At 52.9% G+C, this 57,671-nt stretch carries 42 protein-coding genes (2 of these 42 running past the window's edge); 20 read left to right on the top strand and 22 right to left on the bottom strand.

Annotated features, from left to right (window positions below; genetic code table 11):
* Nucleotides 1–369: the 5' portion of a hypothetical protein gene (locus ACR0FB_RS05065; protein ID WP_480620336.1), read on the bottom strand. Its footprint begins 105 nt before the window's first position; 369 of the gene's 474 nt are visible here — the first part of the coding sequence; it begins with the start codon at nucleotides 367–369; its stop codon lies beyond the left edge, outside the window.
* Nucleotides 370–480: 111 nt separating this feature from the next.
* Between ACR0FB_RS05065 and ACR0FB_RS05060 the strand changes: the two genes are divergently transcribed.
* Together ACR0FB_RS05060 and ACR0FB_RS05055 are read left to right on the top strand one after the other, a co-directional pair.
* Complete coding sequence (locus tag ACR0FB_RS05060; RefSeq protein ID WP_480620335.1) at nucleotides 481–1,377, top strand: hypothetical protein; 897 nt, start codon at nucleotides 481–483, stop codon at nucleotides 1,375–1,377.
* A 160-nt stretch (nucleotides 1,378–1,537) separates the two neighbouring features.
* Nucleotides 1,538–2,287: an IS5 family transposase gene (locus tag ACR0FB_RS05055; protein ID WP_480620333.1), complete on the top strand. Its 750-nt coding sequence runs from the start codon at nucleotides 1,538–1,540 to the stop codon at nucleotides 2,285–2,287.
* Nucleotides 2,288–2,713: 426 nt separating this feature from the next.
* On the opposite strand, the gene ACR0FB_RS05050 is transcribed toward ACR0FB_RS05055, so the two are convergent.
* The gene (locus ACR0FB_RS05050) at nucleotides 2,714–3,436 is read right to left on the bottom strand and encodes a hypothetical protein (RefSeq protein ID WP_480620331.1); all 723 of its coding nucleotides are present in this window, start codon (nucleotides 3,434–3,436) and stop codon (nucleotides 2,714–2,716) included.
* A 1,154-nt stretch (nucleotides 3,437–4,590) separates the two neighbouring features.
* On the opposite strand from ACR0FB_RS05050, the gene ACR0FB_RS05045 reads away from it, so the two are divergent.
* From ACR0FB_RS05045 to ACR0FB_RS05030, 4 genes are read left to right on the top strand one after another with little or no spacing between them, the layout of a single operon-like run.
* Nucleotides 4,591–5,262, top strand: coding sequence for a hypothetical protein (locus ACR0FB_RS05045; protein ID WP_480491553.1), 672 nt, complete (start codon nucleotides 4,591–4,593; stop codon nucleotides 5,260–5,262).
* 5 nt (nucleotides 5,263–5,267) lie between these two features.
* A complete protein-coding gene (locus tag ACR0FB_RS05040; protein WP_480620329.1) occupies nucleotides 5,268–7,529 on the top strand; it encodes a DDE-type integrase/transposase/recombinase in 2,262 nt (753 codons plus the stop codon).
* Nucleotides 7,526–8,527 carry a TniB family NTP-binding protein gene (locus tag ACR0FB_RS05035; RefSeq protein ID WP_480620327.1) on the top strand — a complete coding sequence of 334 codons (1,002 nt, stop codon included), beginning with the start codon at nucleotides 7,526–7,528 and terminating at the stop codon, nucleotides 8,525–8,527. Before ACR0FB_RS05040 ends, ACR0FB_RS05035 begins: the two co-directional genes overlap by 4 nt.
* Nucleotides 8,481–10,370, top strand: a complete 1,890-nt coding sequence (locus ACR0FB_RS05030) for a TniQ family protein (RefSeq protein WP_480620325.1) — start codon at nucleotides 8,481–8,483, stop codon at nucleotides 10,368–10,370. Before ACR0FB_RS05035 ends, ACR0FB_RS05030 begins: the two co-directional genes overlap by 47 nt.
* Nucleotides 10,371–10,768: 398 nt before the next feature.
* On the opposite strand, the gene ACR0FB_RS05025 is transcribed toward ACR0FB_RS05030, so the two are convergent.
* From ACR0FB_RS05025 to ACR0FB_RS04985, 9 genes are all read right to left on the bottom strand, one after another.
* Nucleotides 10,769–12,124: an anti-phage deoxyguanosine triphosphatase gene (locus ACR0FB_RS05025; protein WP_480620323.1), complete on the bottom strand. Its 1,356-nt coding sequence runs from the start codon at nucleotides 12,122–12,124 to the stop codon at nucleotides 10,769–10,771.
* A gap of 142 nt (nucleotides 12,125–12,266) precedes the next feature.
* Complete coding sequence (locus tag ACR0FB_RS05020; RefSeq protein ID WP_480620321.1) at nucleotides 12,267–12,929, bottom strand: HhH-GDP family DNA glycosylase; 663 nt, start codon at nucleotides 12,927–12,929, stop codon at nucleotides 12,267–12,269.
* Nucleotides 12,929–13,549, bottom strand: a complete 621-nt coding sequence (locus ACR0FB_RS05015) for a 7-cyano-7-deazaguanine synthase (RefSeq protein ID WP_480620319.1) — start codon at nucleotides 13,547–13,549, stop codon at nucleotides 12,929–12,931. Before ACR0FB_RS05015 ends, ACR0FB_RS05020 begins: the two co-directional genes overlap by 1 nt.
* On the bottom strand, nucleotides 13,546–14,886 hold the full coding sequence (locus ACR0FB_RS05010; protein ID WP_480620317.1) for a nucleoside 2-deoxyribosyltransferase: 1,341 nt from the start codon (nucleotides 14,884–14,886) through the stop codon (nucleotides 13,546–13,548). Before ACR0FB_RS05010 ends, ACR0FB_RS05015 begins: the two co-directional genes overlap by 4 nt.
* 632 nt (nucleotides 14,887–15,518) lie before the next feature.
* Nucleotides 15,519–18,662 (bottom strand): UvrD-helicase domain-containing protein, encoded by a 3,144-nt coding sequence (locus tag ACR0FB_RS05005; protein ID WP_480620315.1) that lies wholly within the window; start codon nucleotides 18,660–18,662, stop codon nucleotides 15,519–15,521.
* Nucleotides 18,659–21,253, bottom strand: a complete 2,595-nt coding sequence (locus tag ACR0FB_RS05000; protein WP_480620313.1) for a RecB family exonuclease — start codon at nucleotides 21,251–21,253, stop codon at nucleotides 18,659–18,661. The genes ACR0FB_RS05005 and ACR0FB_RS05000 overlap by 4 nt, the downstream gene beginning before the upstream one ends.
* Nucleotides 21,254–22,028: 775 nt before the next feature.
* Entirely contained in the window at nucleotides 22,029–24,215 is a 2,187-nt protein-coding gene (locus tag ACR0FB_RS04995) for a DEAD/DEAH box helicase (protein ID WP_480620311.1), read from the bottom strand.
* A gap of 9 nt (nucleotides 24,216–24,224) precedes the next feature.
* The gene (locus ACR0FB_RS04990; protein ID WP_480620309.1) at nucleotides 24,225–25,535 is read right to left on the bottom strand and encodes an ATP-binding protein; all 1,311 of its coding nucleotides are present in this window, start codon (nucleotides 25,533–25,535) and stop codon (nucleotides 24,225–24,227) included.
* A complete protein-coding gene (locus ACR0FB_RS04985) occupies nucleotides 25,522–28,134 on the bottom strand; it encodes a TerB N-terminal domain-containing protein (protein ID WP_480620307.1) in 2,613 nt (870 codons plus the stop codon). The genes ACR0FB_RS04990 and ACR0FB_RS04985 overlap by 14 nt, the downstream gene beginning before the upstream one ends.
* Before the next feature lie 322 nt (nucleotides 28,135–28,456).
* On the opposite strand from ACR0FB_RS04985, the gene ACR0FB_RS04980 reads away from it, so the two are divergent.
* From ACR0FB_RS04980 to ACR0FB_RS04950, 7 genes are all read left to right on the top strand, one after another.
* Nucleotides 28,457–28,846, top strand: a complete 390-nt coding sequence (locus ACR0FB_RS04980; protein WP_480620305.1) for a hypothetical protein — start codon at nucleotides 28,457–28,459, stop codon at nucleotides 28,844–28,846.
* Between the two features lie 448 nt (nucleotides 28,847–29,294).
* On the top strand, nucleotides 29,295–29,525 hold the full coding sequence (locus tag ACR0FB_RS04975) for a hypothetical protein (protein WP_480620303.1): 231 nt from the start codon (nucleotides 29,295–29,297) through the stop codon (nucleotides 29,523–29,525).
* An 898-nt stretch (nucleotides 29,526–30,423) separates the two neighbouring features.
* The gene (locus ACR0FB_RS04970) at nucleotides 30,424–34,377 is read left to right on the top strand and encodes an NACHT domain-containing protein (RefSeq protein ID WP_480620301.1); all 3,954 of its coding nucleotides are present in this window, start codon (nucleotides 30,424–30,426) and stop codon (nucleotides 34,375–34,377) included.
* Nucleotides 34,378–35,401: 1,024 nt separating this feature from the next.
* Nucleotides 35,402–35,860, top strand: a complete 459-nt coding sequence (locus ACR0FB_RS04965) for a hypothetical protein (RefSeq protein ID WP_480620299.1) — start codon at nucleotides 35,402–35,404, stop codon at nucleotides 35,858–35,860.
* Nucleotides 35,861–38,017 carry a transposase family protein gene (locus ACR0FB_RS04960; RefSeq protein WP_480620297.1) on the top strand — a complete coding sequence of 719 codons (2,157 nt, stop codon included), beginning with the start codon at nucleotides 35,861–35,863 and terminating at the stop codon, nucleotides 38,015–38,017. It abuts the gene before it with no gap.
* A 3-nt stretch (nucleotides 38,018–38,020) separates the two neighbouring features.
* The gene (locus tag ACR0FB_RS04955) at nucleotides 38,021–39,004 is read left to right on the top strand and encodes a TniB family NTP-binding protein (RefSeq protein WP_480620295.1); all 984 of its coding nucleotides are present in this window, start codon (nucleotides 38,021–38,023) and stop codon (nucleotides 39,002–39,004) included.
* On the top strand, nucleotides 39,001–40,845 hold the full coding sequence (locus tag ACR0FB_RS04950; RefSeq protein ID WP_480620293.1) for a TniQ family protein: 1,845 nt from the start codon (nucleotides 39,001–39,003) through the stop codon (nucleotides 40,843–40,845). Before ACR0FB_RS04955 ends, ACR0FB_RS04950 begins: the two co-directional genes overlap by 4 nt.
* Nucleotides 40,846–41,072: 227 nt before the next feature.
* On the opposite strand, the gene ACR0FB_RS04945 is transcribed toward ACR0FB_RS04950, so the two are convergent.
* Nucleotides 41,073–41,830 (bottom strand): IS5 family transposase gene (locus ACR0FB_RS04945; protein WP_480620291.1). Its coding sequence is split into 2 segments (ribosomal slippage): nucleotides 41,073–41,509 and nucleotides 41,509–41,830, totalling 759 coding nucleotides; the frame shifts between segments, so codons are not numbered across the junction.
* Nucleotides 41,831–42,204: 374 nt separating this feature from the next.
* Between ACR0FB_RS04945 and ACR0FB_RS04940 the strand changes: the two genes are divergently transcribed.
* The gene (locus tag ACR0FB_RS04940) at nucleotides 42,205–44,577 is read left to right on the top strand and encodes an autotransporter family protein (RefSeq protein ID WP_480620289.1); all 2,373 of its coding nucleotides are present in this window, start codon (nucleotides 42,205–42,207) and stop codon (nucleotides 44,575–44,577) included.
* An 88-nt stretch (nucleotides 44,578–44,665) separates the two neighbouring features.
* Here the strand turns inward: ACR0FB_RS04940 and ACR0FB_RS04935 are convergent, their stop codons facing one another.
* On the bottom strand, nucleotides 44,666–45,595 hold the full coding sequence (locus tag ACR0FB_RS04935; protein WP_171638315.1) for an SdiA-regulated domain-containing protein: 930 nt from the start codon (nucleotides 45,593–45,595) through the stop codon (nucleotides 44,666–44,668).
* 182 nt (nucleotides 45,596–45,777) lie between these two features.
* Between ACR0FB_RS04935 and ACR0FB_RS04930 the strand changes: the two genes are divergently transcribed.
* A complete protein-coding gene (locus ACR0FB_RS04930) occupies nucleotides 45,778–46,536 on the top strand; it encodes a DUF4956 domain-containing protein (RefSeq protein ID WP_170428316.1) in 759 nt (252 codons plus the stop codon).
* Here the strand turns inward: ACR0FB_RS04930 and ACR0FB_RS04925 are convergent, their stop codons facing one another.
* The 8 genes from ACR0FB_RS04925 to ACR0FB_RS04890 all read right to left on the bottom strand — a co-directional run bounded on the left by ACR0FB_RS04925 (nucleotide 46,537) and on the right by ACR0FB_RS04890 (nucleotide 51,894).
* Nucleotides 46,537–47,478, bottom strand: coding sequence for a metallophosphoesterase family protein (locus ACR0FB_RS04925; RefSeq protein ID WP_480620287.1), 942 nt, complete (start codon nucleotides 47,476–47,478; stop codon nucleotides 46,537–46,539).
* The gene (locus tag ACR0FB_RS04920; RefSeq protein WP_480620286.1) at nucleotides 47,468–48,901 is read right to left on the bottom strand and encodes a hypothetical protein; all 1,434 of its coding nucleotides are present in this window, start codon (nucleotides 48,899–48,901) and stop codon (nucleotides 47,468–47,470) included. The genes ACR0FB_RS04925 and ACR0FB_RS04920 overlap by 11 nt, the downstream gene beginning before the upstream one ends.
* Nucleotides 48,902–48,920: 19 nt before the next feature.
* Nucleotides 48,921–49,565, bottom strand: coding sequence for a hypothetical protein (locus tag ACR0FB_RS04915; RefSeq protein WP_480620284.1), 645 nt, complete (start codon nucleotides 49,563–49,565; stop codon nucleotides 48,921–48,923).
* Between the two features lie 120 nt (nucleotides 49,566–49,685).
* The gene (locus tag ACR0FB_RS04910) at nucleotides 49,686–49,913 is read right to left on the bottom strand and encodes a hypothetical protein (protein WP_171638323.1); all 228 of its coding nucleotides are present in this window, start codon (nucleotides 49,911–49,913) and stop codon (nucleotides 49,686–49,688) included.
* Nucleotides 49,914–50,261: 348 nt separating this feature from the next.
* Entirely contained in the window at nucleotides 50,262–50,876 is a 615-nt protein-coding gene (locus ACR0FB_RS04905; RefSeq protein ID WP_480620282.1) for a hypothetical protein, read from the bottom strand.
* A 55-nt stretch (nucleotides 50,877–50,931) separates the two neighbouring features.
* Nucleotides 50,932–51,231 carry a hypothetical protein gene (locus ACR0FB_RS04900; RefSeq protein WP_113790468.1) on the bottom strand — a complete coding sequence of 100 codons (300 nt, stop codon included), beginning with the start codon at nucleotides 51,229–51,231 and terminating at the stop codon, nucleotides 50,932–50,934.
* A 35-nt stretch (nucleotides 51,232–51,266) separates the two neighbouring features.
* A complete protein-coding gene (locus ACR0FB_RS04895; protein ID WP_480686165.1) occupies nucleotides 51,267–51,572 on the bottom strand; it encodes a hypothetical protein in 306 nt (101 codons plus the stop codon).
* 22 nt (nucleotides 51,573–51,594) lie between these two features.
* Nucleotides 51,595–51,894, bottom strand: a complete 300-nt coding sequence (locus ACR0FB_RS04890) for a hypothetical protein (protein WP_171638330.1) — start codon at nucleotides 51,892–51,894, stop codon at nucleotides 51,595–51,597.
* A 567-nt stretch (nucleotides 51,895–52,461) separates the two neighbouring features.
* Here ACR0FB_RS04890 and ACR0FB_RS04885 point away from each other — a divergent pair.
* The 5 genes from ACR0FB_RS04885 (at nucleotide 52,462) to ACR0FB_RS04865 (ending at nucleotide 56,568) form a co-directional block, all read left to right on the top strand.
* Nucleotides 52,462–52,977, top strand: a complete 516-nt coding sequence (locus ACR0FB_RS04885; protein WP_171638331.1) for a DUF805 domain-containing protein — start codon at nucleotides 52,462–52,464, stop codon at nucleotides 52,975–52,977.
* A 72-nt stretch (nucleotides 52,978–53,049) separates the two neighbouring features.
* Nucleotides 53,050–53,820: a hypothetical protein gene (locus tag ACR0FB_RS04880; RefSeq protein WP_480620279.1), complete on the top strand. Its 771-nt coding sequence runs from the start codon at nucleotides 53,050–53,052 to the stop codon at nucleotides 53,818–53,820.
* The gene (locus ACR0FB_RS04875) at nucleotides 53,804–54,340 is read left to right on the top strand and encodes a hypothetical protein (protein ID WP_480488332.1); all 537 of its coding nucleotides are present in this window, start codon (nucleotides 53,804–53,806) and stop codon (nucleotides 54,338–54,340) included. Before ACR0FB_RS04880 ends, ACR0FB_RS04875 begins: the two co-directional genes overlap by 17 nt.
* Nucleotides 54,341–54,604: 264 nt before the next feature.
* Nucleotides 54,605–55,339: a TetR/AcrR family transcriptional regulator gene (locus ACR0FB_RS04870; protein ID WP_480620277.1), complete on the top strand. Its 735-nt coding sequence runs from the start codon at nucleotides 54,605–54,607 to the stop codon at nucleotides 55,337–55,339.
* 122 nt (nucleotides 55,340–55,461) lie between these two features.
* Entirely contained in the window at nucleotides 55,462–56,568 is a 1,107-nt protein-coding gene (locus ACR0FB_RS04865) for an alkene reductase (RefSeq protein ID WP_171638337.1), read from the top strand.
* A 786-nt stretch (nucleotides 56,569–57,354) separates the two neighbouring features.
* Here ACR0FB_RS04865 and ACR0FB_RS04860 read toward each other — a convergent pair.
* Nucleotides 57,355–57,671, bottom strand: the final stretch of a protein-coding gene (locus tag ACR0FB_RS04860) for a tetratricopeptide repeat protein (protein ID WP_480620275.1). The gene runs 1,018 nt beyond the window's last position; only the last 317 of its 1,335 coding nucleotides appear in the window; its start codon lies beyond the right edge, outside the window; its stop codon occupies nucleotides 57,355–57,357.

The following is a 57,671-nucleotide window of genomic DNA, read 5'->3' as shown; positions in this document are numbered from 1 at the left end:
AGCTGATCCGCCTGTAGCATAAGCCCAAAGGACAAAACTTATTGTGCCGAGAGTAGCGTTTAATACCCAAGGCTGGTCGTCGATACGCGAACGGTAGAGGTAAATTGGCGTGAAAATAAATCCCAGCACAACCAAAAAAATGGCCGAATACATAGCCACTGGGTCCGCGCTGGCAACTTCGGGAACGCCCTCAGGTAAAGAATTTAAACCCAGCCTGCCCTTAATCAAACTGTCAGCAGCAATGTAAACACCAACAATCTCAACCGGGATGTATTTAAGCAATCGATCTACGTATTTATCTGGAGGGGCTTCCCTCCAATCACCGTCTATCAGCGAAGCATTGGTACGAGGGACCACCAAGCGTGACATCAACAAATCCTCTAAAAATTGTGATATGAATAACCACAAGTATAGTGAAAACAACTAGTGCTCGCTAGCCTGGAGCAAATCACAAGCAGACCGACGCAGACGACCAGCACAATGGAACCTGATATGGGCAGACGTCAACAAGAGCTAGTCAACCGCCTCTGCAACTTCGTGGAAGAATGCTATTTCGTCGATGCACGCATTTCTTTCCAAGACTTAGTTCACATCTCTGAAAACCTAGAGTTCCCATGCCAAACTGTTTCTCATAGGCATTTTGTTTACGGCAAAACCTTCGAACAGATCGCGTGCAAGGTGACTGATCGGCACTGCCTTCAACGGGCGCTAAAAAAGATAGTCAAAAAAGCCCAAAAATTCCTGGACGAAAAGGAAAAAATAAATAGAGAAACTTGGTTGATTCCTGGACATGGTGAGTTGATTTTTCAAGGATACTTATTTGTGCTGTCGCACACATATTTGGTGTCAAACGGAATCCAAACTTTGACTTCCAAACCTCCAGAGATTTCATCTGTTGCGCTACGGTGTTTGGAGCGCGATAGGTACGACAAAACTCCTACAACTGCTACAAACATTACAACAATTAATAAGGGGCCTGCACCCTCGACCGGCCTAACGTTAAGACTTAGGCAGCTATTGCTCTCCGCATTTTTCGGACATCGCAACAGCAAGCATAAAGCGCCAGAGCTTCACTTTTCGATATTTAGTTGCAGATCTAAAGACTGTCCTATTAATCAAGAAAAATTTCTACGTTCAATTTTGGAAGAACAATTGTGTTCATCTGTTATTGATGTCTCAAGACAGCTACAATTAAACCCACAGCTTAACCTAGAAAACAGAGAAGAATGGTTGTGCCATATGGAAAGTAACGCTTGGCACAGCAAAGATTCGGATGTTTTTTGTGCGCCAACATCAGCGAACAACAAACAGGAATTGTGCGCCTGGATTGAGACAAGACTATGCGCTTACTTAAAGCCAGTGCCTCAACAAAACTGACTGTTGTAACCTTGTTCGCGTTGAGAAAAAGCTGGAGATTAGAAAAATCTCGGTACTCAGTATTACTTGACAATAATATTCACTGGAATTGTTCTAGGGTCAGGACCCATTGATTTCTGCGGGGTTGCGTGATTCACGGTTCGAAAAACGAGCGGTGAACATGTCTGATTTTTTTTGGCTGACCGACGCCCAGATGGCGCGTCTTGAGCCCTTCTTCCCAAAGTCTCATGGCAAACCCCGCGTCGATGACCTGCGGGTGTTGAGCGGGATAGTCTTCATTAATCGCAATGGTTTGCGCTGGCGCGATGCACCGAAGGAATACGGCCCGCACAAGACGCTCTACAACCGATGGAAACGTTGGAGCGACAAGGGCATCTTTGCCCGGATGATGGCCGGATTGGCCGCTGAGCACGGCGAAGATAAGACCGTTATGATAGATGGGACCTACCTGAAGGCGCACCGCACAGCGACCAGTTTGGGCGTCAAAAAAGGGGGGCGTGGACGCCTGATCGGTCGGACCAAGGGCGGCATGAACACGAAGCTGCACGCTATCTGCGACAGCAAGGGACGCCCACTCAACTTGTTTGTAACCGCTGGGCAGGTCAGCGATTACATCGGCGCACGGGCCAGCCTGCCAGATGTCGAATGGCTGTTTGGGGATCGCGGATATGACGCTGATTGGTTCCGGGAAGCGTTGAAATACAAAGGGATACGTGCGTGCATCCCAGGCCGGAAGCAGCGGAAGAAAGCGGTGAAGTACGACAAGCGTCGCTACAAACGTCGCAATCGGATCGAGATCATGTTCGGAAGGCTGAAAGATTGGCGGCGAGTGGCAACCCTATACGACAGGTGCCCAAAGGTCTTTCTCTCGGCCATCGCACTGGCGGCCACCGTCATCTATTGGCTATGAGTCCTGACCCTACAGCGTCCAAGAAACTCACTGCAAAATCTTTGTTATAAATTGGGACGGTATACTCGGTATCTACGTTTTCTTTTACGGAAACCAACAATTCACCGGCTCCGTCGTAAAAGATCACAGCAGAGCCTGCCATTACGGTGAAACCAAAAAAAGTATATGCAAGGTATTTGAACATAATCAAAAATCTGCTGAGCTATCGTCGTCGAACTATAGCACCGGCTGAGCTTCACGCATAGCGAGTGGCGATGAAACCGGTTCCCGGTTTCATTTTACGCCGAGGTGTGAGCTTCAAGGATGGCGATGAATGGTCGAAGTGGCCGGGGAAATGTGGTGGTTGGTTAACCCGCTGTAACCGGCGCGTTTCTGGGATGGGGACAGTAGCGTTGGAGGTTTCCGTTGCAGATTTAGACCAAACTACTAACCGCAGAGACCCGAGACTTTGCAGAAAATGAATGCACTCATCACTCCGCACATTCCAACCAAAAGGAATGCAAGGCTATATGGCATGATTGAGACAGATCTGCGGTTCCGTACGTTGAACTTCTCTTTGTATTTGGACCCATAGATCTCAACAGCGTGCTTCCAGACTTTGTCCGAATGGGTCTCAATACAAACCTCTTTCGCATAAGTTTCTAGCTCGACAACAAAATCATTGAAGAAACGGCTGTCTGATGGGTGGAAGCTCTTCAGGTAATTTCTAAAATATTGAAAACCCAGCATTATCTCTAAAACAATTATTCGAGGGTATAGATCGATGATCCTTTGGTCATAGCGCCTCTGAATAGTTACGGAATAGAAAACCAAAACCGCAAAGCAGAACCAGCCAATCAAAGCCAGCGTTGCCTCTTTTGTGGCGAAGGCCGCGCTGAAGAAGCCCAGCAAGATAGCAAAAGACCCAGTTAGCGCGAGCTGGTTCCACACTTGGATTACTCTAACGAGGTTCATTCTTTGATTGTTGATAGTTTGGTACTCATACCTGTGGTGGGAAAAGTCTCCTGACAAAGCTGCGCTCCTAAAAATATGGTCGTCATGATTTGATAATAACAGCGTGGATGGAACGCAAAACCTGTTGTGGGCGTGACGGAGTGCAGGTGGGCGCTGCAAAATCAGGACCCGCGTCCGATAAATTTCGGTAACCACCGCGACCCTCACAGCCTCTCATCGCCTCGGCGCACCAATTCTATCGCCACTTTCACAGAGAAGCACTGCGCGCTCTGAGCGCCCTGCGTCACTCTTACATATGTCATATGCTGTTGATACCGTTTGGCTAACCGCCGTGAAACCGTCCCGATTGATTGACTGCGATAGTGTCGGAGCACATTGAGCGGAGACTGCCGTGGGTTCCAAAGAGCCCCGGCTCCAGTTTCAACAGGCGGCGAATCACCTCACTCAGGACACGGGTGGATTGGCTGTCGAGGCCATTTGAACAGACGAAAGTGAAGGAATTCTATTCTTACACTTGAGCGCTCTCTCATGCCGCAACAACAACTATCTCTCTTTCAATTTATCCTTACTCGGAAGAAGTGAATTAGGCAGAGCCTAATTCAGGGCCGCATTTTGCAACGCAAGCGCTCCCAAGGATAAATGTTTAAAAACAGTGTCTTATTGTGAGATCTGCGGGAGTTTGATATGCTGATTGGCGTGTCAAACCTATCCCTACCTGGGGGGTGCACGAAATGAAAGCGAGGCTGAGAGATATGCCATTCGTTGTAGATAAATTTGCTGCCGGTGACGCAGTGCTGAGTTCGGAGGCGCCTTTTCGTTGAAAAAGTCGAAAAGCACAAATCGGCTAATCAATGAGGTAGCCAGTTGTTTAGAGTGGGGTCGAATGATCTGACAAATTAGTCACACTTTATCGGCGTAAAAGTCACGTCATCTGTACCCGCATCTTTTCGCTTGCGCAGACCTCCGAGTTTTGAGTACGAGGAACGCCCATGCAAAATGCTTACCATCATATCGCGCCCAATCAGATACGGGTTTTCTGAGTTTCCGATCCGTTGGTAGCTCTCTTCAGCGATAGGTTCACATATCCTTCTTCTGCTGCGAGCTCCTGTAGGCACTAAGTCGATATGAGGCGCTTGTCATGGCGTTTACTACAAAACTTTTGGGGTTCTTGAAGATGTGTTGCGATAGCCATCGCGACATCACTCCTTCTTTTGCTCCGCGTTTCTTGAATCTCACGCGAATAGCCGTGTGATCGGGCGGTTTCGGCCGCCTGCTTCCCACCAAAATTCAAATCACGAGTTTTTCTACCGAACGCGTTCGGTGGGCTCGATAAGACGTGAGGTATTCACATGAAGAAGAACTTTCCTGACGGAATCCGGCTCCCGTCAGATTTTCGTTCAGACCGTGCCATTGCGAAAGCCGCGAAACGCCATTGTACTGCTTACACCGTGATCGGTTCAAACCCGGGTGTAAGGGTTCAGGCGGAGTCTCAACTTGAGTTGGTCAATCTGCTGGTAATGCACGCGCAGCTCGAGGTTGAAGACATCTTCGATCAAGTGCGGTTCCGTTGGAATGGCTTCAGCGAAAAGGTGCGAGAGCATGTGTTTGATTACGTCGCGCACATCCGTGGAGGCTCTAAAGTTGCTTTCGCCGTAAAGCCAAGCTTTCAGGCCACGAAGTCGGTATTTGTAGAAAAAATGCAAGAGGTTGCGTGGTTCTCCGTTCAGTCTGGCTTTTGCGATGAAGTACGTATCCTGACGGAACGCAGCGCAGATCAGATTGAAAAGAGGAATGCAGAGCTTTTCTGGGCCGTGCGGCAGCCTATGCCGAGTGCTGACGACGTAGCTTGGAATGTAGCTCAAGACCTTCTGGGCGCAGCCTCACTGCGTGACCTTACAATCAAAACTGGACTTGGAGCCGACGGTTGGCGAGCGCTCGTGCGTTTGGTTGCCGCTCAACATCTTGTGCCACTTACCCGCGAAATCATCGACCCCCAAACACTTGTCCAAAGGAAAGGATAATTCCCATGACTGTTCACTATGATCTGACCAAGAAAATGGCTGAAGCGAAGAATACCGCAAGCGCTTCAACAAAAAGCCGCTTCGAAATCTCGATGCATGACCGTGTAACTATTGCAGGCAAACGTATGCGGTTGGCCGGAAAAACTGCAGACGGCTATGTCCTTTATCCAACTTCCGGATCAGGACTTGCCGAGTTTTTTGGTTATGAAGAATTGAGCCGTCGCAACGCCTCTGGCGAAATTGTGCATGAACGTAACCACTTCTTGCCCAAGGCGGATCGCAAACCAAACTTCAATAACTCTATCTCGCTGTTCGATTTGACGGAAAAGCAGAAAGAGCGGTTCTGGAAACGCTACAGCTTGGTAAGCGCTTATCTGGAGCTGGAAAGCGAGGAGCGTGTCTCACCAAATGACAAGTCGATCAAGGAGTGTACGGCGGAAATTTGTCAATTGGCCGCAACAATTGCCTTGGAAGAGATGCCGACCCCAGAAGAGTGCATGCGCGACGAAGAAATTCGGTCTGGAAAGCGGCGTCGTCGTCATGGCGGCGGACGGATTGTAGGGAGCGTTGAGCCTGTCCATGCGACCACCCTGAGGAAGTGGGTGACTGCATATCGTCGAAACGGCAAGCTTGGTCTTATCGATAGCGTCCATAACCGCGGAAATCGGTTTAGTTACTTCAGCTCCGAAGAGAAAAAATTGCTCGATGCAGAAACGCGAAAAAGTTACTTCAATCTCAACCGACCGACTCAAAAGAAGACTACCGAAGACGTTCAGCGGGCGTTTGAAAGGGTCAACGAGGAACGTGAAAAAGAGGGTCTGACCCCATTCCGCGTGCCTAGTCGCGATGCAGTGCGCAGATGCATCAAGAGCTATAGTGAGTTCGAAGTTTTGCTGCACCGGTACGGGTACGACGAGGCGATGAAACGCTGCAAGCCGGTAGGGCGGGGAATTGAGACTTCTCGATTGGTCCAAAAGGCTCAAATGGATGAATGGCGGGTCGATCTTTGCACCCTTGTGAACAGCACAGGTCTTGGCCAACTGTTCAATCAGAAAGAGCTCGAGGACCTTGGTTTGCTTGGCGAAAAAGGGGCAAAGAGCACACGTTGGTGGTTGTCTGTCATGATTGATTGCCGCAGTCGCTGCATTCTTGCGATGAAACTGACGAAGAACCCTAAATCCGCCACGGCAATCGATTGCTTGCAAATGGCGGTACAGGACAAAGGTGCATGGGTGGATGCCGTAGGCGCCGAAGCGGCTTGGGACATGTTTGGCTTGCCGGAAGTCCTTGTTACGGACAATGGAGCTGCCTTCAAATCGCAAGAGTTCATCAGCACTTGCCTGGATCTGGGTATTACCGTTGAAAAAACCATCGCCGGCATGCCCGGTATGCGCGGAACAGTCGAAAGGTTTTTTAAGACTGCATCGACGGGGCTTGCTGCCCGACTTCATGGTCGCACGTTTTCGAATTCGGTTGAACGCGGAGATCATCCGACAGAGGAGCGCACCTGCTTGAACACAGAAGATCTGTGCTTTGCGCTGGTGCGCTGGATTGTGGACGTTTACCATAATACACCTCATGAAGGTCTGCACGGCCGGACACCGCTCGAGCAGTGGAACAAAGACATCGCGGACGGCAACTTCCCCGCTCAGGCAACGCCTGATATGCGCAAGAGGCGGCTGATTTTTGGAAAGAAACTTGAACGGACCCTGAGCAAATCAGGTGTCACAGTTTTGGGTGTACAGTACCACTCAGAGCAATTGGCGGAATGGTTTGCGCATCGTGGCAAGCAGGATTTGCAAGTCAGTTGGTTGCCTGAGAATATTGGTGCAATCTTTGTGAAGCTTGGGGAACACTGGCATGAAGTGCCAGCGGTTTACGATGAATTCGACAGTGTTCATGCACAACAGTGGGTTGCAGCTCGACGTAAGATGAAGAGTTCTGAACCGCGTAAAAGGGCGTGGGAACAGAATGTCGTTGCAAATGCGCTTGAAGCCATTGATGCAATGAATCTCAAAAAATCGCTCGAGTTCGGTCTGGTTTCACAGGTCTACTCTGAGACGCGCATGGCGGCGTTGGAAAAGGAACTGTTTGTCGGATTTTCCGTTTCCTCGTCTGAGACGCGGCTGGAACAGGGGCCAACGCAGTTTGGCATTACCGTTGCTCCGAAAAAACCCGACTACTTGTCCGAGGACGAGGGTAATCAGGACCGTCATCCACCCGTTGAAAAAGATGTTTGGGAGAGCGACGAGGAGGATGACAAATGAATCAGATCAACCCAGTTATCGATCCTCAGACGGTTATGCAGTCGTTGCGGGCCAAGTACTTCACAAACAATCGGCACCACCAAATTACGCGTGAACTCGACCGTTTGCTTCAACCCGACCAGCAAGGTGGTAGGTTGCCTGCTCCGGAACTCCATGCAGGAGGGCTTGAGGCCAGGGGGCTTATGGTTGTTGCGAAGCCGGGAGATGGCAAAACTACCGCGGTTCACAGGGTCCTGAGTCGCCACCCGGCGTTGCAAGCGGCGACGGGGCAGGACTTGCCTCGGTACATCCGCATTCAGGTGCCAAGTCCAGCAACACTTAAGAGCTTGGGCCGCGCCATTCTCGGAGAACTCGGAATGACCGGTGTTTCAGATCGAGCCCCCGCTTGGGACATCTGGCGTGTCGTGAAGCATCGCTTGTCGTTGTTGGGCATCGTCGTGCTTTGGATCGATGAAGCCCAAGACGTTTTCTTGTCACGCTCAGCACGTGAGATTGACGACATGCTCAAAACGCTGAAATCGTTGATGCAAGGAGACCAAGCAGTGGTCCTGGTTCTCAGTGGTACTGACCGGCTTCTTGAGGTGGCGCGCTACGACCAGCAAGTCGACCGACGGTTCAGGAAAATCATGTCTCGACCGCTTGTCGTGGGTCACCACGAACAAAACCTTCAAGGTTTGATTGATACATACTGTCAGATGGCCGGTATCCGGCCCGACATCGAACCGGATACACTGAGGCGACTTATCCATGGCAGCCGGGGTCTGTTCGGAAGAGCAATCGAGACTATCCTCGCGGCCATCGAACAAGCCCTCTACGAAGAGAACTACTGTTTGAAGCGATCTCATTTTGCGGAAGCTTGGAGCATCCAAGAAGGCTGCTCTTGGGATCAAAACGTGTTCGAGATCAATGATTGGGCAGCGCTGGAGATTGATAGCGACGCCGAAGAGTTTGATGCAGAACGAACCCGGCGGCAACATCAGCAAGTTGGACGGGGTTGATTCATTGAGTACAATTTTGCCAATGATGCCCATTTTGCCAGGTGAGAGCTTTGTTTCATGGGTCAGCCGGTTCGCCCGTGTTCAATGTGATATGTCTGCGAAAGAGTTTTCTTCTTTTGTGCGTATTCCACTTCAGGACCTCGCCAGGACCCGAGACAACGCGGTTGAGCAGATGCATCAGCTGACCGGCATTCCTGTGAAGCGACTTACGCAGGGCGGATACAAACAACTTGCCTTTCGCTACTACAAACATCGAGATGAAGAGTTTCATTCAGAATTCGTTGCGGGCAATCGAGTAAGTTATTGCCCGCAATGCATCTTGAACGACATCTCGGACTGCCCTCAATCGTTGAGAATGCCGGTTGGGAAGATCAATTGGGCTTTTTCACCTGTGAGAACTTGTCCCGTTCATTCCGTTCCTTTGGTCAGAGAGCCTGGGAGAGGCCGAGGCAATCTCTTCCTGGACTTGGCTGCCCATATGCCAGACGAAGCGCGATTGGCAAAGCTGGCCGAAATTGGGAAACAGAGGCGCATCTCTGAACTGCAATCTTACCTTGAAGCCAGACTTGAAGGGCGCCCTGGGCCAGAGTGGCTAGACGGGCAGCTGATTGATCTAGCCTCACGTGCATCTGAAATGCTCGGTGCGTGTATCGCATTTGGTCCAAATGCAAATCTTCCAAATCTATCGCAAGCGGATTGGGACTTGGCCGGGGCGGTTGGGTACGAGTTTACTCGATGTGGCTCTGAAGGCATTCGAGAAGGGCTTGAAGCGGTGCAGAAGAAGACGCCATGCTCCAAGATCCAAGCCGGGCCGCAAGGTGTGTTCGGTGTTCTTTATAAGTGGATTCAGTTCAAAAAAAACCGAAAACCGATTGGGCCATTTCGGGAGGTTTTCCGTGAACATATTCTGGAAACCATGCCAATTGGTGCGGGAACGATTCTGTTTGGAGAACCCGTCGTGCAGCGGCGGCGTCATTCTGTAGTGTCACTGAGCCAGAAGTTTGGTGTGCATCCCAGAACTGTTCAAAATGCGCTGATGGTCGCCGATCTGCTGCCTGCGGACTATGACGCAAAACGGGATTTCGGCGCCATTGACGTTGCACGTTCTGAAGACCTTCTCAGGAGGATGCGGCGTTCGGTTCCGATTTCTGAAGTTCCAAAATATCTAGGCTGCAGACGGCCCCAAGTGGCGCAGCTCATCGAAGCCGGCTTGCTTAAACCAATCGCGGGCTGTAGAGATGGCCGAAGGAGCATTGCTCAGGGAGTTGACGCCAACGACCTGGACAGTTTTGTGAACCGCTTGCGAAGTTTCGGACAGCCCATTTCTGAACCTTCAGAGGGTGTGTTGGGAATTGCCAATGCGGCTGAAGCCTTGAAAGTGCCCGCTGTCAAGATTGTCGAACTGTTGCTCCAAAGGCAACTAACTGGAGTTGAGCTTCTCGACGAAGAACTGCGTTACCAATCTGTACTTGTTGACGTGGCAGAAGTGGGTGAAAAACTCGGTTGCCGAACTGGTTCTCCCGGGAAATCGATTTCGGATGTCGCGCGAAAGCTTGGCCTTTCTGCCACCTCAGTAGACTTCCTTCTTCGAACGCCACTAGACGGAATGGAACCGGTTCTCACTATTTGCGGACAAACTAGACACATGGGGCAGATGCGTGATCTTGTTAACGCTGCTAGCGTGGACCGTTTCAAGTTGGACTACCAAAAGATTACCGACGTTGCGACGAGAATGGCAACAACAGTTCCGGAAGCCCGAAGGAAGTTAAAATCTCGAGGGATCTTGCCAGTTTGGGATCCCAAAGCGGCGGGAGTGGAGCTCTACAGAACCTCAGAATTCTAGAGGAACAAAAAGCTGAAGTAGCAGCCGCCCTTTGGGGCGGCTTTTTTGTTGCCCAATTTTTTTGTGGGCGACAATGAGTTGTCAAGATGGGCGAAGTGGCCGCGGATTAATCAAGGGTGATGCTTAATGTATATAAAAAACAATGCTTTAGTTTTTGGGGGCTGCCGATTATGGGTTATTTATGCCCAACGGAACATTTGATGTGGTGTGAAAGCTCGCATCAGTTTGCAATTTGACCAGCTTAAACAGCAATTTTGACCACTAAAAGTTTGCCACCGCCCTCAAAGGGGCGGTGGCTCTCTATTTTCTGGGATGTGTCGTGATGAGTTGAGTGGCTTCACATCAAGTCTTCGTAGCCTCGCAAGGCTCAGCTAAACTCAGATAGTTGAAGCGTTGCTTCAGAGTTTATCAAACACCGATCCAAGCCGAGGAGCGAACAATCGCTCATAAGTTTTCAACAAATAGGCGTCGGTCATGCCTGCTACAAAGTCACATATCACCCTCAGGCCATCGCCTTCTGCTTCATACTTTTTGAACGTGTCTGTCGGTAGCAAGCGCTTTGGGTCGGATTGAAGGGCTTCAAAAACGGAAACGACCATGCTTTGTCCCTTGAACTCCAAATGCTGGACGCTTGGGTTTTTAATAACCTCAGAAAAGACCAGTTTTTTTAGAGCTTTCAAAAATTGGGCTTGGGGTGAGGCCAACTTTGCACGGAATTTAAGGAGTGGCTCGTCAAATTGGCTGTACTCATCATATTCGATTGCCGTGATGAAGTGGTGAACCAAGCGACTTATATAGCGTTTTCGGGTGTTGGTGGCGCCGAATAGGCCATCAAGCATCCGGCCATAGACATCGTTCTCGCTTTCCCCTGGATACTTTTCTTTCAGTGCGTTGAGGAAGGATGAACACTTATCTTCCGGGATAAATTCCTGAAACTGCTTTGCAGAGACCAATTTCAGTGCAACGGCATCTTCAAAATCGTGCACTCCATAAGCAATGTCGTCCGCGACGTCCATGATGCTACAATCCAGGGACTTATGCATTGAAGCATTATGCTTGCCATCTTCTTTCTCGATTGACTGAAAATGGTCACGGTCTGAGCCAGAAAGCGGCTTGAGGATCCAAGCTACTACATCATTCTCGGTGTTCAGGTAACACTTAGGGGGCGTGGAAGCCCTGTCATCAATTATCTTGAGCGTCGAAGGAGATTCTTGCAGCCTTGGTTGAAGCTTGGTGTTTTCGGCTTCTGAGAAGCTGACGGGATACTTCAGTATTCCGAGAAGCGTACGCCTTGACAGGTTTGCGCCTGCATCTGCGGAGAAGTTCTCAAGGCGAGATAGGATCCGGAGAGTTTGGCCGTTTCCCTCGAACCCCCCAACCTTTTCTCTGTCAGCATTACGCATGCAGTAGTTCAGTGCGATTTCACCGCCATGACCGAAAGGGGGATGCCCCAAATCATGGGAGCATCCTATCGCTTGAATAGTGCTTCGGTCAGGTAGGTACTTTGCAGCGTCATGTTTAGGAAACGACTTAGCCAATTGTTTGACCAGACCTGAGCCGATTTGTGCGACTTCCAGAGAATGGGTCAATCTGGTTCGGTAAAAGTCACTGTCTCCCAGGTTCAGAATCTGTGTCTTCCCTTGCAACCTACGAAATGATGCAGAGTGAATTACCCGGGCATAATCAATGTCGCCCTCATCTCGCGCATCCTCTTGTTGAGCATCCCACGGCTCTCTTCGATCTAACCAAGTCATGCTAACTGCTCATCCTTGTAGTAATTGATTTTATGGCGAAACAACTTGCCTATCGCCGAGATTGCCGCGCGCTCGGGTGGTGGAAGATTAGTAGCGCTGCTTCGAGGCTTCTTGAGACACGTTTTGTGTCGCAGGATAATGTTCAAATCGCAAAAGATAGCTGGCGAGACCCTTTCAGGGATTCAACCTGCCAAACCCACCCATCAAACTCGCGCCGAGAAACAGACAATAAGTCGGCAGCATAACAAAACACGTGCTTCAAGAAGCCATAGTCATCAGCATCAACGCCGACGCGCTTAGCGAATGTGCGGATGTGACGGTCTACCGCAATCGACTCGATGCCAATAAGGCATGCCAAGTAGTCAACCGTTTTTGGACCTACGCCATTCACCTTTTGAAAGGCCGCTCCAAACTCGCCGGTCTTGTATTTTTGCTTGAGGTCTTCGACGTCCTGAACGTCTTCGTCATACAGAAAGGCAACGATCCGTTCGAAGCGAGCGATTTTTTGGTGATGGTTCCACTGAAGGAAGGCACCTGTTTCACCATCGTTAATAATCCCGATAAGCGCGGAAATTGTATCGGCTTGCGGATGCTGGTTCAGAATGTTTGTTACTCTGGGCCGAACAACCGTAGAGTAGCGTAGTCCCGCCTGAAGAGCAGTGTCCGCTAATACTGCCCCCATATGGTTGCAAACCATGCGCTTCGTCAGGCGCGCTTCCGTTAAGCCTTGGTTGCTGGCAAAGTCAGCAACCTTCCTCGCAGCCGTTAGCACTGCAATGGGATCATGTTCACGTGAACGCGTCATCAAAGTAGCCCCGTTTGCCGGAGTGCTGCTAAACGTTCTACGCAATTTGGGCAAGCCCCGCAGGGTAGTTTGCTCGAGGCTTGACAAGAGAATGTTCGACCTATCGGAACACCCAGTTTTTTAGCGTCACGAGCTACATCTGCCTTGGAAGCAAATCTATAGGGTGAAAAAAAGCGGACGGGTCCGACCGCTTCAGTTAGGCCATCAAGTTTGTTCAGAAACTCGGCGGTGCAATCAATTTCCTTAGCGTGGTTGCTATTTATGAAACCCGTGTAAACTTCACGGATGCCCAAGGTTTGAGCTCTGGCTGCAGCAGCGGAAAAAAACAACATGGTTCTATAGGGCACATAAAGATCGTCGTCTTGAACTTCATCTGACCACAAGTTGGGTTCGTCGATCAATCGAGAAGTGGAGCCCCTGAATAGGTCAGAAATTTTGTTTCGTTCAGGAGGCATTACCCCTTGAGGCATGACTTCATTCAGTCGATTCCATTCGGTTTCTACGCAGTGCTGACCGTAGTCAAAGAACACAGGAACTACAGTTTTTCCTTCTGATACAAGCCGGTATGCAACAGTGGTTGAATCCAGACCACCGGATGCTAACAGCAGTGTTCGTGTCATTTCCTGGTGCTCCGCAACTTCGATAGACAAGAGAACAAGCCGTTAAGGCACTCCCCCAATGAATCCGAAAAAACTTCACTACCCGCCATAACCATGGTGTTCTTGTTTTCACATCGTGGGTCGTAGGTGATCACTGGCGTTCTGGATTTCAGGGCATAGCCGATTTCGACCAAAGTGCCTGGGTCCTTCTCCAACGGTACCGCAAAGACAAGGTCACACTTTTCAAGGAGGGCTAAGTCCTTACTGTAGGCCTCACGCAGCGTATGGATGTCGGCTGGGCGAGCCACTTCACCGTTTTCTTGAACAGGGCGTCGCACGTTGAAATTATGATATTCCAGAGCGGACACGGCTTCATCCAATTCATGCTTGTCGATGTAAGAAAAATCGGGTGCAGCAAGATAAATGTTGAATGCTGTTCTTTCGTGCCAGGGCAATGATACTCCACCCAGCGATCGCACCAACTCCATTGGCAGTTTCAAATCTCTTTGAACGTCTCGACGCAGATCGTCTGGGTATGTCGTTTGAGCGTAACGTGTAGCAGCCTGTGCACCGCGCCAGGTTGCTTCGTTAACATCAATGGGTGCCAATGCGGCCATCACAGCAGCGTATACATCACCGACACCAACCGAGTTCACTGTTTCTCCAAGTGTAGCGTGAATCTCTTCTACACCACCCTCGATTAGATTGATGAGCCTGCTTCCCCCTCGGTTTTCCTTCAACAGAAGGTAGGATGCATTTGCCGATCTTGCTGCTTCTTCCAGTGGGTCTAAGCACTTGCCACCCAACGCATCAAAAAGGTCGGAAGAGGTCGAAATCACTATAGTCTGAATGCGATCCTTGAAGCACTCCAGCTCAAGAAAAGACTCGACTCCGTAGGCAATATCCACAGTGACGTTCGCATTGGATCTTAGGAGTTCACTCAATGTGGATAGTGAGAACTTGCCTGGGAAAACTACTATCTGTTCAAATTTTTCTAATTGGTTTCCAACTTCCCTCATAGAAACAGATTTTCGCTCACGCAGGAGTTCTTCATATCCTTGGTCGCCAACTTCTGTGACATCGGAAATAAAAACAACATTGGGAGAGCTGGAGATTTCACCAAGCCAGATAAACTCAGTGCAACCGTGCGCATGAAGGTAATCTGTCGCTTCTTGGATAAGATAACTTGGGCAAATACCGGCGACTGCAAATGGAAAGCCGCAAGCCCACAGACCTCGAGCAGCGTGAATGATACCCCCAAGGCGCATCTTGGGTGCAAGACCTTTTCCTAACTGAACGAAGTCAACATAAACTTCGCCTACGACCAAAATCGGGTTTGGGTCAGTGATGTTAGACAATTGTAAAATCTACGGTCGTTTGAGGGTTGGGGAAAGTGGATGAGCTTTGAACTATGCCAACGTAGTTGAAGCCTTCGTTCAAGCATGCGGCAAGATAGTTAAATCGAGTCGGTAATGCCCCAACAACTACCCCGTTTGTGTCCAACGCCACGATCCGTTGTGCAACGGTAATCGTTAGCTCGGTTCCCGGTGGCGGAACGGTTCCGGTGTTCGTGAAGTAGTCACACTGTCCGACCTCTTCTAATTCAGTCGAAAAGGCCATCGCACATTGATCGGTTCCGCTGCTGCCTCCTGATCCACCACTTCCGTTTGAACTTGAAGGCGATCCTGAATAATCCGAAAATCTACCAGAGCCACTGCTGCCCATAATTGATCCCTCTTAGGGTTGAGGTTAATGAATTTTCATCAACCCTAAATGAGTTTTCTGTGACGTCAATCCAAGAAAACACTGCTCTGGTATTGTTTCAGAACCCGTCCTTCGATCCCCATCATCGGCGAAACGCAGAAGTGCTTCTCATCAGGTATGTGTTTGATGCAATGCGCAGCATTTTTTAGATTGGGAGCAGTGTTTGGAAACAGGAGTCTCAAACGACGCATGTAGTAGCCGAAATCGACACACGCTGTAATTGACATCAGGTAGGCTCCATGATCGACGCCTTGCCGATGCTCAGAGTTCCTTCACTCATCCAGTGGATAGCGACGCCATATAGAAGTTTTTCGGGCCACTTCCTACGAACCATGGAGGCATAAGCGTCAATTTGCGGTCGATAGCTCGCAAAGCGTGCGTCAGGATCGGGACAAGGCCCAGATTTATGGTCGATGATCAACAGCCCGTGCGGTCCCTCGGCAAGGCAGTCGAGAATGGCATTGGTTTCCGATCCGTCGGCCGCTCTTTCCTGCAAGGGTAGTTCGAAGTGGAGCCTGTCATAACCCTGGTCGGTTAGCCATCGGGTCAAGGCCTCCGCTTGGGCGGAAATCTGGGCGATGGCCTTTTCAGGCAAGCCGGTTGCGGCGGAAATCCGGTCGACCAGATCGGGGCGCTCGGCCAGAACACGGAAAGCCAAGTGCCAGGCAGTGCCGCGTTCGACTGCGCTACTCGTGCGGGTCTCTGTAACGCCCTCTGCCAGCCGCACAGTTTCGAGGAGCACGTCAGATTCCTGTCCGGGGGCTTTGAGGGTTGAAGGACTGCGGCGCCACGGTGTTCGCGCACTTTCAGGGATGGTGTGCGGCAGGCCCAAGCGTAGGTGCGCCGCGCTTCCCGACTGCTCAGTTTCCACTGGCTCTTCTGGCAAGCCCTCTGTCACCTGCGCCGCAAAGGTCTGTCCGGCGACTGTCAGTGTGTCATCGCCAGGTTCAAACCCTGCACGATCACGCAGCAGGTCAACCATGCGCTCTGCGTGCTCGCGTGGTTTGGACCGTTCCCGAGGCATTGCGAGGATCAGCCGATCCCGCGCACGTGTCAGCGCGACATAGAGTTTGCGGGCCGCGTCGCGTTCGTCCTCGGGGCGGCGGGCCTCGGTGAAAGGGACTTGCGATTCCGACGCTGCGAAATCGGGCAGGTAGCTCAATCCAGCATGATCGAGAACATTGTCGAGATCGTGGAAGGTATCGAAATCGGCCCGCAAGGTGCCCGGGCGCTCGGCAATCTTCTGATCAAGCCCTGCGACAAGGGTGATCGGCCATTCGCGCCCCTTGGCGGCGTGCCAGGTGCAGATCTCGATCCCGGAAGCAGACCAGCCATCCGGGTCGGGATGGCGATCCCATTCCTTGGCAGATTGATGCGCAATCCAGCCGAGGAAGACTTGTACCCCAGCACCGTGGAAGCCTGCGGCGGCGCGCAGGTCCTGTGCCATGGTGTCAAACTCCTGTGCTTCGGCCTCAAGGCGTGCCAGATCGGCCAGAGCTTGTGCCGGTTGCGCCAATCCGGCAGACCAATCGCGTAGTTTGGTCGTGCGCAGGACTTCCGCGAGGGTGTCGGCCACGGTGCGTGTTGCAATGCTGTCATTCAGGGTGTGCAGAGAAACGATTGAAACATGTGTGTTCAGCACCCCGTCAACGGCGTTGCGCAACGCGTCCTCCAGTGGCAGGCGCGGTGGGCCAAGGGTCAACCATGTCAAGGCTGCGTGGGTGTCGTCCGGATCCGCTGCCAACGCCAGCGCGGCGCGAGCGACACGCATTGCGGGCGCTGTCAGCCAACCGTTCTGCTGGATGCGCACGGGTAGGTCATGGGCTTCGAGGGCGGCGGCAGCTGCGCTGGCCTTGGAGTGGGTATAGGTCAAAACGGCGACGTCGCTTGGTTTGGCTGGGCGCATCTCCTTGCTTGCCTTGTCATAGACCGGCGTTCCTGCATCCAGGATGTCAGCCACCCGATTGGCGATGCAAGCGGCCGTGGTGTCCTTGCGCCCACCAGGCAAGTTCAGCACCTCGAGTGCTGGCTTTTCTGTCGCCTCGCGTTGCGGGCTTAGCGGGTCGTACTGGTCGAAGAGCGTCGGGCCAAGTGCATTGACCATCTCCATGATCCGCGCATCGGAGCGCCAGTTTCGGTCAAGCGGCGTGACCGCATCCGGATTCGCAGCTTGCAAGGCCTCTGACAGCCGTGGGTCAGCACCTTGAAAACCCATGATTGATTGTTTAATGTCGCCCACGATCAGCGCTCGTTTTGCCCCCTGCGCAAGCCGCCAGAGCAGCGCGAACTGCACCGGGTTGGTGTCTTGGAATTCGTCGATCACAACACAGTCGATTTCGCCCAGAACGGCATTCAGAATCTCGGGGCGGTTGCGAAGAAGGGTTTCGGTCTCCGCGATCATGTCAGCATAATCGATTAGCCCGGACTGGCGCTTGGCAGTCTGGTAGGCCTCCAGAACCTGCTGAGCGCCAGTGACCAACGCGGTCAGATGCGCGCGGGCATCGGCCAAGGGGCCAGGATGGCGAGGCAGTGCGCTGGCGGCATCCATGACGGCCTGGGCGAGGGCGTCATAGCCTTCTGGTGTGGGGCTGCCGCGTTTCGTTAACCTGAGGTTGCGCAGTTTCTGCCATACCATCCAATCCTTTTCGAGGACACCAGGTCGGTTGGCCTTGCGCAGGATCTGGTGGTTTCTTGCGAACTCATCGCGGACAGACTTCTTTGAAGCAAAATGTGGAGCGAGGCTATCCGGAAAGACCTCCAATAACCCATGTAACGCTCGGCGCAATGCCGCGGTCAGGGCATCGCCATCCGCCTCGACCGGGCCGTAGCCCTCGGCCAGCGCATCCAGAGCCGGCGCCAGGATGTCCAGCGACTGCCCGCGCGCACCGAGCCCGCGGATCAGGTCGACCGTTCGCAGAACATCAGCACGAAACCCATCTTCGGCGGTGGTCTGCGTCGCGTGAGACCACGCATAGCCGAACCGTCCGAGGTCTGCCATCAGCGGTTCCAGTGCCTCGCATCTGTGCATTTCCAACCGGATTAGCAGGTCGCGTTCCGGCTCACTCAAAAGACGGCTTTCCGGGGAGCGCCCGGCGGCGAAGGCATGCTCCGTAAGCAGCCTTTGCCCCAACGCGTGGATCGTACCCATGTAGGCGCGGTTGATTTCCAGCGCGTCGTGCAATCGACCGCGCCCCATCAACTCACTGCGTACACGATCCCGCATTTCGGCGGCGGCCGCTTCGGTGAAGGTCACAGCAAGAATCCGCCCCGGCGCGACCTCGCCGCTTTCGACCCAAGCCCCCAACGTCTTCTGGATGTGATAGGTCTTTCCAGCACCGGCTCCGGCCGGAACGAGGGACAGTTGTGTCATTGCGCGTCCCCCTCGGTGTCGTCATCGGGCAGGCTGAAGGCTGCAACGAGTGGGATGTCGAGGGCATAGGCCTTTATCCCGCGCTCCTTGTCGAAGGACTTTGCGTCGTTCAGGTGGTTTAGGCGGACCGTACCTGCGCCGACTTCGGCCAAGACTTCAGAAAGGTGCTCCATTGCGTTCACCGAAGCATCCTCACTCGTTGTTTCAACCCGAGGCACGTTGCCGCCAGCCGCATCAGACAGGACGGTCCCGTCACGCAGCATATTGTAGGCGGTGACAACCTGAGATCCATCGGCGACAAGCCGGGTGAGTGCGCTTTCTTCCGTGGGACGTTCGAGCATCGCGCCGTAGAGTGCGACCTGAAGGTCCCAGCCCTTGGCCATGCGGTCGCGTCGGCCACCTGCGCTGGACCGTTTGTGATCAACCACAAGGATGCGCCCATCGGGCAGCTTCAGCAGGCAGTCTGCCTTGCCATGCAGCAGCAGGCCCCCGTATTCGCCCGCAAGTGGGATCTCGTTATGTAGCACTTCGGCGCCTGTTTCTCGCAGGAACCCTGCCCAAGCGCTGCAAATGTCCCGAGCCTCACGAAGCAGGCTGCGGCGTTCCGTGGCCCAGGCCGGATCGGCCAGCCAGGCGGCATGACGGCGGATCGCTGCGTCGAGCGCTTCTGGGACGGCGTCGGCGAGAGAATCTTCATTCGGAACCGGAGCGCCTTCAACAAAAACATCCTCCAACACCTGGTGCATCAGCGTGCCAAGCGTCATTGCGTCCAGTGTTTCAGGCGCCCAGCTGAGGTCCTCTGCGCCAAGTTCATCCAGCAACCAGCCAAGAGGGCTGACCAGCAGTGTCTCCAACCGTGAGGGAGAATGCGGTAGCGGTGTACCGTCCGGTGCGTTTCGTAGTCGTAGCAGGTCGAAGCCGGGCTGTTCTGTGGTGCCAAGTCCGCGCTGGATATGGAGCATGCCGCTTTCTGGCAAGGCAGGCGCGCCGCCAAGCGGGACAGGGGTGGGTTTAATGGCTGCCACCGGTAATTCTTCCGGCTGGGTCGAGCGCATGTCCTGGACAAGATCGGCGGGTTCCTCGGCGCCCAGCATTTGCGCGATCATTGCCAAACCCGTCGAAGGAGTTAAAAGATCGCCGCGCAAATCCATCGCCGGGACCAGCATTGTTAATCCCTCGGTCGCTGCGCTCAGCTGGCGGCGGAATAGTTCCAATCCACGGGCAAGCCTCTGCTGGCGCCCCTCCAATCGCAGGCCGCTGTCGCGGATCATAGCGATCTCGCCTTCGGTGAAGAACGGGTCTGATGCTGGCAGACGGGGCCAGTGACGTCCCGCCATGCCCAGCACAACCAGCTGGCGTACCGAACGCCAAGGAAGGGCAGTTTCGGTGAAAAGGGATACGCCTTCGACAAATCGGTCATACCCTTCCGAGGCGATGAGGTTTGGCGCTGCGAGGCGGCGTAGAAGTGGCCAGTCGATGGAGTTGCTCGTGACGGATTTCAACGCCGCAATACGTGGGTACAGCTTGGCCTCAGGTGCAGCCTGAGCAATGGCGCCGAGCCGGGCAAAAAGTTGTTCGGGGGTGCTGCAGGGGCGCAAGGCGTCGAGTAGCTCGCGCGGTGGGCCGGACAGATTTGACGCAGTTTGCGACCTGCCCCGGTCGATCACTTCGCGTGACATCTTGCGCCCGGTCTCTGCCGGCCAGGGCATTCCGGGTGCGATACACAGGGAGGCGAACGCTGTGCGCGATGTGGGGCCGCTCAGTAGGACCAACAAAAGCGAGAGTACTTCGCCCGGCCCGTCACGGATCACTGGTTGGGCGGGCAGCCCAGAGAGCGGCAGTCCGACCCGGTCAAAGGATTCTTTCAGGGCCAGTTCGTAGGTGGGGCCGTCCGGGACAAGCAATCCGATCTCGCCTGGGTGATCCGCACGGCCATCGTCCAGGTGGGATTGCGCCAAAGCAGCCGCGCATTCGGCCTCCTCGCGCGGGTCTCGCAGCCCGTAGCAGGTAACGGATGTGTCCGATTTGGCTGTGTCAGAGCGCAATCCGAAGCAATCCTGAAGATGGCGCAACGCGGTTCCGTCGTTAGCTAAGCGAGTTACTGGCGCATCATTTGCGCAACCATGATGTGCACGAAGAGCATTGGCCAATGAGGCCTCGGCCGGAGAAGCAAAGATGCATTCCTCACCGACCAGTGGTAGCGGTTCCAGTGCATCGGAGGCGGCGCTATTCATTATGTGCCGCCAGGTGTTCAATGGGTTGGGCAGAGATTCGAGGTCGTGCCATAGTTGGCGTAGCGCAGTTAGATGGGAGCGGGCACGCCCTTCGGGGAGAGCGTCAGTCACGACGTCAGCTGGATCAAGTCGTGGCGTCGCATGGGCAAGCGCCAGGAGCGCAGCCTTGATTGCACGCGCAGTCTCCTCTGGTGCGGCGGAGAAGCTTTCGGACCATGGTGCACCGGGGCCAAGGTGCTCGACGATGCTTGGTTCGGGCACCTTGGGGGCAAGGTAGACTTCGGCGAGCAGATCATCTGTCACGTACCGCAGCGCGTTTGTTTCTGGAGAGCGGGTCATCAGGGGGGCGATGCGCATTGTATACCTTTTCGAATTGCCAAAGGTGCGTAGGCACCAGGATGGGCCTGCGGCCAGATTTAATTTGTTTAGGGGACGGCAAGATCAGGAAGCGAAGGAGCAAATACCTGACGATCAACGCCTTCAGAAGCCGAAACGCCTGCGCTTGATTGTTGGCGGCCGCCGTCTTTGTCGAAGCGTCGGCGTGCTCAGTTGCCTGGAAAACGCTGAAACCTATCAGCTCAAGAGACTTGTAGAGGTCTGGGGTGTCAGTTTGAATTGCCGTCACGATTAACAAAGAAAAATTGTATTGGTGTTTACTTAAGTGGATTACACTACCACAAGGCGAGCAAATTCAAGGAAGGCCAACTTGTCAACTGCTTTTCACTGTGGCTACCCTCCTGGAGGGGAGGGCAAATTAGCCCATGATATTGCTCTTCCAGAATGACACACTGGTGAAGAAAACCCTCAAATTCTCAGAAAGTGCGGCGATTATCAAAGATATAGCTGTTCTCGGGAGGTGCCCCGATTCAAAAGCTCTGTCAAATCAAGTTTACCCAAGGGGTCACCAAACAAGATTGTGCCATTGTCCATCAGCCATGGACCAGTGCTGGTTGGCGTTATGTCCGAGCCTGGCCGTGTTTCATTGCTGTGACCGACAGCGGCTCCAGGAGCGATCCAGCTTGGCTACCACTTTCGTGTTTACATAAACCCAAGGCCGGTAGTTCAGCCGATGTAGGTCTGGAACCGATATTTCCCCGATCTTGCGACGCGTATTGAGGCGCACACGACCAATTTAGGGAGCAAGATTGCTGCCTTTTACTAAGGCTGCACAGAGGTAGTGAAGACTTTCAACTTGAACGCGTGATGAAAGAGCATCCTGCGCAAGCAAATCCTCGGTCAGATAGCCATGGAACTTCTCGAATATCAGATTTGGCGAATGCTCAAACAAATCCACAGCCTCATTTGATGATAGTCGGGCAAGAGCTTGATGCAGTGACATTTCAGCGTCTCCTGCATCCACTATGAGGAAGCCATCATACTGCTCGACCTCAAATCCGACGGCGCCCAGTGCCAAAGCCAATGTGGTCGATTTGACAGTTCCGCAACGGGTTGCGAGAGCGTGCGAGGCTTGTCCGAGTTCAACGATAGCTGCACCTGAGAAACCCCAACGCCGAAAACTGCTGCGAGCCTCTTTGAGTAGCCCTAAAGCGACTTGGTCCATGTAGGCCGGTTCAAAATCGCCCTCGAAGACTTCAAACATCTTTTCAATGACGCGATCATGGATCATTCCCGGGTCGCCACCAAACAATGGGGGAACGCCAGCCTTTGCAGGTTTCACAATGATGACTTTTTCCAGATCATGGATTTCCTGGACTAACCATCTGCGCCCAGAGAAAATGAGAAGCATACCCGGAGACAGGATGTTCTCAATAGGCAGCGTCCCAAGCTCTTTCCCGTCTGCTACAAGGCGGAATTCTTCGGGCGTCTTGAACACAGCGTAGAAACTGTAGTGCTCGACCAGGCGCTCTCCCGTCGCTCCCAGCAACAGAAGACCGTCGGAAGATTGTTCGATCAGACCGGCGTCAGCTCGTCCCATCGCCCTGAGAACATCCAGGAACAAGTCCGAGCCGACCTGTCGGAACGGTCCTTCTTGACATAAAAGGCGATAGAGCCTGCTTGCTTGGGCTCCTCCGCGTTCTGCAATGACGGAAAGAACCTGGTGAACCAGCGTGGATAGGTGGAGAGCATCCGGTCTCGGGGGTTCGCACCACCCCTCGAGCAACAGTTCGATCATCGCAATGGACCGGACCAAACCGAGCCTTAGCTGATCCACAAAGCTGCTTTTGCTATCGAGCCTTGCTTCAATTGCATATTGGCGCAGGATCGCGGGTTGTCCTTCACGGCGCCCTGACCGCCCCAGCCTTTGTCGCAAAGCCGCTACGCTGAAAGGCGCTCCGACTTGGGCGACACAGGTCACATCGCCGATGTCGATCCCCAATTCCAACGTCGAAGTGCAAACAGCGGTGGTCGGCTGGTTTGCGTCTTTCAGCCGCTTTTCAACGAAGTCCCGGTGTTCCCGGGAAAGGCTGGCGTGATGTGGATAGAACTCCTGTGGCAGGTGTGATTCCTCACAGAGCTCTCGCAGCCGGTCTGCGTATACTTCGACATGGTCACGCCTGCCTGCGAAAACGAGGTTGTCGCTGCCACGCAAGTGCTGAAACAAGTGCTCAGAGACGGCATCCGTTGCCGAAGGTGTGTTTTCACCTTCACCACCAGACACATATCCCCGCAATTGCAAGAGAAGTTCGGCCTCTCCTCCCTCGGCTTTGATTAACTTGACAGCATCGGCGTTGTCCGGCCGCAGGTAAGCCCTGGCCATGTTCATATCACCAAGAGTTGCTGACAAGCCGATACGACGGATTGGCCGCTTCATAGCTATTTCCAGCCGAGTCAGTAGTGAGCGCATTTGCACGCCGCGCTCACTGTCCAAAACGCTATGTAGTTCATCGATCACAACTGCCCGCGTTGCGCCAAAGAGGCGTGGAATTTCGAGGCCGCGCCGGACGAACAATGCCTCAAGGGATTCAGGTGTGATCAACAAAATGCCTTTTGGCGATTTCATTGCGCGGGATTTCACGCTGCTGGAAACATCACCATGCCAAGGATAAACCGGCAACTCTGCGTCACGGCAGAGGTCTTCAAGTCGCATGGCCTGATCAGTAATCAGGGCCTTGAGAGGGCCGATGTATAGTAGATCAAAACCACTAACTTCGGCTGGATCGTCCAAAACCTGTGAAATCAACGGCAGAAATGCAGCCTCTGTCTTTCCTCCCGCAGTTGAAGCCGAGATGATGACATCGCGGTCACTGCCAGTAACCGTGTGAATCGCATCCGCTTGTATTTGGCGTAACTCACGCCAGCCTTTCGAACGCACCCATTTCTGAACGGGATGTGCGAGCTTATCGAAAGCAGTCGTCATCGTGCTAAGTTACAGCCGGAAGCTGACGAGGTCGTCATTGTCCTCGGTTGGCAGCGATCCGGTAGCTTCGTCGATGTCACTAAGGTCATCTCCTTGATCGTCAGCGACCTCAATCTGATCAATCAGGTCAGACCACATCACTCCTGGGTTTTGTTCCAGAACCGCAAGCAGGTTTACAAAGGCGGTGACAGTGTTACGGGGGGTACGGAAATAGGCTTCTCCAATGCGCTCGGAACAATGTGTCATAAACGCTTCCAGCGCACTGTCAGGCAATGCAGCCTCTTCTCCCTGCATGACGCGGCGAACGTTCGCCAGCAGTACAAACAGATCTTCCGGGGTCAGACTTGCCAGGCGTATGACTGGACCGGACAAATCCACGAGACCATCCCGTGCAAAGGTGTTTTCAGCGAGGCGCGATTGAAGCGCCTCATAGCTGTAGAGCCCCCGTCGGGTATTCATCAGAAACTCCGGTGTTCCGCCCATCAGGAACCCGAGGTTCTGTGCGCTGCCCTGGAGCACATCATTCAAGATGCGCAAGATTTGCTCATAATTGGCGTTACGGGCTTGTGAAGAGGTGAGTTTATAGAGGTTCACCATCTCATCCATGCCAACAAGCAGGCCTTTGTAACCGGCTTCTATCGTAAATGCAGACATCAGCTTGAGGTGGTCATAAACACTTGCGTCATTGACGATTGTACGGACACCAAGAGCCTTGCGAGCATCCGTGCGCGTAGCATACTCCCCGCGTAGCCATCGTAGCGCCGCAGATTTCAGCTCGTCGTCACCGGTTTCGTGACCTTCCCAGTAGCGCCTAACCACTTCGGCGAAATCGAACCCGCCAGTCAACTCTTCGAAGTGTGCAAGCTTCTCGCGGATCACGTTTCCAGTCGGCAAGTCACGCGCTTCAGCATCACGATGTGCAGTAGAGACAAATCGCTCCACAATACTGGCCAGCGCTCCCCCGTCGGGTTTTGTACGGGTCGAGAGGTTGCGGGCCATTTCCGCGTAGAGACCACGTGCCTGCCCCCCGGTTGCATGGATGCGACGATCCGGAGCGAGATCGGCGAACATAACCACCAGTCCTTTCTCGAGTGCCACAAGCCGGATCAAGTTCATGAAGAACGTTTTTCCCGAACCGTACTCGCCGATGATGAACCGGATTGCGGACCCTCCGTCGGCGATGCGATCCATGTCCTTGACCAATTCTTCGATCTCGCGCACCCGTCCGACCTGGATATGTCGCAATCCCAACTTGGGGACGACGCCTGCTCGCAGAGCTTGAACAATGGCATCACGTTCACGGGGTTTAAGCCTCGACATGGTCGATCTCCTCTTCAAACTTTGTCTTCAATTCTTGGGCCAGATCGGGCGCCACTTCATAACCGTCGTACTCGTCGAGGAGCGCCTCGTCGTAGGTTCCAAACGCCCACTCGTTTATGTCTTCAATGGCACCTGAAGCGAGCAGCCCTGACTGACGACACAGGTCTTCAAATGCCTCTTCGGTCCAATGCTCCTGAGCGATAAGCGCCCTGACCAGATTTGTCTGTTTGGTATCCAGTCCTGCAAGCGCCGCAGAAGCGCTCCCGATTTCCTCAGGTTCTTCTGATGCCTCGTCGAAAATATCTCCCAAGACCGATGAAACCCGCGCAGTGTCAGATTGGATCGCGGCAATCCGCGCTGCGTCCAGCTTCGGTGCACCAGCTGGTTTCTCATCAGGAATGACTTCTCCGACCGCTCCGGGCTCTGCTGCCCGCACCCGCACAGGCCCATCGCTCACATTACCCGCATGTATATCCGAATAGACAAGCGACGGATCCAGACCCAACGACTTATAGATCTTTTCGATGCCGGCCACTTCTTCGGGCTGAATAATCCCATCGGCGTGTGCTGCCGCGACCAGGGCCGAACGGATGGAGGCCTGTGCCTCGGGTCCGGTATCCTTGAGCTTGCGCTTAAGCAGCGCCAAGTCTGGAGGCACGGCCAGCATCCAATCCAGATTGGCTGCAAGACGGCGGTGCTCCTGCTCGCTGAGGCCTGCAACTCCAGCAATCTTCGCGCGAAGCGATTTCCTTTCGCTCTCACTGATCTGACCATCAGCGTGGGCCACAAAGGAGCCCAGTGCAATCTCAATCAATGCTGCGCGGTAGCCATCCGAAACGTCTTCGAGTTGCGCCACGGCATCGCCCAGATCGAAAAGCACTACCGGCTCACCGGGCTTGGGTGACCGCAGCGCGAAACGTGGGTCAGGAGCAAACCCATAGCCGAGCCGAGCCAGAGCATCCGCCACCCCGGTGAGTGTTCGCTTGCTCAGTTTTTCTGGGCGCGTGCCTTCAAGTTGCTCAACTACATCCAGAACTGGCACCAGACCGTCCTTGTGAACGATTGTGGCAGCCCATGATCTCAGATGCTCTAACTCATCGCTTGGGAAGAGGTCCCACAGCTCCTGAGGCAACAGCGCCTGCGCTTCAAGACTGCCACAGCCATCAGGATTACGACCCAGATACCGGCTAAGCTTGTCCAGATCGTCCATCACTTCATCCGCGATTTCTTGTGCGATCTCCACCGGTTTGCGCAATCCAGAAATGTCAGGAACTCTGTTTCCGTCTATCAACGGCTCAAGCTGTCCCTGAAACTCGCTCGACGCCGCCTGATAGGTGATCTTGAGCAACTTGCGTGGTTTGTTGACTTTCAGGCCATCGGGGAAGCGTTCTTCAAAGCGCAAATTGAATAATGCACGAAACTCTTCGGCACATCGGGTTGAAGGTGTGCGCATACGACGTTCGGGATGGCATAGCAGCCAACTTAAGACCCAGTCTGCTGACAGTAATTCACCACGGTTCAGCTGCGCGCCAATGGCAACTTTCAGTGACAGTGGAATGTCCCAGCCACGAAACTCAAAGATGGGTTCTTCTAAAGCTTCGTCATTCAGCGAAACTTGAGCGAGTTGAATGAATTCACCGAGGTATCGCTGAACCGAGCCATTGTCGGGGTATAGGTTCTGGAGGCGACGGACCTCTTGCAAGATCTCCCGTTTCTCTGCCTCAGGTGGTTTATCCAGGAAGAAACGACGTTCCAGCCCGTAGAAATAGAGGAACATATATCCAGCATCATACCATCCATCCTTGGCTCCGCTTGCCAGCCAATCAAGATATGTGGCACGACTGTTAGCGGAGATGTCAGAATAACTTGGCCAATATGGCAGTTCGTCACCTGCCAAGTCTGTTCCACTTCGTGCAACCGAAAGAGACGGGTCAATGTATGCGCGGCACTTGTCCCGATATCCAAAATCGTTGAGGCGTGGAGGGGTTCCAACATAGATCATCCCACCAATGTCTCGCCCCGCAATTTGCACTGTGTCAGATGATGGCACCCAGCCCGTACGACGCGTAGCTTTCTTCTTGGCGGACTTGGCTTTTGTTGCCTCTTTCTTTGCTGCAATCTCCGCAAGCTCAGATGCTGAGGACCTTCCTGCTTTGACGATCGCAGCATAATCCTGCTTGGGAGGGCGGTACTGCCCTGTTTGACTGCGAGCATTAGCACTCTCGCCAGGTGTCGTGTGTACTGAAACGCTTGCTGATGTCGGCTCTACGCGCTGGCTGACCGCACTTTGGCGTATCTGTTCGCGCTCCTGGTCGATGCGTTTTTCAAATCGACTCCTCTTAGGCGGTGAACTTGGTCGTTTTGACGAGTTTGCAGGCTGTTCAGGGGCTGTCTCGGTATCAAGCGTTGGCTGGTGCGAGTGTCTTCTTGCTCGCCTTTTCTCGCCCCACCACACCAAGGCAATGGGCGTGAGAAAGGCGAAAAGCATCTGCGCGCCCGGCGACCAGTCTGTGAAGACAGTGACCACTGCAACCATGCAGAGAAAGAAATACAGGGCAAGAAAGAAAAACACACGAAGGAGCTTGATAATTGTCGACATGGAAAAGGCCTTTTTTCTGACCCTAAACCGCGTCACATGGTTTGCAATAGCTATCGCTTAGGTTGCTGAAGAAACTGAGCTAAAGAACGGGTAATACTCCAAGCAGTCAGGTTCGGTTCAAAGAAGCCGAAGCAGAAATCGGAGCATCAACAGGAGGCACCTTATAGACTCCGATGTTTCCGCTCTGAAGTGCCTGCGACCCAATGAACTTCAGCATTTCGTCTGCAAATATTGCGAGACCCCGATCACTCAAACAAACCTGTTTGTATTTTTGTGAAGTGAACACACGTCCCTCAAGCCAACACCAAATGTAGGGAAAAAGATGAACACACATGTAAACCTGATCAAACTTCTCATTGATGCTGTCGTCAATGGAGCCTTGGCTCTTGAAGAAGAGAAGGGGCGCGTCCGTTTTGAGCTTTCTGGGGATGCTTGCTCAGTAAGGGGCCCATTGCTTGCTCGGCTCGATTGGATTGATGCTCACGGAAGACCAGGGCTGATGTCGATGATAAACCAAGTCGAGTTCGAGGGCGTAGAGACCAACTATGCTGAGCTATTTCAGGAAGCACAGGAATACGAGGAGGTGGTTGCGTGCAGTTTGCAGGAGCGCTTGGCTCCGGAAAAGCTCTACATGCTCGATCAGGACAGGGGCTGGGTCCTGTCAGCCTATGACTCAGGGGCAATCAGTGAACAGGACGACGTTTCGGCGTAGCGCCTTGAGCAGATCCAAAATTGATTGAAGTCCTTCTAAAGGGCTTTTGACTGGCGTGCTGACCGCATTGGTGTGCCCTGACCAAGGCCCAATATGAGAAGTGTAATAAAGCTGCTGAAATCAGATGCCGGACCCCGTGCTTTCCAGAAGTATGAAAGAGGCGTTATGGCTCACAGCGAAGTGGCCATTGGGCTCCTGGAAATACTCTCTGTGGATCCGGGTAAGCTCTCAATCCTGAAAGACGTGAGAAAATACAATTCTTCGATCAACGAAGGTGTTGATGCGAGGAGGGGTGGTGGTGGACACTCCCGGAGAGATCCCGCTTCGGCGTGGGCAATCGACAATCTGACCGAAAGAGTGGTCTCGGTAACCTGAAACACTGCTGGCGAGTGGTTTTGGAACGTTCGTGGCTGGCTCTCACTGCGTTGGTTGAAGGGAGAAATGAGTAATGGATGATGATAGAGCGCGGATTTACGAAATTAACAAGATTCTGAAGATGTACGGTCTTGATCACGGCAAGCGAGAGGCAGCCTTTGACGTCCTTTGGATCGTATTGCATCCCGATTCAAAATCGACATTAACCAAGACCATGTGTGACGATGGAAGCATCCTCAGATTTCAGCGCTGGACACTGTCTCACAATGGACGCGAAAGCGAAATGAAAGTCGAACTCTCGTGACCTGCTGCCCGAGAAATCCCTCACCATGATGTAGAGTCTGCCCAACCCTGAAAACCTGGTATGCTCATACTGCAAAGTGGTGTGCTGGGGCATGGTTACAGAGAGCGAGGCGAAAGGTGACATTTTTTCAGAATGTGAGCTACGTAGAGTTGGCAATCATCCTTGCAATGATCGCTGTGACCTTCGCCAGCCTAATGGTCCTTCGCCACGTGCTGAAGACAGCAGGAAGGGATTTCGATAACGATCCAGCACTGGCTGAGAAGTTTCGCCGAGATGCCCCGTATGAGTTGCTACAGGAAGTGTTGAGACCGCGTTCACAGACGTAGCCGCTCATTACTACCAGCGAACTTTGTCTGCCCCCTTGTTCTTGAGCTTCGTTTTTGATGACTGGCTGCTTGACGGAGAAGTTCGCCGGGTTGTTTTTCTGCAAGAGTTCTCAATCGATGTGCTGACATTCCGCCAACACTCGCAGCAGTGACTTGATCGTGCTTTGAGTGCTTGGCAATGGCGACGTGCTGAACGCCGCCGGCTATTGGTGTGCCATAGGATTCACCCCGCGTAACTGGCAGGTCGAACATTACACCCGATTCGTGCGTGAGAGGTTAGGGTGACGGTCCGGCTCCACACGCCCAAAGTTGATCATGATCCCCCAAAAAACACTTCTGAAGAAAGCAATTGGCCCATAGAGGCCATGCTTGTGCCAGAAAAAGCCAAAGCGCAGCTTCAATAAAGCAGACATTGAATAATGTAGATGTAAACGTACCCCTATTCCGTGCTGTTCCTTAGTTGGGGTAATGGTTATAACTTCTTAAGCATTTGAAATAGAGAAAATAATTTGAGTGGAGAGTTGCAGATTTCGGGCGAGTTTCACATTCCCCGCAGGCTCCGCGACGGCGACATGATCATTCCAGAAGCCGATCTTCTGGCTGCGCCCGGTGTCACCATCCTGCTTGCGGAACCTGGTGCAGGGAAAACTGCGCTGTTGGGTAGCATTGCTTATCGGGTCGGGGCAGGTCGCGTCCGAGCCAGTGCTTTCCGCCCAAGAGCGCACTGCGCTGGAGCGACTTTGGTAATCGACGCCTTTGATGAAGTGGCGCGGATCGGTGATGCGCGAGTCTTCGACATCTTGCATCAAATCCGCGATGCTGAACCGGATAGGGTCTTGCTATCCAGTCGACCCGGCGAATGGGAAGATGCGAAGACCCGCCTCATAGGTGACCTTTTTGGAGTTGATCCGCGAGTGGTTCGTCTCGTCCCGCTGGAGACCGACGAACAGCGGCGACTCTTCGATCATTTTCATGCCGAGTGGTCATTCGAAGCATTTGCGGAAGATTTAAGCCGGTTTGACCTCCATCACCTGCTCGGCAATCCAGAGTTTCTGCGTCTGTTCGCCGGAGCCTACGTCGAGGCCAGTGGTCAGCTACCCTCTCGCTCAGTCGTTTTCACGCTGGCAATCGAACACCTTGCCAGGGAAGTGAACCCAAACGTGACTACCGCAGGTGCGCCAGCCCGACACAGACGAATTGCCTGGGCAAACGAGACGTTTGCAAAACTTCTCTTGTCAGGAGCAGACGGTGTCGCGGTGGGAGACATCGCCGAAGATGATCTGCATCCGCAGTTCGAAACAATAGGGCTCAATGGCGACGGTCCGGTATCCATTCTATCAACCAAGCTCTTTCGGCCCGGAAATGCAGCCAATCAGCATGAACCTGTGCATAGGATCGTTGCCGAATACGGCGCGGCGCGGCACCTCGTTGGTCTCATCGACGACCCTGCAGCGCGGCTAAACCTGTCGCGCTCTATGGCGCTCATCGCTCCGAACGGTGTGGTGCGTGATGATTTGCGTGGTTTGTTGGGATGGATGGCTGCGCATGGCTCGCAGGCGATTCAGGATGCCGCCATCGAACTCGATGCCTATGCGGTATTGTCAAATGGTGACCCGTCAAGACTGACATCGGCCTCTCGCATCGCTCTGCTTGGTGCCTTGTCTGCGCTCAACGCGGACGACCCCTACTTTCGGCGAAGTGACAGATGGCGCACGTTCCGCGCGTCCGGTTTTTTCACACCGGATATACTGGAAGCCCTCCGACCGATCTTCGCCCAAGAACGTCACGGCCATCTTCGGGGGCTTTTGCTCGAACTGCTGGTCGGTTCTCCGGTTGTGCTTGATCTGCGAGCCGAGCTTGAAGCCATTTTGTTTGATTCAGATGCAAGCATAGGCCCGCGTTTCGACGCCCTGTCCTGTCTCTTGGGCGATGACCGGTACGATCCAGCCGGCGCTCTTGAAAGGCTTATTGCGAACGGCTCATCCGACGCACTCAGGCTTTCTTCAGAAATCCTGATGTTCCTCGGCCTCCAAGCGCCTCATGCCGAGGTCCTCGCCACACTCAGAGTCGCGGCTACGCTCTACCCAACAGAGGGAGGCCGTCGCCGCTTGAGGACCTTCGAAGATCGGTATTTCCTGAAGCGCCTCACGCGCGAGTTTAACCTGGAAACATGTGTCCGGCTGCTCGATGATCTGACAGCGACTTTGCAGTGTACCTGCGGCAACGCCCGCCATGACTGCCATTGCCGGGATGGCGTGAGCAAGATCGTCGGAATGCTTCTCGACCGCTATTTCGAGTTGTCTGCGGGCCCCTACGACCCAGACCAAATCTGGGATTGGGTCCGTAATTTGCACTACCACGGTCAAATTGGTGCGGGGCAAAGCCGAGCTGTCGAAGTGCTGCAGGGAGATGACAACCTGAGGCGGGCTATACATGAGCGTGCCGTTACGGGTCTCACCGATCGAGAGCAGATTTTCGATGTGGTGTTCGATGTAATCGAACACTACGGGCACTCAGGCTTGAGTCTGTGCGAAGGTGACGAACGTCATCTGGTGGACATCGCCTTTCAGACAGACAACCCGGCTTTGTGGAGTCGTTTCATTAGCGGGCATCGCTATCATGGGGAAGTGTCTACCCGCGGCCCTGACAGGTTTCGGCGGTATTGCCGCGAGCAAGCGCTTGCGAAACCTGCACTCATGCGGGAATGGGCTTGGTTGAACCGAGTCAGACGAGAGAGTTGGCGAGAACATCGGCCCAGGCGCTATTGGTTCGAGGCTCGTCGTCGTCGACGAGAACGCAGAACGGAGGCCGCGAATACAGCATTCTTTTATGAGAACCGTGCTTCGATTGAACGAGGCGAAAATGTTCGTTGGACCCAAGATCTCGCTCGTGCCTATCTGATTCAGCCCGACAATCTGTCTGACGTCACCCATGGTCTATTTGACCCTGATAGCACTCTGCGCCAGAGCCTTGTGAGCCTTTCCGATCGCTGTCCAACGATCAGGGAAGTCGGTTCGGGAGATGCCCGAGCTTGGGTGCAGATCTTTCTCGCTGGTGCGCTCGCCGAGTATCGGGTTTCCGGTACACTGCATGCTGTGGCGCCGGAGGTTTTGCTTGCTATCCTGCCGGAAACGGGCGGATACAAAACCTACGCAGAAGGTGAGCATGAAGCTTTTCATGCTGAAGTGCAGCGACAGGTCCGGCTGTCCTCTGAGGAAAGTGAGACCTATGCACGGGAGTATCTCGAACCCTCGCTCCAAGCGGCAAGCGGGTTTTGTGACCTTCATATCTTGCACCGCGAGCCTATGCTCAATGAACTGAGAGCCACACTTCCGCTTGAATGGCTTCAGCGATTTCCAGAGCTCCCGCTTCAAACTCTCGAGTCACTCTTCGATATGGCTGCGAGTTTTGGAGACCGCGATGTCCTCTTGGCGTTGATCCGTGACCGCTGTGTGGGCTTGGACGAAGGAGTTTTGCCCCACAGGCTCGAAGAGCAGCGACAATTCTGGTTCTTGCGCGACTTTTGGTTTGCGCATGACATCCACCCGGCGGTCTGGACCCACATAGCTCGTAATCCGGACCTGGTTTTTTGGTTCGAACACCGTCGGGACCGCGGTCGAGATGGGGAAGGAATCTGGTCTACGATGTCCGCCGCGAAGATCGAGTTTATACAGCTTGCATATCGTCCACATTGGCCTGTCACTCCTCTTCCGTCGAGCTGGGGAACGGGCAGCCCGAGAGGAGAGACGGCTTATCGGTACCTAAGAGATTCCTTGTGGCAAATTGGCCGTGATGAACCCAATGCAGCAATACCGGTAATCGAAAGACTTCTCACGCAAGATGTCATGGCTCCCTCCTACAATGATCTTCGCAGCATCCGTGCGGATCTGCGCCGCAGATCGGCAATGACGACCACGCGTCCGGGACCAGCAGAGGTCGCAGACTTTATCGACGCAGGCTTGCCAGCCAGCGTTGAGCAAACGCGCAGTTTGGTGGTGGAGCTCTTTGAAGAGCTGCAGAGAGACGTTCTGGCAGGTCACACTGGGCTTAGAGATCAGTTTTATGACGGTGGGTTGCGGCTGAATGAAGTCCGGGGAATGGCGCGTGTCGCGGCATGGTTGCGCCCCCGTTTGACATCTATGGATATCCACGACGTGGTGGAGCATCAACTCGAAGAGCGAAACAGGTGCGACCTTACAGCGACGCGCATGGTTCGTGGTGCTCCGCGGATGCTTGTCATTGAGGGAAAGGGCCAATGGCATCGTGATCTTTTTGGCGCAGCTGCAACGCAATTGGCGGATCGATACGCCATGCATCCGGACGCTGATGAGCAGGGGGTCTACCTTGTTCTTTGGTATGGTTCTCAAGAGGTCGTCGCAGGATCAGCCCGTCACAACTATCATTCCGCCACAGAGCTTCAAATTGCAATCGAAGCGCATTTTCCAGACGATTTGCGAGGTCGGATCGATGTTTTTGTGCTGGATGTTTCGCTGCCAAGCGAAGTATCTACCTTAGCCAGCTCTTAGCACTTGAGGGAAAAACTGAGCACTGAAAGTGTGCATGGATAAATGTCTGCGCTGGCTGCGGACCTTGTTTCTCCCGTAGATGAAGCGCAGTTCCGCTTCCCGTGCGCACTCGCCAACGCTGCCCCTGCCGCTTTCCTTCGAGCGTCCGGTGGATCCAGGTTGCTGCAGTTGATTCGCTGATTTGGTACGATATGCGATTTTGCGGACTGAAACTGCTTAAATAGAGGGGAAAATACTCACTGGACATTCTCCGCTTTGCATACGCAACGGCGGCACCACTTTTGGAGAGAAAATTTTTTTCCAAAATCCTAACTCATTATGTTTTGGTTGCATTCGGCCAAAACACAATGAGTCTGTGAGGGCGTGTGGGTTCTTTCAGTGATCAGGGATATTTCCTAACTGCCTGGTCTTTAATAGTTTTCCACCCTGTTCCGATATGATTTTCGGGAGCCGAACAAAAGCCTATCCAAATCACGTTTTGGCCGATTAAGGCTGCAATATTGTGATTGATGCTTTCGGTGATTCGTCGTGAGCTTGCGGATTTTGAGAGCGTGTGCATAACCCGCGCGCAACAAAGTCAAGCAGTCTGGAGGCCGACAAGCAGGATACTTAAAACGAAAAACGCGTGAACTGCGCCAACAGCCCACGCGCTTGACCGAACCGCCGGAGGCGACCCTTTACGTGCGGGCTGTGTGCCACTTTTAGTGCGCAGCCTCAAGTTCCTTCGGCAACTTACTAAGATTGCAGTGATGCCAGCGACGCATGAGAAATGCGGCGGCGGGATCGCTTTGTCTAAAGGGACAAAATGGAACTATATCAAAATGAAGCTGGCATGCGTGTACCCGCACCATCCGTAGCTGAGCGTATGCCAGCAATATCATCACGCGGACACTCTTCCGGACATCTAATTTTGCGAGAAGGGGGCCGTCAAAGGGTCCTTCTGGTCGAATCTGACCTCGAGTTTAAGTGGGCAACCATCTTGGCAGCTGATCCTGACGTTCTCAAATTGAGAGAGCAGGTCAGGTTGGATTGGGAAGACAACGGTCGCCAAAGAAGTCACTTCTTTGACTTCGTGGCTACTATGCGCAGCGGGATCCGTGTGGCGATGGTCGTCAAGCCGGAGAAACGTACACGCTCAGAGGCGTTTCTGTCGGAGATGCGAGCGATTGCAGAGTTTGCAGTCCGTGTTGGTTTTGTCGACGAAGTGCGGGTTTTGACAGACGCCTGCATTGACGAAATCCGCCTGAAAAATGCGAAGATGATCCGCAGCATGCGGGAAGTGGACGAGGAAGCAGATGCTGAGGCCAGCCAAATAGCAGCAGATCTAACTGGCGCCAATTCCATCGCGGAACTTGTAGATCGCATTGCTCTCGGTGCCCGTGGCTTCCGAGCAGTTGTGCGTCTGATCGCCTATGGTCACTTGGAGTGCCTCCATCATGAAGTGTTTTCACCTCAAACGTTGGTGAAGGGGGGGGCGAGATAAATGAGCTCGACCTTTCCTGACAAGAACAATGGACGGATTTACTTTGACCCATGCGATCGCATCACTCTTGGGGGCGTATCGTTTAAGGTTCTTATGGCAAACTCGGAAGGATATTTGCTTGTTCCAGAGCAAGAAAACCCCATAGCGCAGCAATTTACGCACCGCGATCTTCAAGCCCATAATTTGGCTGGCAACCTCCGTGTGGATAGGAACTTCTTCAATCCCAAGAAAAAGAACAAAGAGCACTTATGCGAAGAGTTTGATCTTGGACTTTTGAAGCCAGAGCATCAAGAGCAGCTGGGTGTTCGTTACGCTTACTGCGAAAGCATCCAGCGCCTACGTGGTGCTGGGAAGGTCCAGACTTCCCATGCCTCGTTCAAGGCAGCTTTTGGCGACATTAAGCTCCTCGCTGAGAGACTATTCGATGAATTCATGGGACGTGCCGATGAAACCCAAAAGAGCTATGGCGGTACGACAAAAGTTGGCCTTCACAGCGTTTGTCCCAGAACGTTATGGGAATGGGATAAGGCATACAGGCACTATGGCTTATCAGGGCTCGTAGATCAGCGTTGGAAAGCCGGTCGCCGGGGAAGCCGTTTGTGTGCTGCTTCAGAAGACCTTCTGAACAAATGTGTTTGCGATTATCAGCATCCGGATCAGCCCACCAAGGAGAGTATTGTTAGGGGCACCGTAGATGCATTCTATGCAGAAAATGTGCGCCGTTCTGACCAAGGCCTGCCTCAGTTACCAACTCCCTCAAGAAAGACGGTACTCTCAAGAATAAACGAACTGGATGCCTTTGAGACAGCTGTTCTCAGGGAGGGGAAGGAAGCGGCCCATCGCAAGTTTTATCCCGTCGGGGCAGGCCTGCAACTTGGCCGCCCCCTCGAAAGAGTTGAGATGGATGGCTGGACCATCAACCTGCTTACAATTGCCAAAATGTCAGGGTTGCAGAGTAAACTCGCGCCAGAGCTCCTTGAGGCAATGGAACTGGACGGCACAAAAACAAGATGGCATGTGTTTGTAGCGATGTGTTGTACGACCAAGTGCATCTCGTCGATGTCTCTCACAAAATCGGAGAACACGGCAGCCGCCGTCGATTGCATGCAGATGATGATGCGAGACAAAGGCAGAGCCGCTGATGCTGTGGGCGCCATGTCTACCTGGCACATGTATGGTGCTCCTGACCTTTTAGTCACGGACAATGGTTCTGCATTCAAAAGCAAGCGGTTCATTGGGGCTGCACAGAGCGTTGGGCTGGACTTTGTAAGGGCTCCAGCTGGGCTGCCGCAAATGCGCGCGAATATCGAGCGGCTATTTGGTACTGTTTCTACAAAGCTGGTTGCTCGATTATCAGGAAGAACATTCTCGAATGTGGTCGAAAAAGGAGACTATCCGTCAGAGCAGCGCGCCGTTCTAACGATACAGGATTTTGCAGACATGCTCGTGCGTTGGGTGGTGGATATCTACCATAACACTCCGCACGGAGGGCTGGGGGGCGAAACTCCCTTGGAGTGTTGGAACCGCTTGTCGGCTACTTATGGAGTGCGTCCTGGGCCAGATCGTCGGACCCAGCGGATTGCTTTCGGTTTGAGCAAGAATATGAAGACGTCGAATGTAGGTATTCAGATCCTTGGTGTTCGATACAACAATGAATTTTTGATGCAGCAGTTTAGGCGGCATGGCACTCAAGAATTAGAAGTCCGGTGGCACGCGGAGGATATCGGAGAGATCGAAGTAAAGGTGGGTGATGAGTGGCATACCATCCAGTCGGTCTTGCCGGAGTTCTTGAACCGTCCTGCACGAGACTGGATTGCAGCTCGGCAACAAATTCGCAGAGGTGACCCTCAGGCACGTCAGGCTTCAAACATCGTGATCGCTAAAGCGTTGAAAGAAATCGATCGGCTCAACACCGCCGCCGGTGAGCGGGCTGGAATTCTTTCGGAGCGTTGGGATGAAGCCATGCTCGAACGCTTTGAAGCCAATATGCTGATCGGTTTCAAAGCAGGCCATGAGCCAGATTCAGCGCCCTCAAAAACTGGGCATGGCTATGCCATCAATTCTCAAGAACAGCCGCGAAAGGCCCGTCAGGCTGCACCGAAAGCGCCGGCTGATACCGCCCGGAAGTCCTCAAAGAAAAATACCTGGAAGTTCTGAGATATGAACACTCACCCAAAACACAAAGCCCCAGCTGACATCGCTGGGGTAATCGAAGCGTTGTCTGACATTCACGTAGAGACCCAACGCGAAGAAGATTTACGAGCAGCCTTTGACCGTCTGTTCGTTTGGGATGAAACAGCCGTTAAGCCCCGCTACTTCACAAAAGGTTTGGAAACGCGTGGTTTGGCCGTGGTTGGTGATCCCGGCAGTGGGAAAACTGAACTTATCAGCCATTTCCTCGAAAATCACGAGCGTTTTCACTTGGGGTCGGACCTGGAGGAGGCAGGTTGCCTGCATGTAACGGTTCCGAGCCCAGCTACCCTCAAGAGTGTCGGTTTGGAGATCCTGAAAGCGCTTGGGTACTCCAAAATGTCAGAAAGACGGGAGCGTTGGGCCATCTGGGAAATGGTAAAACACCGCCTGTCTTTATTGGGGGTCAGGGTGCTCTGGATTGATGAGGCACACGATCTATACGCTTCTGGATCAGCGCGTGAACAAGAGGATCTTCTGAAAACGTTAAAATCTTTGATGCAGGGGGAGCACGCGGTTGTCGTAATCTTGTCTGGTACAAAACCGGTGGCAGAGCTCCTGAAAACTGATGGGCAGGTGGGGCGCAGGTTCGGCAAAATTCACCTGCCTCAGGTCACTGTTGCAAGTGATGGAGAAGCCGTGGAGGGGCTCTTGCATGCGTTTTGTAACCGGGCCGACCTCGATGCCCAGGTCGACAGTGATCTAATCCACTGCCTCATCGCAGCAGCGCAAAGTCAATTCGGGCTCGTAATTGAAATCTCAATCGGAGCAATCGAGATGGCCTTGTATGATGGAAGCGCCAAACTCAGCAGGCAGAGCTTCGTTGACTACTGGGGTATGCAGGAAGGCTGCGCCATAGAGGATAATGTCTTCTGGTCCAACCGGTTTGGTGAGTTTCAAGAAGTGACCTCAACTGCAGCACCCAATGCGACCAAACGGAGAGGGCGAAAATGAAACGCCACCTCGTTCCCCTGTTGCCGATTGAAGATGGCGAGAGCGCTGTCTCCTGGGCTTGTCGCCTGGCCTTGTTTCACACTGGCCAGCCTCTCATGAAATTTCTACATGACTTAGATGTTCCCCTTCCGGAACTTCTGGCTGGAAAAGCTGGTGCACTAAACAATTTGGCAAATGCAACGGGATCCAGCTTGTCCGAGTTGCAGGGCAGGCAGCCCCAGCAGCTTGCAAATCGGCGATACAAGTTTCGAAACGAGGAGTTCTCTCCCAGTTTCATGGTCGGAACCAGAGTTGTCTTTTGCCCGTTGTGCTTGGCTGAAAATGACACAACGCGCAGAGGGCTACGTGTTGGCAAGTGGAGCTGGTTGTTTAGACCCGTCAGAACGTGCCCCAATCACAACACCGCGCTCGCCTTTTTGTCCAAAGAGAAATGGTCAGATCAGATCCGCGATCTCAATGAAATCGGCCCGCGTGGAGGTGACTTGAAGAAGCATCTGCAGAAGGCGACTGCTCGTGAGATCTCATCTTTGCAAACCTACATACTGCAAAGGTTTGAGGAAGGGGCTGACAGACATGCTTGGTTGAGCAGCCAAAGCTTGGAGCAAGCCACCAGAGCCTGCGAGATGATTGGTGTTCTCGCAAGGTGGGGCGCCAAACCAAATCTGCACGAGCTATCGGATGAAGACTGGGATCTCGCAGGTCATACCGGCTTTCAGATCGCTCAGCATGGCGAAGATGAAGTTTATGAGTTCTTTCAAGATGTTTTACGAGATTTTCCGGACCGAACTGCCCGAAATGGTCCACAGGCTGTCTTTGGCAGGCTTTATCAATGGCTTCAATTTGGCAAAACGGAGAGAAACCCTGGACCTATTCGTGGTCTTCTCAGAAAGTTCATTGTCCAAGAAATGGCTGTTGGAGCAGGAACCGAGATCTTTGGTCAGGTTGTTCAAAAACGTCTCCGGCACAGCTCTCAATCGCTTGCAGTTCAAAGCAACTTGCATCCCAAAACCATGCATAGGGCATTGGTCGCTGCTGGGCTGATTGAACGGGGAACCACTGACAGGATTGCGGGATTGGAGACCTGTGATGCCGTTGCAGGCGAAGCGCTGGTGGAAAAAATCCTTCGCGGCGTCCCGGTTAGGGCCCTTCCAAAGACAATGAATGCAACGCGTGGTCAGGTTATCATGTTGATGGAAAACGGGTTTCTGAAAACCATTTTCCCTGCCGGGAGCGTCAGTTCCAGGCCTCTTATCAGTGTGGATCGGCACGACGTTGAAGATTTCTTGCATCGTTTGGAGGAGCAGGCGGTGACAGTGTCTGCGCCTTCGGCCGGGTTCGTGACGATCCCGCGGGCGGCTGAGGCTTCGAGACGCCTTTCGGCGGATATCGTGCGCCTGTTGGTCTATCAGCGGCTTAAAGCTGTAGAGCAGATAGCTGGAACGAAGGGGTATCTCTCGATCTTAGTCGATCCGGATGAAATCAAACGCTGCTTGCCGGTTGAGGAAGTTATTCTGGCTCCAAGTAAAACGGAAGTAGCGCCAATTCTGGGGGTAACGCCCTATGCTCTGGACGCTATGATGGACGATGAGGTCGCGCCGCCGCTTATTCGCGGGATTAAGGACACGGGACGCGGGCGAGCCACGACTCGGATCGATCAATCAGAGATCCTTCGGTTCAAGCGAGAATATGTAACTCTTGGCGAGTTAAAGCAACTTTCGGGCCGACATCACACCTTCGTCCAAACCCAGCTCGATCAAGCTGGCGTGTCGCCCGTGCGCGATCCAAAGAAGCTGAAGGTGTTTCTTTATCGCAGACCAGAAGCAGAACCTGTCTTCTCCTAAGTTCTGCAAGCTTTCTAATCAAAGCCGCGCAATCTGCGCGGCTTTTTTTGTGACTGCATGTCAAGTCAGTTGCAAACTTTTAGGGGGCAAAATTGCAAAGTACGGGGCGAAATAGACCAAGGGGTGATTTTAACTAATTGATTTTGTTGCGTTTGAGTGGGCCGAGTTGCAAACTGATGGGGGATTCCACATGTGGCGTTTCACGTGACATGACCTAGGGTCAGGACTCATAACCAATAAATGACGGTTGCGGCGAGGGCGATGGCGGAGAGGAAGACCTTCGGGCATCTGTCGTATCTGGTCGCCACACGCCTCCAATCCTTGAGCCTGCCGAACATGATCTCGATGCGGTTGCGGCGTTTGTAGCGGCGCTTGTCGTACTTCACCGGCTTCTTCCGCTGTTTCCTGCCAGGGATGCAGGCGCGTATCCCTTTGTCTTTCAAGGCTTCTCTGAACCAGTCGGCGTCGTAGCCACGGTCTCCGAGCAGCCAGTCGACATTCGGCAGACTGCTCAGCAATGCCCGTGCGCCGATGTAGTCGCTGACCTGACCGGCGGTGACGAACAGGTTGAGCGGCCGGCCTTGGCTATCGCAAATAGCGTGTAGCTTGGTATTCATGCCGCCTTTCGTCCGACCAATCAGGCGTGCACGCCCCCCTTTTTGACGCCCATGCTGGTCGCTGTCCGGTGGGCTTTGAGATAAGTCGCGTCGATCATTACGGTCTTCTTCTCGCCGTGTTCGGCGGCGAGACCGGCCATCATCCGGGCAAAAACGCCCTTGTCGCTCCATCGCTTCCAGCGATTGTAGAGCGTCTTGTGAGGACCATAGACAGCGGGAGCATCGCGCCATCGCAAACCATTGCGGTTGATAAAGATTATCCCGCTCAACACACGCCGGTCATCGACACGCGGCTTACCGTGAGACTTGGGAAAGAAGGGCTCATGACGCGCCATCTGCGCGTCGGTCAACCAGAAAAGATCAGACATGTTCACCGCTCGGTTTTCAGCCGTGAATCATGCCGCTCGCTGAAAATCAATGGGTCCTGACCCTAGCCATCGACTCCGAAATCCAATGATCCATGCCTACACTCAATGGCGCTGTTCAGCGCCCATCAAGCTCGGCAAAATCGTTTCAAGGCTTGACCTTTTGCGATTGCTTCTGCGCATAGGTGGGTATGGTCGGAATGTAAAACCCGGCTTGTCTTGCCTCGCAGTAAATGCACGAGCAGGTCTGCGTTGCGCAGACCTTCCCGTGTTGTGAGCTTGCTCATATGCCACAACAAAAAATCCAAAAAGATAAACTTTGTTTTTCAAGTCCTAAGTTGAGGTAGCTTCGCTTGTACCGCGAGAGGAGAAAGTTGGTGATAAATAATAGGCCGTTCCCACTAAGTCGAATTGCTCAGCGCATCACTCTGGCGAATATCGCATTCTTAATCTTGGCTTATTTGATGTCGCCAACCAAAGTGCAAGCCCAAAGCTCACAGGCCTGCGTGGAATTAGGTGCTCCTCGAATTGAGTACTCTTCTGGATCTGAAAGCATTCGCGTTAATCAAACAATCTCAACGACGGAACGCACGTGTCTCCCGATCCCAAACGGACCCATTACAGGACTTACAATTGGAAACTCCTCGATCACGTCCTCAGGTGAAATTGAGTTGTATGTTCCTGGCCAAAATACCGTTTCAAGCAATGCTTCAGTTTTAACTCTTCTGAATGTTGATGTCGCCGCAGGCAGCGGAGACTTCGTATCTCGGGAAGCGTTGGCAACAAACATCAATGGAAAGCTCAGAGTGAACCTCATTGGAACTTCGATTGGTTCCGGCAGATCAATGACGTTCGCTCCCTTCAACGGCGCGAATATCGACCCCACTGAAGTCTACTTCCAGTCTGACCGCCCGCTAACCTATGACAACCTTACCGTTATGGGAGCGACCGAAGTAGTTTTTGGGGCCTACTATATTCAGACTCGGGTTGCTGAGGCTTCTGATTTCACACTGACGAATAGTTCAATTTCTTCAACCAGTGACCTGGCGATAGCGGCAGGCACGACTGTTCGGCTTGATGCAGCAAGTAGTTTGAACACCGTAAACTTTGAGAATTTTGGCACGTTGGCCGGCACGGGAACCGTGAACGCATTCAACTTCACAGTTAAGAACGGGGGGGTGCTTTCGCCGGGCTTTTCAATTGGTACACTTAATAACAGTGGCGGAATCGCCTTTGAAACTGGGTCAAGGCTCTTAAGTGAAGTCGATCCAACTGCCGGGCAGAAAGCTGACTTGGTGTCATCCAGCGGGCGGGTGACAGGGATTAACAACGCCACAATCCAAGTCGAAGCCGCTCGTCCCGGTCTGACTGCGCAAGACTATGCGGCCGGCAACAATTACACGGTCCTTCAAGCCTCGAGTGTTGATGGAGATTCGCCAACACTTGTTGCAGGTGGATCTCTGCCGGCTTTGTCTAATCTGACGATAGCCAATACGCCCACCGCAGATGGTCAGGTCGACATTGCATTCACTGCACAACCGGTCTCAAGCTTACCGCAGAACCCGGCGGTTACCAGTTCGCCAAACGCCAGCAACCTCGCTGGAGCGGTTGCTAATACCACAAACACATCACCGGGGACGGGGCTCAGTAGCGGTTCAACAATTGGTGCCGCTGTCAATACGCTCACCAATTCAGGTCTGGCTGGGTTTAATCGCGTGCATGCAGAACCCTATTCCTCCAACCTGACTATTGGGCTTGAGCAACTAGACCTGATAACAAACACTGTTCTGAGCCATGCTGACTGCCGCAAATATCGAGCAGTTGGTTTCAACAATCAAAACAGACCCGTTGCATCAGGTGGCATCGACACGGACCGCAGCCCTAGTGGCGCAATCGACTGCTCTGATCGGCGCTGGTGGATCGACACGGCCTATGTGAGCGGGGACGTTGATGGAAGAAACGGCCTCGGGACATTCGACTATTCACTCGGCACTATTTTGGTTGGTGCTGATGTCTTCAGTTCGGAAAGAGGGGTCTTTGGCGTTTACGCAGGATTTGGGACGTCCTCCATGGATGAGCACGATCAAGTCGATCAGGACTTTTCGACAGACAGTTATCACGCGGGCGTCTACGGGCGTACGACAACCGGAACGTGGGAGTTCTCCGGGCTGATCGGTTACATGTTCGGTGAAACCGACGCCAAGCGAAACAACCCTTCTGTTGATGGCTTTACGGGAGGCGAGGCTAAATCGGATTTGGACCAAGAGGGAATCCACGCCGGTATCCAGGCACGGAAGTTGTTTAACCTGGACAGCGGTGCAAGGGTTTCTACGGTTTTTGGATTGAACTACGGGCGTATTCAACAAGGTTCAGGCACAGAGACTGGCGGTGGTGACTTCAACTACTCAATTGAAAAAGCGGATGCAGAGTCTCTGGTCGCGTCCATTGGAGTTGACTACCAACGGGACTTCTTGACAGAGAATGGTGTGCTAACCCCAATTGCCTTTGCTCGTTATGAGTATGACTTCTTTGCCAACAAGGATAGTGAGCACGATATCACTGTAACGAGCCCGATATTTGGCACTTTCACACAAGTCGGACAAAACCGAGGGGCAAATGGTTTCGTGCTTGGTCTGGGGCTAGGGTATCAGATATCTGATCTGGCCAGACTAACGGCAGGATATGGCTATTCAGTTCGCTCCAACGGCCAAGAGCATGGCCTCGGTGCAAACTTAAGTGTTCGGTTCTGATTAGGGCGGACCAACGAAGAGGAGTGGTAAGCTAGCTGCAACAACTTGCGGAAGCTATCGTGGCAATGTGAGCGTCATTCTCTAGCGACTAAAATTTGGGGATATTAAAAACATAAAGCCGCGATTTCTTGGCGTCGTCTGTCAGGATGTAGAGAAGCCCTTTGGTCTCATCGAGAGCGATACCTTCGGGATGTTTAACTTCCTTTTGTTTGCCATCTTCTGTGAACGTCAAACTGATGGATTTTATGGACTTGGACTCTGGATTATAGACGAAAATTTGACGGCCTTTGTCACTTACAATCCAAAGAGAACGTGAAGACGGGGACCATGCCAGGCCGCTCAAATCCAGTTCATCATTATCTACAACCTCGGAGATAAAACCTGCATCGCGGGCTAAAGGAATCATCTCAATAATTTCATCTAGCTCTGGTGATACGACCATTAACAACCTTGGTTGTCCCTCAATGCCAATGAAGACCCGCCCGGATTCCGGGTCGACGGCGATGCCCTCAGGTCCCTTGTTCAAAGGGTTACCGACGAGCAATTCAGCGGCGTCCGAGTAGCCTTTGAGAGATGTTAGAGGGATTGTAGTTAGTTGAATGGGGTCAGTCGGGTGAACGACTAGAATTGATCGATCGGTTTCCTGAAGTACTAAAACAGACCCATCTTTTCGTGATGCGACGCCCTCCAGATCTGATCCCGCCAATGAAGGCAGCTTGAATGAGTTTCCTAATGCCCCATCGATTCCAAGTAGGTGCAGTTTAGGTTCAGCGTCGCTTACTGACCATAAGAAGCCTTCCGCGTTGGACAGAGACAATCCGGAAGGCTCCGAGAAGCCTTCCGATTTATCCGCCACCTTGAAGGAGTCGATGAGAGTCAAACCGGGACTCTCGGCGTGGGCGAGCTCGATCCATGCCAGAAATGCAACAGTAGCGCTTGCAAAAGAAGCGAGTTCTCCAAGCTTGGGTAAGCACCGTGAAAACCCAAGTTTCGACCGAAGCAGCTTGTGTTCTGACATTGGATTTTCTCGCGCTTGGACCATATCCTTGTATCAGCGTTCGTATCACAGTCCGGACGCGATGTCCGAAGAATGCACGGTAATCTCTTTACCTGATCCCGCCTGTTGCGATTGAATTGAATAGGGCACGATGTGCCTTTGGTGAAGCGTAAGCCTTTGGCGTGAGTAGGAAGGAAGACAAGTTGAATACGACCCTCACATTTGTGACCGTGTTGTTGATGCTGCTGTTGCCAGGTGCTGCGGTGTCACAAGTCGACCCTGCGACGATGCTGGCCGGGGCTTCGGGGTCGGAAATCGTTATCGAACGCCGGTGGACGCAGTTTCGTGGCAAACAGGAACTGTATTTCTTTACTCTCGATGTGATCGTAACGATCATTCTGGCTGGCTTGATTGTCTATCATCCGGTGAGACGTAAAGCCCGTAGAAGTGTCAGCGATATCGTCATGCCGCGACTGTTCTTCCTTTATGCGCTTGTCGGCATGGCGGTTGGGTTTCTGGTCGTACAGCACGGATCGATGATCGGGTTCGTGATTTTTGGAATAGGAGCTCTGTTGAGGTTCCGATCAAATATGGATGACCCGGTCGACACGGTGGAAATGATTATAGTCACCGTGCTTGGGCTGGCGGTAGGGCTGGGCTTACCCTTGATGGCCACACTGGTGGCGGTTGTATGTTGGTGTTTCATTTGGCTCGGTGGGCGAAACAAGGGCGTGGAAATTTCGCTCAAGGCTTCAAACGAAGAGCACTCATTGAAAGTCAGCGGGGACATTGAAGCCATGGCCGCAGACGCTGGCTGGAAGTTGGTCCGAAAACACCACGTACCCGGAAAATCTCGCGTTTCGTTGCTTTTCATCACTTCGGGTGGATTGTCGGAAGCTCGGATCGAAGAGATGATAAACGATCTGGTCCCTGAAAAAGTTGAGCTGAAACTCAATCTCTAGTCATTTGACAAGGTCTAATCGTTTCAACACCGCATTCGGGGATCTGATCTCTTTAGGGAGCGACTTGAAGTTTACCGACCTTTCGAAATCAGGTCCTCGATATACTGCTATCCCAAATTCGCCGTTTGGCTGGAACGTAACATGAGTGAAGCTGTGAGGTGATCTGGCTTTTGAGCCGATAAGCCGTCGGGGGCCACCTCCCAGACAAGCTTGGGAGACGTAAGCAACACCGTCTTTCCAACCTGGATAGAAGGCATGATGGTGGCCTGACAGATGCAGAACGACACCGCTTTCCAGGTAGATCTTCTCAAGTGTAGGGTCACCGATGATTTCTCGTTCGCGCTGGATCGCGAACGGCCAAAGTGGGAGGTGGCTGAAAGTAACAATAGGGTCTCCGTCTGCACCCAATTCCTGTAGCCGGTCCTGCTGGTCGCCGGATAGGGGACCTAGGGTCGTTGCATCCAGAGACGCAAACGTAATGCCCTGCATCTTAAATGCGTAGAAGAACGGGTAGTCATCTGAAACCAGGAAATCGACGCCTGGTTTTCTCGGCGTCCATTCCTCTGCGTATATTTTTCTTTCACGCTCGAACCCACGATAGGCGGAGGCATCGTGGTTTCCAGGCGTGACCGCAAATGGAATGCCGGCGGCCTCTAAAGGATCTGATACGGCCTCGTGAAACGCCTTCCACATCTCCCTGACCTGTTTGTCGGACAAGTTGGGAATGCGCTGTCCCGCAACCATATCTCCGGTCGAAATAACCAAATCGGGATCAATCTCGATTATGCGCTCAATCGCTTTGTCGACGCGGGCATCGTATCTTACCGAACCATAGCTTCCATTCAGATCCGATATGACGATGACATCCAATGCCGCCGCTTTGCTGGCGAGCAGAGCGGTCCAAATGAACGCCGCAAAAAGGGTGGAAAGCTTACGGGGCATTACAGTCCACAGCCTCTACCTCGGTGTCGTTTCTCAAAAAGAATGCGACAGGATCCAAGTCGAACATCAAATCACCATTAGAACAATTGTCCCAGAGAATGGACGTTGCCAGCTCGGTGTTTTTCACAACTTGGGCAATCTGCCTATCTGACAACCCAAGGCTCCGCGACAACCAGCCGTAGACGAGACCTTGAGATTGAAGATCACTATTCAAAGCAACCAAGCGCCGATACGTGCTTGGAGAGAAGTGGCGAATTTTCGCCAGCATTTGGGTAGATTTCGCGAAGTTGGCATACTCGACACGCCCACCAGCATCGTTGTCGTTTAGATTGCTGCGACGGATCAATAACGCGTCGGCGGGAACGTCTCCATCGTTTGGCTCATGGTTCTTGGCTTTCTTATGCTTCAGCTTTCCGTCTTCGACCCAATACCAATAGGGTGTAAAGTCTATGTTTCCTACGCGGTCCTGCTGGCTAAAGATGAAATCGAGGAGAACAATCTCGGTAAGTTCTTGCATCCAAAATGCCATCTGTTGGTCGCTGACATCGGGGCCGAGATCCTTGTTGATCATCCGGTCTTTTCTGCCTTCTCTGACGCCCTCTGCAATGGCCTCTGACAAGGGTTTCGAAGAACGCAAAGCCAAGAAAGCGGGGGTTTCCTGAAAGTCACGGTTTTGGCCTTTCCCCCAACCAGACTTGCGAGTGCCGTTGATTTCCGAACCGTATCGATGCCCAGGACTATCAAGCAGTACACCGTAAATCTGCGTTCGATCTGCGGTGAATAGATCATCGGTCGGTTGGTATGAGTTCGGATCGGCGTCCGCAGCTGCAAAGACCCGCCAGCCTTCATGGTTCATGCGCCCGCCATGAGAGCCACCAGAAATCGCAAGGCCAGGTTCTGCAACCTCGGAAAAATGCGCCTGGGCGTCAATGCTTCGCCAAACGGCGACTGGAACTTTTACAGTCGTGTCGAAATATCTGGAGAAATGATAGTAAAGCAGCGACGAGGTGGAAAAGGTTCCACTGGTGCCCTTTTGGTTCATGGTGGATTTGAATTTGGCCACCCTGTCCTTGGCCAGATCTTTTGCTGCCTTCCCCTCTTTGCAAGCGTTTCTCTCGAATTCAGAACGGTTCCCCACGTAAAGTCCTTCCGAGATATCGTAGACTGCCATTCCTGGGCTGGTGCTCCATGTTTTTGGGCAAATAGCAATTTCGGAGGCATAGAAATCGATCTCGCAATAGGCAGTTTCTTCCTCAAGATCGCTGTTCTTGTACACGCCCGTTGGGACTTTTTCGATCCGAATACAGCGTTCAGTAACGCCGTTGGGACTATCAAAGGTCGTGGCTTCACCGAGAACATCGTCGTTCGCCCACAAGACAGTGGGTGCAATGAGAGCAAGTGACCCCAGAAGATTGAACTTCATTTGGATAGTCCTCCCGGTATCATTTAGGGCAAATCGCTGCCTGTTGTTCGGTGGAGATTTTCAAACTGGGGTCGACACTGAAGTTAGAGAACTTCGAGTCAATCCACTGGTCACACCCGCCTGAACATGGGGCCCCGTTTCGGGCATCATTCCAATATTCCTTGGCCCTTTCTTCCGTCCATCCGCAAAACTGAACAAGCGCCATTGCCGACAATGCACCAGAGGAATGAACGCCCCACATGCAGTGCACCAGGACAGGACCCTTTCCAGGGTCCTCAATCACCTCGTGTATGGCGGCCATGACAGTGCCGGGTCGGGACGATCTGGCGCTCTGATAGTCAAAGGATCCGTTTCCGCAACTGGTGCGGCCGTATTCGGTGTTCTTGCCGAAGTCCGCATAAAACCCGGCCGAAAACCCTTCATCGCACAGTGTTTCGCGCTGAGCGTTGCTCAAGCCCGTTCGACCCTTGTCGCCGCCCTTGAAGCCAGAGCGATACAAAACTCCGCTTAGGACTGGGCGAAAGAAAGCGACGCCATCGACGCCTCCGTCGCTGCCCTTTGAGAGCATCTGGCTGTTGCTTGGGCCACCGTTTCGACTGGTGACGTCAGAATTCGCCGCAGTTGCCAGAACACCGATGAATATGAGGGACGTCAAAAACCGCATGCCAGTTCCTTTCTATTCTTAAGCGCTATATGCTCAAACTCTTCCCACTTGGAAATCTATTGGAGCGGCTCATTCTCAGCAGCCGTATCAAGTGCGCGATAGACTTTCCGAACTGAAGCTTTAGATTGGCCACACCAGATTGATGATAAAGACGACCACGAAGTAGGCCAGAAATACTTTCCAGTTCAATTGGTCTTTGTTTTCTTCGTTTATCACGCCGGCCAATTTCAAGGCCAGGTTTGTTACAATTAGAGCGACGATGGTAACCGCCGCATGTGCCAAGTCGAAATGCAAACTGAAGCTCCCTTTTGCAGATGTTTGATTGATGAAAAATGTGTCAGCAGTCACTTGATGGCAGCATAGTTACATCTGAGTACCTTCCCTCAGATGTCGTGATCCGAGCACATGCACCAGTATCTCTGTTAAACCAGTACGAGGTCAGCCCTTCGCTGCGGATGAGTTCAAATCCGAGACTTTGGATGCCCATTTCAGCTTGGCCCGCTCTTGCCCCTTCAAATGACGAAAGATCGCTAGAGCTGCCCACAGTTGGTGCACTTGCATCCACTGATCCAACACTGTCGTCGCATGCTGCAAGCGCAGTAATACACGCCGTGCCGATCACCAATAGGACCTTGGGTTTCATCTGTTTTTCCCTCGCTTGTTTGGACTTGCGTTCCAGGGTTTCTGATTGACCACCTATTCAATTCCGAAAATGACGTTGTAGTCGACAGAAGAGTTGCTGCGATTGATAACCTCCACAACATGATCACCGGATTGCCAAAGCTGTCCTCGATACTCTTTGTCCGCCGACATCAATCCTAACAATTCAGATCCATCAGGGTTACGAATAACATAGTCCAAGGAGCCATTTCGCGGCGCAACTCGGACGTAAAGAAACTGTTCGTTCTTTGCACCGAGAACATATTGCTGCGACGCTCCGGGCGCGAGTTCACCAACTAGTTCGGCGCCGGTGGAATCAGCATCGAATTTGACACGTTGGCTACCGGTAGAACCGGCGGCGCCTGCCATTGCTCCACCGCCATCATCCATCGCTTCGACAACCGACATCTTGCCGATGCTTCCATCCTTGTAAGCGATGCAGCGCCAAAGTGTTCCACCTGCATCACGCAGCATAACGAGCGTACCAGCTTCCGAGAACTGAGAGCTTTCAATCGTTCCGGATTGACCGTCTGGTCCACCAACCAGCCGCAAATGGTCGATACACGCGTCGTCGGCTTCTGACATTGCAAAAGCAGCTGTGCTCGCGATTGCGAACATGGGTGTGAGGAGTTTGAGTAAAACGAGTTTCATCAGATGGTTCCCTGTTGGCTTGTCCTTGAAGTTTTGTTCCGTACAAAGCGGAACCTCACTTTGCTTCTCGTAACTTTGACAGAAATTCATCGCATGCCTGTGCGCTGCCGACGATCTCATCTGTCGTTTCAATTCCTTGCAGAGATGCCATCTCGGAATTTACGCGATTGAGGATTTGATCCGCTTGCTCGGCGGTGATCAGGTTCTCGGCTTGTGCTCCTTTCAATGTGGTGCAAACACCGGCGGACAAGCCTGTCGCAACGCCGACCCCCATTGCGGCCCCGCCACCCAAGGTCATCGCTCCAACCACGCCGAGGACGAGCCCGATCACAATTCCCAAGATTACTTTTCCCATGTTTTCCTCCTTTTGGGTGAGACAGAGTTCCGCCTTCACTTCTGGCGCAAACTGCGTACCCATCTGCAAATCAAGACCAGCGCTAACAGGTTGAGCACCGGTACAATCGCCGCAAACCACGGTTTGGCTGACTCTGAGACCAAATCCACTAGAATTATCCAAGGCAATCCCAACGGCAAAAGGAACACCCCGGACAAGGGATCTCGCTCCTGTCCCAACCAGCCAAATGTGCCGGTCAAGAATGCAATCAACGCCAACAGGTACAGGATCGAGAATACGATGATGGTGGTTCTACAAACCAAGTCGAGCCTCAGCAGATCAAGCCTGTGCTGCGCAGCCATTATTGGCCACGCATCAGACTGCTCACAATGCGCCTTCGTCGCCCAGGAACTCGATACCAGCCGTCGCGCCATCACTGTAGGCAATACAATTCCACGGAGCCCGATCCTCTCCAACGCCGACGGTGACCTGTGTTCCAGCTTCGCTGAATGCGGATGAGAGCACCACGACTTGCGAATTGTTCGTTGTTTTGGCCACATCTCGCAAACACGCCTGCTGAGCGGGTGTGAGTTCGGCGGGCGCACTGGATGTACCCGTGTCCTCACAGGCCGCAAGCAGTGTGAAACAAGTTGCGCCCGCAATCATCACTATCTTGTTGGTCATTTTCTTCTCCCTCTGAGTCTGTTGAAATTAACGAAGTTGGATACGCTTGTTTGAGGATCTCGCGTTTGGGCAGCCGACAGAACATACCTCGATCCTGTGACGACCTTTTCCAAAACTTGCTGCGGGGGGGCTTGGCGGGCAGATCACTATTACGTTGACTGCCAAGACCTCCAACAACGTGGGATGGCCGAATGACGTCACTAGCAAATGCTAGAGCAAACTCTGGAAAGAGGGCGAGTACGTTAAGTCTAAGCATCGCGCCCTCCCAACGACTGATCCGTGTAAAATGCCTTCCGACCGCCAGCACTCACACCAGCAGTCGGAAGGGCCCGACAAATCGGGCGACAGCGACAACAACGGAGGTAAATGAAAGCTGTGTCGAATTCGCATGTTTGAATCTATTTTCTAAAAAATCAATATTTTTTCCGCGCGTAAAATTCATTACGCTCTCGTGCGATAGGCTTCTGCTTTCAAACAAAGGTAAGAGGGAGCATCCGTAGGGGCGAGTTCGCTCTCCTAAGCGGCGCAGCGTTTAAGGCCGCACAGAAGTTAAGAATGGAGTGAAATATGGGATTTAGCGAAGCCGTTAAAACGTGTTTCTCGAAATACTTTCAGTTCTCCGGTCGGGCTTTACGCTCAGAATACTGGTGGTTCTTCTTGTTCGTGGTTCTCGCGAGCGCTGCTTTAGCTGTGCTGGATACGATCATATTCGGGACCAACCCCGAAACAGGGCAGGGATCTCGGGTTCTGTCCTCTGTTTTCCAACTGGCTGTTCTCATACCCATGCTGGCCGCCGGTTGGCGGAGGCTGCATGATACAGGACGACCTGGCTGGTATTTGCTGCTGCCGATGGCGCTCAGCATTACAACGCTTTTTGTTATGCTGGGCGGCGTGGCGTTCTTCTCGGTATTGGAGCAAGGGACGGAAAACCCCGATGCATTACGAGGACCCGCGGCAGTCCTGGGCGTGACCGGTATTGTTGTTGTCTCAATTCTTCAATTCATTCTGTCCATCCTGATGATCTGGTGGCTGACGCGACCTTCCCAAGAAGGCGCAAACGAATACGGCGCACCTGTTTCCTAACCTTGTTGCCCGGGTAACGGACCGGAAACTTTGGCTGAATGACAGTACGAACCACACCCCTGGAGAGAGAAAATGAGGTTCAAAACGATTTCCATTGGAATGCTACTGATGGCTATGGCGACCACCGCATCGGCGGAGTGGTCGTTCAACTCTGGGCCTAATCCCAATGCATTTATTCAGACCGGAAACATGACGCTGGAGCTTCAGTGTGACCGTATCCGCTTTGCTCCGGCTGGATATGAGGACAGCCAGGACATTGTGGAGAAGCAGGGGCTTTCCATTCGGTTTTTAAAGAATGGCACCACCGAAGTTGGGGCATTTCAGGTTGGCGCAGAAAACGCGGCTTTGCAGATCGTCGACAATTATCCTGTCGAGGTCAGTTTCAATAGTCAGCAGGATTATGGTTTTGTACTGGACCAGCTCGCGGCCAATGCATCCGTTAACCTGTCCATGATTGATCAAGATGTCAGCTACGGAATCTTTGACTTGAAAGGTTCCAGCGCGGCAATTCGGTCCCTTCGTTCCGCCTGCGATTCAGGAGCTAGCCAAGGGGCCTCCTACGAACCCCCAGAAGGCATCGTCTATTGTGGTGGCGGAGCGGTAGAGCGTGTCATCGAACCGGTAATTTTGGACAACCCGGACGGAGAATGGGACGCGCGAGTAACGGTCAACGGCGCGTCGATCAGAGCCATGACAGCCTACAGCTATTTCGGAAACTCTGAGCCACCGGCCGGATTTGTCGTTGCCCTGCTTGGGGAAGACAGGTCCGAATTTCTGATTTTTAACGAAGGCTTGGCAAACTGGCTGGAATATGGGGACTACAGGTATGATCAGTGCAACTGAAGCCACCTTCCAACCGGCTTCCCAATTGGCAAACTACTTGAAACGTTTGGTATCTGCGATCCTGCTTGGTTCGGGCCTGGTTTGGACCTCACCAGTTGTCGCGGCTGACGTTTCGCAACTTCCAACCGGTTTGCGAGCAAAGGTTGATCTGGCGGCACGAGCCTGCGCGGAGTTCAACAACGGTCAGTTTGGCTTAGATTGGGGCGCGGTCGAAAGGGTCGATCTCAACGGAGATCTACAACGCGACTGGGTTTTGAATGAGTCTGGTTTTGCGTGTTCGAGCGCCGCATCTCTTTACTGCGGAACTGGCGGATGCATGTCGCACTTTTGGGTTAGCGAAGAGGTGCACTCCTTGCTCAACCAAGGCTGGACGGTCGTTGATTTTGGGCGTCGACGCGTTGTCGTAGCGGATATTCATGGATCCAATTGCGACGGAATAAACCCAACGCCATGCGTCAGCGCTAGTGTTTGGGATGGCGAAGCCGACACTTGGCGCTCATCTGCTGGCGATTGGGAGTAAGCTGCATTTGGGCACCGCAGATAAGCCTGACGGCCTGTTTATTCGATGGGTTCTCTGTAGCACGCAATGAGGTCATTGGCCATGGATCTACCGAACCAATCTCTGGTTTGTGAGTGATCAACATCAACGCATTGGACAAAGCCACCAGTCACTCTGTCCAGTGTTGGAAACTAGTACCGAGCGTGGGCTCTCTTTTCGACGATCACGATCCTCTTCGTCTGACACTCCCGCAAAAAGACAAACAGTCCTGATCCCAAGATTAGCGTGACACCAAGCGGGATGGGAAGGTTCTGTATTTCTACCGACCTAAATTCCTTTCTCTGGTCACAATACGGACTGACCATTCCAAAAATTTCCTACCGCCACCTTGATTTTCTGGATCAATCATTCCAAATCATGCGCATGAGCGAAAAAACTCTACCCAATGGCGACATCAAATCATCCGCAGGTCCAGGCAGACCTCGTGCCTTTGACGAAGCTGAGGCTTTGGAAAAAGCCTTGTGCGTATTTTGGCACAAGGGCTACGAGACCGCGTCCGTGGACGATTTGACCAAGGCCATGGGTTTAAGCCGGTCCAGCTTCTATGGAACGTTCGTCAACAAGCAGACTTTATTTCACAAAGCTCTCAGGCACTATTCAAGGCGTGGTTTGAAAAATCTGCGTGACGTTGCAGATGCGAGCGGAAATGACCCCGTTGGTGCGATAATGGAAGCTTTGGCGAACCCACAAGGTGGTCGTGACGGCTGCATGCTGATCAATTGCCTTACGGAGCTTGCTCCTCATGATGATGAAGTGGCGGCTCTCGGGCGACAGCATTTGGAGAGTATTGACGAGATTATTGCGAGAGCGCTTGAGCCTTCAGATCCGGGTGTGGCTCTCGACAAGGCGCGCGCCTATGCCTCCCTTGCAATTGGCACGCTAGCCTTGCGCAAGGCGGGCGTTCCCGATGAGCAGATATCGCAAACCCTGAAACAAGCCCGGTTGGTGATTTCGCCATAAGGCCCCCCGCCACCATAAGGAAATGAAACCTAACACAAACTCAAACAAGAGACGGTGATCCTAATATTGGATTAATCGGTCCAATAATATCTGAACGTAGTTTACAAAAGAAGGAAGCAGCAATGGCTGATGAAAAACTGTTCTCCGGCATCAAAGCTGGTGCAATCGAGCTGAAAAACCGCATTGTCATGGCGCCATTGACCCGCAACCGGGCAAGAGCCGAGGATGACAGTGTCCATGAATTGCAGGCCAAGTACTACGCCCAGCGGGCGGGTGCAGGTCTGATCATAACGGAGGCTTCGCAAATCTCGCCCCAAGGCAAGGGCTATGCCTGGACGCCCGGCATTTATTCCGAAGCGCAGATCGACGGCTGGAAAAAAGTGACTGAGGCCGTCCATGCCAAGGACGGGAAGATTGTAATCCAGCTTTGGCATGTGGGCCGGATTTCGCATTACAGTTTGCAGCAGGATGGTGGCGCCCCTGTGGCACCATCCGCAATTGGAGCCAAGGCCAAGACGTTTGATGGTGAGCAGTTTGTTGAAACATCTGAACCGCGGGCTCTGGCCATCGAAGAAATTGCTGGCATCGTTGCGGACTACCGGAGGGCTGCGGAAAACGCCAAAGAGGCCGGTTTCGACGGTGTCGAGGTCCACGCAGCCAACGGATACCTTATCGATCAATTCCTGCGGGACGAATCCAACAAGCGTGAAGACGAATACGGCGGTCCTGTCGAGAATAGAGCGCGGTTCCTGAAAGAGGTCATGGACGTGGTTGTCGATGTCTGGGGCGCCAACCGCGTTGGTGTCCGCCTCAGCCCATTCTCGGACGCCAACAACATCTCCGACAGCGACCCACAGGCGACATTCACCCATGCGGTCAAATTGCTGAATGGCTATGGGCTGGCCTATCTCCATCTCGTGGAGGGACAGACCGGCGGCCCGCGCGATATTCCGGAAGGTGGCGATCTGAAGGCGCTCTATGAATTGTTTGACGGTGCGAAAATCGGCAACAACGCTTATGACCGCGAAATGGCGGTTGAAGCGGTTGAAACCGGAGCCGTCGATCTGGTGGCCTTTGGTCGGCCGTTTATTTCCAACCCGGATCTTGTCAACCGGCTGGAGAAAGACGCCGCGCTGAATGAGCTCGATCCAACCACTCTCTACGGCGGCACTGAAAAAGGGTACACCGATTACCCGGCACTGGAAGAGGAAGCGGTTGCCGCAGAGTGATACATCGCTCTTAACTCCGTAGTGACAAACAAAACCAAGCAAAGTGAGCGCGTCGGTTTGAACGCGCTCACCTGGCAGTTACGGAAATGCCCATTCTTGAAGCGAGGATCTATCACTAGCCTGCGAATTAACTGCTTCCCTATGATCAGGGTTGAATATTTCCAATCAGAATGCACTCTTGATTGAAAGGCGCCCGGTTTTAGTTGAAGAAGATGTGCGGTGACTACTTTCAATTTAGCGCGTTTCTTGAACCGCGCAAACTTATGGGCAAATCGTGCAAACTTATGGGCAAATCGTGCAAACTTATGCGCAAATGCCGCGCAAAATTATGGGCGAACACAGCCGAATTTCCTGAATGAAATCAACGATAGTAATGCATCGTTATGAGAACACCTACATCATGTGTAGGTTTGCGAATAACACTTCGCGCACCCAATAAGTTTGCGTAGTTTGCCCATAGTATTGCGCGGCACGATTGTCTGCCTTAACGATGAATTCAATCAGTTTTTGGCTCAGTCGTTGCGGTTATGGTCCTTTGCGTTGCTCGATCACGCAAAGGGGCTTCCCAAGGAACCTTGGGTTCCATGCGGCCTTTTTGCTTGGATTCTCGCGAACGTCTGCAATGCGTAGAATGCGGGCTTTGCAAATCTGCAAAGCCCATCCTCAATCGACAGACGGCGTGGTCTGGCTCTATCACCGATTTTATCAACGCCGTGTGATTTAAAAGCGGAATTATATGAATAGAATTTGACGCTCGTTTCTAGGCAATAGGCGCGATACGTTTCGTCAGTATCTACTCAGCGTCTCCAGTATTATGTTCCGCGTATTGACGTCGTTGTGGAAAATCCTGCCGGCGAGAAACTCGGACGGAAACTCAGGCCATGTCCTGCGCATTTCAGTGACGAGCCGTCGTGCTTCTTCTGAATTTCCCAACTGATCATACGCAACGGCTTGGAATAAGAGCGAAGGCGCACTGACTGGCGCTCCGGCAGCTGGCGCTCCCTGAAAGGCTTCAACAACACTTTCGTAGTTCCCGAGCATTAGTTGTGAAACGCCCCAGATGTTTCTCGCACCAAACCTACCAGATCCTGATTTGGGTCTCT

It is taken from the genome of Ruegeria sp. P10, assembly GCF_056534925.1.
This window is presented reverse-complemented; position numbering and strand designations above follow the sequence as displayed.

What these genes read in the sequence shown, in the direction of transcription:
- ACR0FB_RS05060 (WP_480620335.1), top strand. Translation starts at nt 481, where the DNA reads ATGGAACCTGATATGGGCAGACGTCAACAAGAGCTAGTCAACCGCCTC.
- ACR0FB_RS05055 (WP_480620333.1), top strand. Translation starts at nt 1,538, where the DNA reads ATGTCTGATTTTTTTTGGCTGACCGACGCCCAGATGGCGCGTCTTGAG.
- ACR0FB_RS05045 (WP_480491553.1), top strand. Translation starts at nt 4,591, where the DNA reads ATGAAGAAGAACTTTCCTGACGGAATCCGGCTCCCGTCAGATTTTCGT.
- ACR0FB_RS05040 (WP_480620329.1), top strand. Translation starts at nt 5,268, where the DNA reads ATGACTGTTCACTATGATCTGACCAAGAAAATGGCTGAAGCGAAGAAT.
- ACR0FB_RS05035 (WP_480620327.1), top strand. Translation starts at nt 7,526, where the DNA reads ATGAATCAGATCAACCCAGTTATCGATCCTCAGACGGTTATGCAGTCG.
- ACR0FB_RS05030 (WP_480620325.1), top strand. Translation starts at nt 8,481, where the DNA reads ATGCAGAACGAACCCGGCGGCAACATCAGCAAGTTGGACGGGGTTGAT.
- ACR0FB_RS05025 (WP_480620323.1), bottom strand. Translation starts at nt 12,124, where the DNA reads ATGACTTGGTTAGATCGAAGAGAGCCGTGGGATGCTCAACAAGAGGAT.
- ACR0FB_RS05020 (WP_480620321.1), bottom strand. Translation starts at nt 12,929, where the DNA reads ATGACGCGTTCACGTGAACATGATCCCATTGCAGTGCTAACGGCTGCG.
- ACR0FB_RS05015 (WP_480620319.1), bottom strand. Translation starts at nt 13,549, where the DNA reads ATGACACGAACACTGCTGTTAGCATCCGGTGGTCTGGATTCAACCACT.
- ACR0FB_RS05005 (WP_480620315.1), bottom strand. Translation starts at nt 18,662, where the DNA reads ATGACACAACTGTCCCTCGTTCCGGCCGGAGCCGGTGCTGGAAAGACC.
- ACR0FB_RS05000 (WP_480620313.1), bottom strand. Translation starts at nt 21,253, where the DNA reads ATGCGCATCGCCCCCCTGATGACCCGCTCTCCAGAAACAAACGCGCTG.
- ACR0FB_RS04995 (WP_480620311.1), bottom strand. Translation starts at nt 24,215, where the DNA reads ATGACGACTGCTTTCGATAAGCTCGCACATCCCGTTCAGAAATGGGTG.
- ACR0FB_RS04990 (WP_480620309.1), bottom strand. Translation starts at nt 25,535, where the DNA reads ATGTCGAGGCTTAAACCCCGTGAACGTGATGCCATTGTTCAAGCTCTG.
- ACR0FB_RS04985 (WP_480620307.1), bottom strand. Translation starts at nt 28,134, where the DNA reads ATGTCGACAATTATCAAGCTCCTTCGTGTGTTTTTCTTTCTTGCCCTG.
- ACR0FB_RS04980 (WP_480620305.1), top strand. Translation starts at nt 28,457, where the DNA reads ATGAACACACATGTAAACCTGATCAAACTTCTCATTGATGCTGTCGTC.
- ACR0FB_RS04975 (WP_480620303.1), top strand. Translation starts at nt 29,295, where the DNA reads ATGGATGATGATAGAGCGCGGATTTACGAAATTAACAAGATTCTGAAG.
- ACR0FB_RS04970 (WP_480620301.1), top strand. Translation starts at nt 30,424, where the DNA reads ATGATCATTCCAGAAGCCGATCTTCTGGCTGCGCCCGGTGTCACCATC.
- ACR0FB_RS04960 (WP_480620297.1), top strand. Translation starts at nt 35,861, where the DNA reads ATGAGCTCGACCTTTCCTGACAAGAACAATGGACGGATTTACTTTGAC.
- ACR0FB_RS04955 (WP_480620295.1), top strand. Translation starts at nt 38,021, where the DNA reads ATGAACACTCACCCAAAACACAAAGCCCCAGCTGACATCGCTGGGGTA.
- ACR0FB_RS04950 (WP_480620293.1), top strand. Translation starts at nt 39,001, where the DNA reads ATGAAACGCCACCTCGTTCCCCTGTTGCCGATTGAAGATGGCGAGAGC.
- ACR0FB_RS04935 (WP_171638315.1), bottom strand. Translation starts at nt 45,595, where the DNA reads ATGTCAGAACACAAGCTGCTTCGGTCGAAACTTGGGTTTTCACGGTGC.
- ACR0FB_RS04925 (WP_480620287.1), bottom strand. Translation starts at nt 47,478, where the DNA reads ATGCCCCGTAAGCTTTCCACCCTTTTTGCGGCGTTCATTTGGACCGCT.
- ACR0FB_RS04920 (WP_480620286.1), bottom strand. Translation starts at nt 48,901, where the DNA reads ATGAAGTTCAATCTTCTGGGGTCACTTGCTCTCATTGCACCCACTGTC.
- ACR0FB_RS04915 (WP_480620284.1), bottom strand. Translation starts at nt 49,565, where the DNA reads ATGCGGTTTTTGACGTCCCTCATATTCATCGGTGTTCTGGCAACTGCG.
- ACR0FB_RS04905 (WP_480620282.1), bottom strand. Translation starts at nt 50,876, where the DNA reads ATGAAACTCGTTTTACTCAAACTCCTCACACCCATGTTCGCAATCGCG.
- ACR0FB_RS04900 (WP_113790468.1), bottom strand. Translation starts at nt 51,231, where the DNA reads ATGGGAAAAGTAATCTTGGGAATTGTGATCGGGCTCGTCCTCGGCGTG.
- ACR0FB_RS04895 (WP_480686165.1), bottom strand. Translation starts at nt 51,572, where the DNA reads ATGGCTGCGCAGCACAGGCTTGATCTGCTGAGGCTCGACTTGGTTTGT.
- ACR0FB_RS04890 (WP_171638330.1), bottom strand. Translation starts at nt 51,894, where the DNA reads ATGACCAACAAGATAGTGATGATTGCGGGCGCAACTTGTTTCACACTG.
- ACR0FB_RS04885 (WP_171638331.1), top strand. Translation starts at nt 52,462, where the DNA reads ATGGGATTTAGCGAAGCCGTTAAAACGTGTTTCTCGAAATACTTTCAG.
- ACR0FB_RS04880 (WP_480620279.1), top strand. Translation starts at nt 53,050, where the DNA reads ATGAGGTTCAAAACGATTTCCATTGGAATGCTACTGATGGCTATGGCG.
- ACR0FB_RS04875 (WP_480488332.1), top strand. Translation starts at nt 53,804, where the DNA reads ATGATCAGTGCAACTGAAGCCACCTTCCAACCGGCTTCCCAATTGGCA.
- ACR0FB_RS04865 (WP_171638337.1), top strand. Translation starts at nt 55,462, where the DNA reads ATGGCTGATGAAAAACTGTTCTCCGGCATCAAAGCTGGTGCAATCGAG.